Source organism: Streptomyces sp. NPDC020965 (assembly GCF_044333555.1).
GTDB lineage: Bacteria > Actinomycetota > Actinomycetes > Streptomycetales > Streptomycetaceae > Streptomyces.
This window is the reverse complement of sequence record NZ_JBIRRE010000019.1, coordinates 1-57,046: the sequence shown is the minus strand read 5'-3', so window position 1 is coordinate 57,046 and position 57,046 is coordinate 1. Positions and strand designations below refer to the sequence as shown.

Below are 57,046 nucleotides of genomic sequence, written 5' to 3'. Positions count from 1 at the left end.
GAAAGATGGATCTGTGACTCTCAACGACGACTCGTTCACCAACTGGAAGAACCGCGAGGAGATCGCGGAGTCGATGATCCCGATCATCGGGAAGCTGCAGAGGGAGCGGGACGTCACGATCCTGCTGCACAGCCGCTCCTTGGTGAACAAGTCGGTGGTCAGCATCCTCAAGACCCACCGGTTCGCCCGGCAGATCGCCGGTGCGGAACTCTCGGTCACCGACACGATGCCGTTCCTCACGGCGCTCACCACGCTCGATCTCGGGCCCTCCCAGATCGACATCGGGATGCTCGCCGCCACGTACCGGACCGACGACCGAGGTCTGTCGATAGCCGAGTTCACCGCGGAGACCGTCGCCGGCGCCACCGGCGCGAACAAGATCGAGCGCCGCGAGCCGCGCGATGTCGTCCTCTACGGGTTCGGCCGCATCGGCCGTCTCGTCGCCCGCCTGCTCATCGAGAAGGCCGGTTCCGGCAACGGGCTGCGACTGCGCGCCATCGTGGTCCGCAAGGGCGCCGGCCAGGACATCGTCAAGCGCGCCTCGCTGCTGCGCCGCGACTCCATCCACGGCCAGTTCCAGGGCACCATCACCGTGGACGAGGCGAACAGCACGATCATCGCCAACGGCAATGAGATCAAGGTGATCTACTCCGACGACCCGACGTCGGTGGACTACCGGGCGCACGGCATCGAGGACGCCATCCTCATCGACAACACCGGCAGGTGGCGCGATCGCGAGGGGCTGTCGCAGCACCTCCGCCCCGGTATCGCCAAGGTCGTCCTGACCGCGCCGGGCAAGGGGGACGTGCCCAATGTCGTCCACGGCGTCAACCACGACCAGATCAAGCCGGACGAGCAGATCCTGTCCTGCGCCTCCTGCACCACCAACGCGATCGTCCCGCCGCTGAAGGCGATGGCGGACGAGTACGGCGTGCTGCGCGGACACGTGGAGACCGTCCACTCGTTCACCAACGACCAGAACCTGCTGGACAATTACCACGCGTCCGACCGGCGCGGCCGGTCGGCGCCGCTCAATATGGTGATCACCGAGACCGGTGCCGCCTCCGCCGTCGCCAAGGCGCTGCCCGATCTCAAGGCCCGGATCACCGGCAGCTCGATCCGCGTCCCGGTGCCGAACGTCTCGATCGCGATCCTCAGCCTGCGGCTCGGTCGCGAGACCACCCGCGAGGAGGTCCTCGACCACCTCCGCGAGGTGTCCCTGACCTCACCGCTCAAGCGCCAGATCGACTTCATCAGCGCCCCCGACGCGGTCTCCAGCGACTTCATCGGCTCGCGCCACGCCTCGATCATCGACGCGGGCGCCACCAAGGTCGAGGGCGACGACGCGATCCTCTACCTCTGGTACGACAACGAGTTCGGCTACTCGTGCCAGGTCATCCGGGTCGTCCAGCACGTCTCCGGGGTGGAGTACCCGACCTACCCGGCCCCGGCGGTCTGACCCCGTCCGGTCGGGGCGCTCACGGCGGCGGGGACGGACCGCCGCCGTGAGCAGCCCCCGGCTTCGGGCGGCGCTCCGCCGCCGCCCGCCGTACGGCACCGGACAATTCGCCCGATCGCCCCCGGAACGCATCACGTCGCGATGTCAGGGCAGCAGGAGAGACAGCCCGGCCGAAGGTCGTGACCTTCGGGCAGGGATCGATCTCAGACAGCCCCGGCCCGTCCGCCGTAGTTCCCCTCCGGCAACCCGTGACGTGGACCCGGCGGTGGGAAGGCAGTCCCTGGTGCGGAGTGTGGGTGTGGAGGAGGAACTCCTCCTGGTCGACGCGGAGAGCGGCGAGCCGCGTGCACTGGCGACGGCGGTGCTGGCCGCGGTCTCCCGGGAGTCCTCCGGGCAGGACGACGTGTTCGAGGCGGAGCTGCACCGGCAGCAGGTGGAGTTCGCGACCCGGCCGCAGACCGATATGGGCGAACTGGCCGAGGAGATCAACCGCTGCCGGGCGCACGCCGCCCGCCACGCCGAACGCCTGGGCGCCGCCGCCGTCGCTCTCGCGACCTCCCCCCTTCCGGTCAGCCCCTCGCTCGGTTTCGGTGAGCGGCACCAGTGGCTGGCGGAGCACTTCGGGCTCACCACCCAGGAGCAGCTCACCTGCGGCTGCCATGTGCATGTGTCGGTGGAGTCGGACGAGGAGGGGGTCGCGGTCCTCGACCGGATACGGCCCTGGCTGCCGGCGCTGCTCGCGCTCAGCGCGAACTCGCCCTTCTGGCAGGGGCAGGACACCCGGTACGGGAGTTACCGCAGCCGGGTCTGGGGCCGCTGGCCGATGGCCGGGCCGGTGGAGATCTTCGGTTCGGCCGACCGGTACCACGAGCAGGTACAGGACATGGTCGGCACCGGAGTCCTGCTGGACGAGGGGATGATCTACTTCGACGCCCGGCTCTCACATACCTACCCCACGGTCGAGATCCGCGTCGCCGATGTCTGTCTGGACTCCTCCACGACCGTCCTGCTGGCGACCCTGATCCGCGCCCTCGTGGAGACGGCGGCCCGACAGTGGCGGGCCGGCGAGCCGCCCGCGCGCCACCGCGTGGAACTGCTGCGGCTGGCGTCCTGGCGCGCGGCCCGGTCGGGCCTCGACGGCGAGTTGCTCCACCCGCTCACCATGCGGCCCGCGCCCGCGGAGGCGGTGGTGCGCGCTCTGTTCGACCATGTCCGGGACGCGCTGGAGGACAGCGGCGACCTCCTGCCCGCGCAGGAGGCACTGGCCACCCTGGTGAAGACCGGCGGCGGCGCCCGGATCCAGCGCGAACTGCTGGCCCGTACGGGCGATCTGCGCGCCGTGGTCCGCGCGTGCGCCCGCAGGACCTGTACGCCGTCACCGACCGGCTAGGGTCTGCCGTCCGGATCAGGCCGGTCAGGCCGGTCAGGTGCGGGGCAGCTTGGTGGTGGTGTCGAGGTAGAACGCGTCGATGTTCTGCACGGCCTGGTTGAAGTCGTCCAGGTTGACGGGCTTGGTGACGTACGCGTTGGCGTGCTGCTGGTAGGCGCCGGTGACGTCGTCGGGGGCGGCCGATGTGGTGAGCACGACGACCGGGATCAACCGCAGGTCGTCGTCGGCCTTGAGGATGCTGAGCAGCTCACGGCCGTTCATCCGGGGCATGTTGAGGTCGAGCACGATGAGATCGGGCCGGCTGTTGGCGGGGTCGCGCAGGTAGTCGAGGGCGGCGACGCCGTCCTCGACCTGCGTCAGGTTGCGGGCGCCGCGTTCGGAGAGGGCTTCCTCGATGAGCAGGGCGTCGGCGAGGTCGTCCTCGACCAACAGCACGTCGTAAGGGCGCGCGGGGGCGGTCATCATGGTCTGCTCCGGGTGCGGTCGGTGGGATGGGGACGGCTCGTGGAGGTGACGAGACCGGGCCAGCGGCGGCGGGCGCCCTGCCGGCTGATGTTGCATGCCTTGCCGAGCTGGGGGTAGCCGGCGCCGGCAGCCACGGCATCCCGGGCCGCGTGGTCCTCCAGATGCGCGACGGCGTTCTGGAGGGTGGCCAGCACCCGCAGGGAGGCGAGGGCCTCGCCGCGCGCCTCGGACTTCCGGTCCGACGCCCCGAGCGGGGAGCGCGGAGCGCGGCGGGTCAGCTTGCGGACGAGGTGGTCCACGACATCGGCCGTCAGCGCGATGACCTCGTCGTCGGTCAGGCGCGGGGTGGGGATAACCGGCGCCGGGAGAGGAGCGCGGAGCGCGGGATCCCGGTCCGGTGCCGCGGTGGCGGAGCGCGGAGCGCGGCGGGTCAGCTCACGGACGAGGTGGTCCACGACATCGGCCGTCAGCGCGCTGATCTCCTCGACGGTCAGACGCGGGGTGGGATCGGAGCCGGGCATGGCCTCACCCTAGGGGTTGGCGGGAGCAAAGGACAACATCTGTTGTCGCGCGGCGGCTACAGTTGCTGCCGCCGCGCGATCTCCAGAGCGCGGCTCGGTGACGAAGGGCGTGACGGCGTGACGGTTGAGGATTCCGGCGAAAAGGGGTCGCGGCGCGGCGCGGCGTCGGGATGGACGGCGCGCCAGTGGCTGCGGGTGGGGGTCAGCGCCGCCCTGACCGTGCTGCTCGTCCTGGGTGTGCTGGGGGCCTGGACCCTCAACCGCACCTCGTCACTGATGGGTGACGTGGTCGACGTACGCACCCCCGCGCTGATCAGTTCCGTCCGGCTGGAGGCGGCTCTGCTCAATCAGGAGACCGGGGTGCGCGGGTACGGGCTGAGCGGGCGGCAGGACTTCCTGACCCCGTACACGGAGGGTCTCGCCGACGAGAAGGTGGCGCTGACCCGGCTCCGCCCGCTGATCAAGGGCGACGGCCAGGCCCGCACCGACCTGAACGCGGTGCTCGCGGCGGCGTCGGCGTGGCAGGAGCGGATCGCGCGGCCCATCGCGGCGGCGCCGCCCGGCACGGTGGTGGCCCTGGCCGCCGAGCGGACCGCGGAGGGCAAGGGGACGTTCGACCGGCTGCGGCAGGCCCTGGTGAGCCAGCAGGACCACCTCCAGGCGGAGCGGGTCGCGTCCGGTGCCGAGCTGGACCGGGCCCTGACCATGCGGAACTGGCTGTTTTCCGCCATCGCCGTGCTGATCGTGCTGATGGCCGGGCTGGTCTTCGAAGGGCTGCGGCGGGGCATCACCGATCCCCTGGGGCGGCTCGCGCGCGATGTCCGGCATGTCACCGCCGGGCGGTTCGACCATATGATCACCGCGTCCGGTCCGGCCGATCTGCGCGAGCTGGCCGGGGACGTGGAGCGGATGCGACAGCGGCTGGCGGACGAACTCGCGCGCGCCGAGGAGGCCCGGGGACTGCTGGACGAGCAGGCGGCTGACCTGCGGCGCTCCAATGCCGAACTGGAGCAGTTCGCCTATGTCGCCTCGCACGATCTCCAGGAGCCCCTGCGGAAGGTGTCCAGCTTCACCCAGTTGCTCCAGCGCCGCTACGCCGGGCAGATGGACGAGCGCGCCGATCAATACATCGGCTTCGCGGTCGACGGCGCCAACCGGATGCAGCGGCTCATCAACGACCTGCTCGACTTCTCCCGGGTCGGCCGGATGCACAACCAGCAGAGCATGGTCGACCTCGACACATCGCTGGGCGACAGCCTCGACGCGCTCAGCGTCGTCATCGAGGAGTCGGGCGCCCGGATCACCCGGGACCCGCTGCCCACCGTCGTCGGGGACAGCACCCAGATGAACATGTTGTGGCAGAACCTGATCTCCAACGCCCTGAAGTTCCGCAGCCCGGACCGCGCCCCGGACATCCGGATCGCGGTCCGGGAGCAGGGCGATATATGGGAGTTCTCGGTGACCGACAACGGCATCGGCATCAGCCCTGACTTCGCGGACAAGGTCTTCGTCATCTTCCAGCGGCTGCACACCAAGGACGCCTACCCGGGCAACGGAATCGGCCTGGCCATGTGCAAGAAGATCGTCGAGTTCCACGGCGGGGTCATCGGTCTGGACGACTCGCACGGCCCCGGCGCCCGTATCACCTTCACCCTCCCCGTCCACTCGCCGGCCGACGGCGACACCACCGACGAGACGCCATGACATCCACTGCCTTTCCCCGTGCGGACGACCACCGGTACCGGATCGTGCTCGTCGAGGACGACCACGCGGACGCCGTGCTGGTACGCGAGTTCCTGACCGACACCGATCTGTCGTACACGCTCCAGTGGCACACCACGCTCGCCGAGGCCCGGACGCGGCTCGCCGACAGCCCCGCCGACTGCGTCCTGCTGGATCTGCATCTGCCGGACGCCGTGGGCCTCGGCGGTGTGTCGGCGATCCAGCAGGCCGCGCCGTCCGCCGCCATCATCGTGCTGACGGGTATGGCGGAGTCCCAGGCGGGCGCCGACGCCCTGGCCGCCGGCGCACAGGACTACCTGGTCAAGGGGAAGGTCGAACCCGAGACCCTGCAGCGCGCGGTCCGCTACGCCGTCCAGCGCAAGCAGGCCGAACGCGCCAGCGCCGACCTCCAGACCGGCCACCTCAGGGCCGAGGAGAACGCCCGGCTCGAACGCGGACTGCTGCCCCCACCCCTGCTCACCACCTCTCAGGTCACCGCCACCAGCCGGTATCTGCCCGGCCGTGAGCGCGCACTCCTCGGCGGGGACTTCCTCGATGTCGTCCAGACCGACGACGGACTGGTCCACGCCGTGATCGGCGACGTCAGCGGCCACGGTCCCGACGCCGCGGCCCTGGGCGTCTGTCTGCGCATCACCTGGCGCGCCCTCACCCTCGGCGGTCACCGGGCCCATGACCTCCTCCATCTACTCGAACGGGTGCTCGTCGCCGAGCGCGCGAAGGCGGACATGTTCGCCACCTGCACCCTGGTCACCCTCGACCTCTCCGCCGCCACCGCCGGGATCCACCTGGCGGGCCACCATGAACCGCTGCTCAGCGCGGTCCCCGCCACCAGACCGGTGAAGGCCAGCCACGGCATCGCCCTCGGGATATCCCCGGGGCTCGGGCACTGGCCCCGCACCGCCCTCCCCATCCCGGCGACCGGCGCCCTGATCCTCTACACCGACGGCCTCATCGAGGGGTACGCGGGGAAGGCGGCGAACGGCGAGCGCGGCAGGCTCGGCTCCGACGGGCTGCTGGACCTCATGAACCACGCGCCCGCCGAAGGCCCGGCCGCCGACCTGGACCGGGTCATCGCCCGGGTCAGCGAACTCAACGCCGGCCGCCACACCGACGACCTCGCCATCCTCCGCCTCGACTGGGACGGTACGGGCGTCACCGGGCCACGGGGCTGACGACATCGGCGGCCCGCGCGGGGAACCGGCCGTACGGCCCGGCTGAGGAACCGGCCGTACGGCCCGTACGGCTGAGGAACCGGCCGCACCGCTGAGGGCCACGCGGTCCGCATGAGCGCCCGGGCGCGCGGCGGGCCCCGCCACGACCGGGGAGCCGCCCACGGAGATGCAGCGGCCGGACACCGGCCCCATCATCGGAGGAGTTCACGCTCCCACGCGAAAGGGGTACCGGCCATGCTGCTCGCCCACCCTGCGGTGCTGCGGACTCTCATCGGGCGCTACGAGGCGCTGAAGCTGCTCAAGGCCCACGCGGACAGCCCGCACCTCAGACGCCGTATGGACGATCTCGTCTACACGCTGTGCGTCTCCACGGGGACCCGCGACGTCGATTCCGCTCTCCTGGCTGCCAGGCGCCATGAGGGTCGTCACCCGCCGCGCGACCACGGCGGGTGAAACCGTGCGGTGATCCCCCGCACGGCCCCATGAGCCGCGTCCGCACGGAATCCCGCCGCACCGGGCGACGGGACGGCCGGCGCGCGTCGGGGTCGTCGGCGCGGCGTGGGCTCGCCATGCGCTCCGGACGGAACGGCGGAACAATCGTCCAGTGGAGAGGAGCGGTCATGGCCGGCGAGACCGACGACGACGCCATGGGTGACGAGGTGTACCAGCCCCAGTCCCCGGACGACAACGAGGTCCCCGAGGACGAGGGCATCCTCGACCCGGAGGACACTCTCCTGGACCGCGGTGTGGACCCCTACGACGAGGGCTGGTCCCCTCCGGAGCGACCGCTGGCGGTCGAGCACACGGGTACGACGGCGCGGGAGCAGCAGGAGGGCGAATCGCTCGATCAGCGGCTCGCGGAGGAGGTCCCGGAGGACTGGGACGGCCCCTGGAACGGAGAGGGGGAGGGCGACGGGATCGGTGACACGTCGGACACCGACGGGGAGCCCATCGACGACGAGGTGGGTGACCGGCGGGCGGGGCGGCTCGTCGCGCCGGACGACGGCGCCCACGAGGACGAGGAGAAGGACCTGCTGGCGCGGGACGAGGGCATCGCCGGGGGCGGAGCGTCCGCCGAAGAGGCCGCGATCCATGTGGTGCCGGACGACGACGTCCTCTGATCGGAGGCCGCGTACGGCTGTGGTGGCTCCCGTCGCACCCGTGGGCGGGGCGAAGTCCGCCTCCCGGCGCGGCGACGGATGCTCGCGCGGCGGAGTCCGGGTCCAGGGGCACCGGCCGGGCGGCCCCCTGGCGGGAGACCACCGGCCCGTACCCGGTCGGCGGCGACCGTCCCGGCGTCATCCGCTCAGCGCCGCCGCCACCTCAGCGCCGCCGGCTCCGCGCCACCAGCAGCACCGCGACCACGACGACGGCCCCGGCCAGCAGGGGCGTTCGATAGACACGGGCGCTCTCGGTGACGCGCTGGGTGGTGTCCAGGACGGGCTGCGGGGCGGTGTCGCGCAGCTTCTCGCTCACGGTGGCCGCCGTGTCGGCGAGCTGCGCCCTGGCCTGCGCCGCCTTCTCGGTCGCCTGCCCCTTCACCTCGGCGGCGGTCTGGCGGGCGCGTGCCTTCACGTCCGCCACGTCCGCCTTCGCCGCCAGCGCGTCCACCGTCTCGCCGAGCTTCCGGCGGGTGTTCTCGGCCTGGGCGCGCAGCGCGTCGGCGTCGGGGATGTCGTCCTTGGAGTACGGGATGCCACTCATCGGTCTGCCCTTTCGTTGATGTCGGCGGTATCGCGGGCGTGGGGGGCGCCCAGCGCCGTCGCCCCCCGGCGAACCCTCCGGGGGTCCGTTCCGGCCTGTGCCCGCGACCAGGCTGCGGGTACCCGGGCGCCCCCGGCGGGAAACCGTCCGGGGGTGGGCCGGCGCGCCGACGGCCCTCGCCGGCGAACAGGGCCGGACATGCGAGGGCGGGCCGTCGGTCGACGGCCCGCCCCGATTCGCTGTGACCTACCGGCCGGTCCTGCCGGTCCTGCCGGTCACGGGGTCTTCTTGGTCACCTGTAGGTCGGCGGTGGGCTCCTCGACCCGTCCGCCCGGCACACCGGCGGTGCTGTGGTTGTTGCCTTCCACCGGGTCCCTGGTGGCGGAGTCGACGGTGGCGGTGTTGCGGATATCGCGGCCGTCACCGGTGTACTCGGGATCGAGCTTCACCCTGAACACCCAGGTCACCGAGGCTCCGGGGGCCAGCGTGGCGCGCGGTCCGCAGGTGACCGCGTCGGCCGACATGCATGCGTCGTCCGAGGAGACGAAGGTCAGCGCGGACGGCAGGATGTCGGTCACGGTGACCTCTTCGGCCTGCGAGGGCCCCCGGTTGGTGACGGTGACCTGGTAGTCGAAGGACTCACCCGGCGCGATCACCGTGTTGTTCACCGGCCGTTTGACGATCGCCAGGTCGGCGGCGGGGGCGGCGACCTGACCACCGGGCACCGTCGCCGTGTCGGTGTCGTTGTCGCCGGCCGGGTCGATGTTGTCGGCGGTGACCCGGGCGGTGTTCAGCAGATCGCTGCCGTCGCCCTTGTACGCGGGGTCGACCCGGACCGTGAGGACGTACTCGACCGTCTCACCGACTCCGAGCGGCGCCGTCCGACGGCAGGACACCGCCAGTCCGGAGACCGTACAGCCGGGGGGTGTCGACGAGACGTACGTCAGACCGGGCGGCAGTTCATCGGTGAGGCGCACGTTGAACGCATCGGCCGACGGGCCGTTGTTGGTGATGCGGATGCGGTAGTCGAAGGTCTGGCCGGGGATCGGCGACACCGTGCCGACCGCTTCCTTCGTGACCGCGAGATCGGCGTACGGCTGGTTGACCGAGCTGCCGGGGAGTCCGGCCGGGGGGCTGGTGTTGTTGGCGGGCGCCGGGTCGTCGGTGTCCGACGTCGCGGTGGCGGTGTTGCGGATATCGCTGCCGTCACCCCGGTAGTTGGGGTCGAGCCGGACCGTGAACCGCCAGGTCTTGGTGGCTCCGGAGGCGAGTACCGCCTGCGGTCCGCAGGACACGTTCTGGCCGGATGCGGTGCAGCCGTCCGGGGAGGAGACGAAGGCCAATGGGGCGGGCAGGGCGTCGGTGAGCCGGACGGCGAGTGCCTGCGAGGGTCCGTCGTTGGTGACGGTGACGGTGTACTCGAAGGTCTGCCCCGGCGACACCGGCGTGCTGGTCGACGGCCGCTTGATCGTCCAGATGTCGGCCTGCGGCACGGTGACGCCACCGGGCGGCAGGACGGGGGGCGAGGTGTTGTCGGTGGGGTTCGGGTCCTCCGAGTCGGAGGTCGAGGTCGCCGTGTTGCGGAGGTCGCCGCCGTCGCCGCGGTACGCCTCGCTCAGCTTGACCCGGAAGGTCCAGGACACGCTCGCGTCGGGCGCGAGCACGCCGAGCGGACCGCAGGTCACCCGCTGCCCCGACGACACACAGGGGTCGGCGGATGACACGAAGGTGATCCCGGCCGGCAGATTGTCCGTCGCGGTGACGTTCCGGGCGTCCGACGGGCCGGTGTTCTGGGCGGTGATCCGGTACTCGAACTCCTCACCGGGCACGATGGGGCCACTGCCGAGCGCCGCCTTCACCGTGTTGATGTCGGAGACGGGGTCGAAGGGGCCCACCGGGGTCACCGGGTCGGTCTTGTTGTTGCCCGGATCGGGATCGGTGGCGTCCGATGTGCCGGTGGCCGTGTTCCCGAGGTCGGACCCGTCCCCCTGGTACGAGGGCGAGAGCTGGACCACGAACGTCCAGGTCTTGATCTCGCCCACGGTCAACTGGGGTTCGGGTCCGCAGGTCACGGTCCTTCCGGCGGCCGTGCAGCCGTCCGTGGAGGACACGAACCGCATCCCCTCCGGCAGGACGTCCGTCGCGAGGACGTTGCGGGCCACCGACGGGCCGTTGTTCCGGGCGGTCAGGGTGTAGGTGACCAGTCCCCCGGGGGGTGTGTCGGCACGGGTCCCCGGCGCGCGGCCGAGACGGGTCTCCACCTGTGCGGGGGCGGCGGCCACCGAGGCGGGCTGCGGCGCCGCGGCGGCGTACCCCGTGCCGGAGTACAGCGGCACCACGCAGACCAGGGCGGCGAGCGCTGCCCTGACCCCGGGGAGCCGACGTCTTGTCGATCTCATCTCGCATCGATTCCGTTCATGGTCCGGGGCCGTACATCTGCTGTGCGGCTCGTGGGTCGGTCGTACACCTGGGCGCTTCGCCCTAGTCAGCCCGCTTGGTGAACACCAGGTCGGCGGTCGGGTCGGTCACCCGGCCGCCCGGCGGTCCCGAGGTACCGCTGTCGTTGGCGCTGTTGGGGTCCTCGGTGTCCGTGGCGGCGGTGGCGGTGTTGCGGAGGCCGGTGCCGTCGCCGGTGTACGCGGCGTCGAGACGTACCTGGAAGGTCCAGGTCACCGAGGCGCCGACGGCCAGGGTCGCGACCGGCCCGCAGGTCACGACGGCACCGGCGGCCGTGCACCCGTCCGGGGAGGACACGAAGGTGAGCGCGGCCGGCAGCGGGTCCGTGACGCGCGCCCGGCTGGCGGTGGACGGACCGTTGTTGGTCACGGTGATCCGGTAGGCGAAGGTCTGGCCCGGTGAGACCGGGGTGGTGGTCACCGTCCGTTTGGCCGTGCTCAGATCCGCTCGGGGCGCGGTCACCCCACCGGGCGGGAGCGCGACGGTGGAGGTGTTGTTCGCGGTGTTGGGATCGGGGACGTCATGGGTGACGGTCGCGGTGTTGCGCAGTCCGCTGCCGTCCCCGGTGTAGCCGGGGTCCAGCCGCACCCGGAAGGTCCAGGAGATGGACCGCCCGGCCGGCAGCGCGCTGTACACCGGGCAGTTGACGGTCGCGCCGACCGCGGTGCAGCCCTCCGCCGACGAGACGAAGGTGAGCCCTGCCGGGAGGGTGTCCGTCATCCGCACGCCGGTGGTGTCGGACGGGCCGTTGTTCTGCGCGGTGACCCGGTAGTCGAACTGCTGGCCGGGGGTGACCGGCCCCGTACCGACACCGGCTTTGAACGCGGCCACGTCCGCCCGCGCGGTGACGGTGGTGGTCGCCGTGGCGGAGTTGTCGGCGTCATTGGTGTCGGAGCGGTTGGAGGGGGCGGTGACGGTCGCCGTGTTGGTGAGGGTGGCCGGCTGGGCGGGTGCGGTGCCGGTGATGGTGTACGTGGCGGAGCCGCCGCGCGGCAGATCGACGGTGGTGTTGAGGTTGTTGCCGCTGCCCGACGCCTGTCCGCAGGCGCTGCCGGTGGTGGCCGCGCAGGTCCAGGTGACTCCCGTGAGCCCGGGGACGGCGTCCCGGACGATCGCCCCGGTCACGTCGTTGGCGTCGCTGTTGGACACCCGGACCGTGTAGGTCACCGGGCCGCCGGCGGCGGGGACGGTGGCGGGGCTCCCGGTCTTGGTGACCGACAGGTTCGCCGGGACGTTGATCTTCAGATCGCCGATCTCATGGATATTGGTGGCACCGCCGGTGCCGCCGGAGAAGCCGACCTTGAGGGTGGGGGGCAGGGCGGGCTGGTTGGCGATGGTGGCCACGTTGTAATCGGTGACCAGTTGGTTCATGGGCGTCCCCGGTCCGGTGTCGGACCAGATGGAGACCAGGAGTTGTCCGCCGCTGGGCATGACCGTGACGCGCACGGTGCGGTACGCCTCCCTGCTGCCGGTCTCCACGGTGCCGCCGGGGCCGTTCACCGCGGTGGCGAACCGGTAGCCGGCGGTGCCGTTGCCCCCGCCGCGCAGGGCGATCCGGTTGGCCTGGGTGCCGGGGCCGCCGTTGCCCACCTGGATGGAGGAGTAGTTGCCGAACTCGTCGATCCCGATGCCGAGGAAGGCGCCGGGCACCCCGGCCCGGTTGCAGGGTGGGCCACCGCCGCAGGCGTAGCCGAGGCTGCCGCCGGGGGCTCCGGTTCCATTGGCGGACCGGCCGTCGGCGAGGAAGAAGGCGAGCCCGTCACCGCGCTTGCCGTCGAACGCGGTTCCGCCGTAGGTGGCGTAGGTGAACTCGGCGACGATGCCGAGGCTGGTGGCGAAGGAGTCGTTCATCTCCCAGGCCCCGGCCTGGGAGCTCGCCGCGCTGGTCAGCCGCAGCCAGCCGCCGCTCTGGAAGCTCGCGGAACCCACCGCGGTGCCCAGACTGCCGGTGGCCGAGTCGAAGGGCTCGTGGACGGGGAAGCTGAGGGCGCGGGGCTGCTGCTGCCGCTGTGCCGCGCCGGTGCGGGTGGGATCGTCCACGGCGGTCGCGTGCCCGGGTGCCACGCAGAGCAGCACCCCGCACACCGTGGCCAGCGCGAGCAGTCGGCGGGCGGTTCCGGTCCTGGCGCGGGCCGGGCCCCAGGTGAGTCTCATGTCCGCGGACCCTCATCTCGGATGTCTGTCTCGTACGGGTGGTCGCGTGCGGCGGGCCGTGGCCGCGCGGGGAGTCAGCCCCGGAGTCGGCGGGCGAGGATCACGAGGGCGGATCCGGCCGCCAGGGACAGCGCGGCGGACCAGGGCAGCCAGCCGGGGAGTTCGTCCCCGGTGTGGGCGAGGTGCGGGCGCGTCGGGTGCGTCGGGTGCGGGCCGCCCGGGTGGGTGGGATGCGTCGGATGGGTGGGGCGGGTCGGATGGGTGAGACGGAGCGGGCCGCCGTCGGGGCCGGTGGTGCCCGACCGGTTGCTGTTGTTGCCCGGTACTGGATCGGAGGTCGTCGAGGTCACGGAGGCGATGTTGTCGATCTCCCGGCCCCCGCCACCGCCGCCCCCGCCGCCGCTGTCCCCGCCGCCGTACCGGAGCGCGTTCTCCCGTACCCGTACGACGATCTCGTAGGTGATGGTCCCCCCGGCCGACAGCCGGTCCAGGGTGGGACAGCTCACGGTCCCGCCGGACGGCAGACAACCGTCGGGGGACGAGAGGAAGCGCAGCACGTCCGGCAGCGGGTCGGTGACCCGGACGTGCCGGGCGGCTGCGGGTCCGTTGTTGTGGACCGTGATGCGGTACGTGAAGGTGTCGCCGGGGCTGACGGTGCGTCGGCCGTCGGGCAGCAGTGCGGTCTTGCGGAGCGAGAGGTCGGCCTTCCCGGCCCCCGGCGGCACCGGAAGTCCGGTGATCGCCGCCGTGTTGTTGGCGGGGTAGGGGTCGGCGGTCTGGGAGGCGACGGCGACCACGTTGGTGATGTCGGATCCGTCGCCGGTGTAGTCGTCGGCCAGGGCGACGACGATCCGCCAGGTGTGGGAGGAGCCGACGGCGAGCGTCGGCAGTGGGCCGCAGGTGACCGTACGGCCCTGGGCGGTGCAGCCGTCCGGGGAGGAGACGAACACCAGTGCGGCGGGCAGTTCATCGGTGATGACGACGTTCACGGCCCCCGAGGGGCCGTGGTTGAGTGCCGTGATGCTGTAGTCGAACACGCCGTCGGGGGCGGCCTCGGCCGTACCGACCGGGCGATGGGCCGGGGAGCCGGTCCGGCCGGCGCCGCGGTGGCCGACCTCCGTGGCGAGCGCGAGGTCGGCGCCGGTACGCGGCGAGGCCGGTGCGGAACCGTTGCTCCCGGGCGATGGCGACCCCGTCCTACCGAACCGCTCCGGTGCGGTCGTGCCGGTGGCCCCGCGGTCCGCCACGGCGCTCGGCCCGGCCGTTCCATCGGCGGCGGCCCCCGTCGGTGCCCACAGCGGCAGGCCGACGCCCAACACACAGCAGACGGCGATGGACCCGCCGGCGCGGCGGAGCGCCGTGGTGGACCCTGCGGGGACGGTTCTCATACGGGCTGCCTTCCGTGCTCACCGATCGATGATTCACAGAGACCACCACTGCCCATCCTCGCGATATCTTTATGTGATAAACAGTCAGAATTAGTCAGGATGTACTAAACAGGCACTGCGGCGGGCCGCCCGGTCGACTCGGGGTGGACGCTCACGGAGCCCACCCCGTACGGACGTTCCGCATCGGCGCGCGACCCATGGCGCTCGACCACCGCTGCCATCCGTGACCCGCCACCCCGCGCCGGACCGCCCGGTCAGAGGTTCTGGATGAGCCCGACGCCCAGGGCGACGAGTGCCGCGGCGATCAGGACGGCGCCCGTCCGCGTGAGATGCGTGCCCGCGGAGGGCCGCCCTTCGGCGCCGAAGGCCAGGTGCAGGAAGAAGCCGCCGGACTGGGCGAGCACCCCGACCAGCAGGAGGATGCCGAAGAGCCATTCGATGCCGGAGGAGAACCCGGTCCGAGGCAGATAGAGGAAGTAGACCAGGGAGAGAACCAGCAACACACCGGCGTGAGCGTGCCCGGCGCGGAAGAACCGCTCGCGCAGCACGGTGAGCGCGCCCTGTCTGGTGGTGATGAACTGCAGCAGCGCGTGGCCGCCGAACTCCACGGTCACCAGCAGAAAGACAGCGACGATCGGCAGAAGCTCGGACGCTTCCATAACGGGCTGCCTCTCGGCCGTGACGGGCGGGGGAACGGGCCGCACGCTACGGCAACCGCCGCCGGGGATGCCCTCGGCCGCGAGCGGACCCGGCGAAGAATCACCCGGACGCGGCGCACAGGTCCCCGACGGGGGCCGGCACCGCCTGGGGTCCGGACCCGGCCTGCCGGGACTTCGGCCGGCGACGCCGGTCCCGCTCCCGCCCCTACCGGTCCTCCGGGCCGGTCCCGGCCGGGGCGGGCGCATAGCCACGGGCGCGGATCAGATCCTCGGTGAGCCGGGTGAAGGCGCGGGCTGCGGCGCTCTGGTAGCCGCTCTCCCGGCGCAGCAGGGTGACGGTGCGGGCGGGCAGGGCCGGTTCGAGCGGGATCGGGGTCAGATGGGGGTGGTCGTCGGTGATGGCGTCGGGCAGCACGGTGGCGAGCGGGGTGCGCCGGACGATCTCCGTGAGGGCCTGGATGGAGTTGGCCTCCACCACGATGCGGGGGCTGATCCGGTGCCGGGCGAAGTAGGCGTCGGTGTGGCCCCTGGTGGCGAAGTCACCGCTGAGCAGGGCGAACTGATATGTGCCGAGGTCCTGGACGGGCAGCGGCCGATCCCGCCGGACCTCCGGTCCGGTGCCTCCGACGACCAGGCCGAGGGTCTCGGTGAACAGCGCGGTGCCGGTGATGCCCGGCTGGTGCGGGCCCGCGAAGGCGATTCCGAGGTCGAGTTCGTCGGCGAGCAGTCCTGACTCGATGCGGTCCTGGGTCATCTCCTCGACATCGAGGGTGATGCCGGGGTGGCGGGTGTGGAGTTCGGCGACCAGGGGGCCGATGAGGTAGGCGGTGAAGGTCGGGGTCACCGCGAGGCGCAGGCCGCCCCGGGACAGGTCGGCCACATCGAGGACGGCCCGCTCGGCGGCGGCCAGGTCCCGCAGGGCGCGCCGGGCGTACTGCACATACATCTCACCGGCGTCGGTGAGCCGCACACTGCGGCCCGTGCGGTCGAGCAGTTGGACGCCCACGGTCCGCTCCAACTGTTTGACCTGCTGGGACAGGGTGGGCTGGGAGATCCGCAGGTCCTCGGCGGCACGGGTGAAATTGCCGTGCTCCGCGACGGCGAGCAGATAGCGCAGATGACGCAGTTCCAGGGCCATGATTCGACTATAGATGAGATCTATAGAAGCCATGGTGATTACGTCTTGGACGCTATAGGTCCAGCTCGTGCATGGTGGATCCATCAGCCCCACCGGGACTGAACCCATCGAAGGGAGTGACCGTGCGGAACCTCACCCAGGGCATCGCCCGCTTTCAGCGGGATGTCTTCCCGGCCAAGGCGGGGCTCTTCGCCCACCTGGCCGCCACTCACCGGCCGAGCACGCTGTTCATCGGCTGTTCGGACGCCCGGGTGGTGCCGGAACTGATCACCCAGAGCGAGCCGGGTGAGCTGTTCGTCATCCGTACCGCCGGGAATCTGGTCCCCGCCCACACGCCGGGCGCCGACGGCATCGCGGCCAGTGTCGAGTACGCCGTGGCGGTCCTCGGCGTGACCGACATCGTCGTCTGCGGACACTCCGCCTGCGGCGCGATGACCGCCCTGGCCGAGGGCCACGACCTGAGCGGCGCCCCGGCCATCGCCGACTGGCTGCGGCACGCGGACGCCTCCCGGGCCCGTACCGCCACAGCCACTGCCACCGCCACGGGCGAGACGGGTGAGGACAGAGTGACGGCGCTGGTGCGGGAGAACGTCCGCGCCCAGCTCACCAACCTGACCACACACCCCTCGGTGGCCCGCGCCCTCGCGGACGGGACGGTCACCCTGCACGGCTGGGTCTACTCCATCCCCACCGGTGCCGTCGAGGAGTGCGCCACGGTGCGGCCGGCCGCGCTCGCGGCCTGACACCGCCGCCCCTGCCTCTACCGCACGGTCAGACCCCCATGCCCCCGCCGTCCCGGCATCCCCGGCGTACGGCAGTTTCTTACCCCCACCTCACAGCCGAGCCGCCGACCGGCGCCCGGCACCCCCGAAAGGAAGCCCTCTCATGGTGCACGCCCTGTTCGACCCCACCGCCCGCCAGGCCCTCGCCGTCACCGCCGTCGAGGCGAAGATCCGCAAGGACCTGTCGTGGCAGCAGATCGCCGATGTCACCGGCCTCTCGGTGGCCTTCGTCACCGCCGCCGTCCTCGGCCAGCACCCCCTGCCCGAGGACGCCGCGCGGGCCGTCGCCAACCTGCTGGAGCTGGACGACGAAGCCGTGACGCTGCTGCGGGCCGTCCCGACCCGTGGCTCCATCCCCGGCTCCATCCCCACCGACCCGACCATCTACCGCTTCCACGAGATGCTCCAGGTCTACGGCACCACGCTGAAGGCCCTGGTCCACGAGCAGTTCGGGGACGGCATCATCAGCGCCATCAACTTCAAGCTGGATGTGAAGAAGGTCGCCGACCCCGACGGTGGCGAGCGCGCCGTCATCACCCTCGACGGCAAGTACCTGCCCACCAAGCCGTTCTGACCGAAGGGCCGCGCAGAACAGAGCGGTACCGCTGAGCTCCGACCGGATATCCCGGCAGGGCCCAGCGGTACCGCTCGCGGCCGTCTCTCAGTGGACCGGCTGCGCCCGCTCCGTCTCCGGCCGCTCGAACTGGGTCCGGTACAGCTCCTCGTACCGGCCGCTGGAGGCCAGCAGTTCGGCGTGGGTGCCGCGTTCGACCACCCGGCCGTCCTCGATCACCAGGATGAGGTCGGCCGCCCGCACCGTCGACAGCCGGTGTGCGATCACCACGGCGGTACGCCCCTCCAGCGCCTCCCCCAGGGCTTCCTGCACGGCCGCCTCGGAGGTCGAGTCGAGGTGCGCGGTCGCCTCGTCCAGGATGACGACCCGCTGATTGGCCAGCAGCAGCCGGGCGATGGTCAGCCGCTGGCGCTCGCCCCCGGAGAGCCGGTAGCCGCGTTCACCCACGACGGTGTCGAGGCCGTCGGGCAGGGCGGCCACCAGACCGTCGAGCCGGGAGCGGCGCAGGGCGTCCCAGATGTCGTCCTCGGTGGCGCCGGGCCGGGCGAGCAGCAGATTGGCCCGTACGGACTCGTGGAACAGGTGTCCGTCCTGGGTGACCATGCCGAGGGTCTCGCGGATCGAGTCGGCGCTCAGCTCGCGCACGTCGACACCGTTCAGGCGGACGGCTCCCTCATCGGTGTCGTACAGCCGGGGCAGCAACTGCGCGATGGTGGACTTACCGGCGCCGGACGATCCGACCAGGGCGACCATCTGGCCGGGTTCGGCCCGGAACGACACATCGCGCAGGACCGTGGTGCCGCCCCGGGTGTCCAGGGTGGCGACCTCTTCCAGAGAGGCGAGCGAGACCTTGTCGGCACCGGGGTAGCCGAAGGTGACCCCGTCGAACTCGACCGAGACCGGCCCGTCGGGCACCCGCCGGGGCGACGGCCGCTCGGCGATCAGCGGCTTCAGATCGAGGATCTCGAAGACCCGCTCGAAGCTCACCAGCGCGCTCATCACCTCGACCCGGGCGCCGGCCAGGGCGGTCAGCGGGGCGTAGAGGCGGGTCAGCAGCAGGGCGAGGGAGACGACGGCCCCGGGATCGAGGCTGCCCCGCAGGGCGTAGTAGCCGCCCAGTCCGTAGACGAGGGCCAGGGCGAGGGCGGACACCAGGGTGAGGGCGGTGATGAACAGGGTCTGGACCATGGCCGTACGGATGCCGATGTCGTGCACGCGGCGGGCCCGGGCGGCGAACTCGGCGGATTCGTCGGCCGGCCGCCCGAAGAGCTTGATGAGGGTCGCACCGGGCGCGGAGAACCGCTCGGTCATCTGGGTGCCCATGGCGGCGTTGTGGCCGGCCGCCTCCCGCTGAAGCCCCGCCATCCGGGCTCCCGTGCGACGGGCCGGGATGACGAAGACCGGGAGCAGGACGAGGGCGAGGAGGGTGATCTGCCAGGAGATGCTGACCATGACGGCGAGGGTCAGCAGCAGGGTGGCGAGGTTGGAGACGACTCCGGAGAGGGTGTTGCTGAAGGCCCGCTGGGCGCCGAGCACGTCGTTGTTGAGCCGGCTGACGAGGGCGCCGGTACGGGTGCGGGTGAAGAAGGCGACCGGCATCCGCTGGACGTGGTCGAAGACGGCGGTACGAAGATCGAGGATCAACCCCTCGCCGAGGGTGGCCGACAGTCGGCGGGTGAGCAGTACGAGCGCCGCCTCGGCGACGGCGATAACGGCGATCAGCAGGGCGAGCCGGGTGACCGTGTCGGACTCGCGGCCCCTGACTATGACGTCGACGACTCGGCCGGCGAGTACCGGGGTGGCGACCGCGAGCAGCGCCGTGACCACACTGAGCAGCAGGAAGTGGAGGATACGACGGCGGTGGGGGCGGGCGAAGCTCCCGATGCGACGCAGGGTGGCGCGGGAGAAGGGCCTGCGGTCCTGCTGGGCGTTCATCGCTCCGTGGAGCGATGACCAGGCCGTGACTTCCATGTCCATGCGGGGCCTCCGGGGCTGGGATGGCGGGCGGTTGGGGACCCGTCGGCCGGTGCGGCCCCGGGGTGCATAGGGAACGCTAAAACCTCAATCAAACTTGAGGTCAACTACCGCCGTCCGAACTCCGCCGAACCATCTGATTTCCGGCCCGTCCGAACACCGCCGACCACGGAACTCCTGGCCCGTCCGGGCTCCCGACCCCCGCCCGAACTTCCGGCCCCGTCCGAACTCCCGGCGTGCCCGATCGCCGGCGCCACGGGGCCGGCGCCGCTGGAGCCGCCGGCGCCGCTGGAGGCCCGATTCGCCGGGAGGCCGGTGCGCGGCGCGCCCAGGAGCCGCCCGGCGTCGCGCGCATGGGCACCGACTGCCGGGCGGCGGACGTCGGTTACCTCAGGTGGACGACGGGCTGGACCGCGGTGGAGGGCGCGTACAGCTCATCGCCGGCGAAGGTCACCCGCACCTGGTCGGGCCAGTCCGCGGGCGCCAGACCCGGCTTCGAACAGGTGAAGAGACCGGCCTCGTTGGTGGTCATCTCACAGGAGCCGACGGGATGGCCGGAGCGGAGGAAGGTCGCCGTGACGGCCGCGAGCGGAACACCGCTGATCTCGGCCTCCCGTTCCACCAGGATCCCCTCACCCTCCAGGTTGCCGTGCGCGATGACCAGGTTGAACTGCAGCGAGACCATCGACGTGGGCATGGGGACATTGGCCCGCGCGGCGGCCGGGGCGGCGGCCGGGGCCGACGCCGTGACCGCCGGGGCCGCACCCAGCAGCGCGGCGCCAGCCGCCGCGACAACGGCGAGGGCGATGAGGCCGGAGAGTCGGGACCGGGTACCGCGGGTCATGGTGGGGTTGCGCATATCTCTCTAACTCCTCGGGGAGGGCGGGACCCAGGGGTCGTGAAACCGCCGCGGGATGGCCCGAGACCACGGACCGGGGCCCACCATCGGGGGAGATCGTTCACCTCGGAAGGCACTGGCGCGACGGAACGCACCGAGTTGACCCCTTTCGTGGGACGCGACCGTCGACGGTTCACCCGTTCGCGAATCGCCGGTTGCCGACCGGGGGCCAGCGGTGATCCAGCTCCCCGCCCCCGCGCGCCACCCGGTGAGTGGGCGCGGCGCGGGCGGGTCCGGGGAGCCCAGGACACAAGGTCATGAGGAAGTAAAGATGGCTCGATCCATGCGATCGGCTCCCTATCACGTGTAGACCGACTCCTCCCGGCCAGGTTTAGACCAATGAAATGCACCCAACGGGCGTTTTGACCACGCATTTAGCCGTTGTTTTCCGCCTTTATCACCGACCCGGTCTTCGACTCGTTCTGATCGTCCAGGACGTGTCTCGATGACAGAAAGCAGGGAACAAGGACGCGACTGAACTATCAAGAACACTGAATTCCAGCCACCACAAGGCTGGTTACTGAAGGGCAGAAATGACCACGGACTCCGCACCTGACCCCCCGCGCACGGGAATCGGGACGGACGGGACAGCGGTGCGGTGGGCCGGCCGGCTGGTCTGCTGGACCCTCGGTGCCGCCATGGCCACCTCCGCGGTCGAAGCCTTCCTGAAGCCGACGCCGGAGTGGTGGCAGACGGCGTGGGTGGCGCCGTGGCCGCTGTTCCATCTCTTCCTGCTCGGCTGGGCCGTCCTGCGCTTCCGGGAGAAGCGGCGGCGATGGCCAACGGATCCCGACGGGGATGACGACTAACGACGACCAACGACTGACGGCTGACGGTGACGGCTGTCGACGGGACGGCGACGACGGCCGGGGCGGCGGGACCTACCGGAGGCGACACGCACCGCCACTCCGGCCCTGGTGGGACAACCGCGGGGTACGTACAGAACAATTCGGGTGTGTTCACGAACTGGTGTCCTCATGAACGGCCCGAGATCCGGGCCCCACGCGATCCTGGTCCGGCTGCCACGAAGCGGCCGGCGACGACCTCGGCCCGCCCGCAGCGCCCGGCATCTGCTCCGGCTCCGGCATCACCTTCGGGTCGCCATCAAGACCCAGCTTCGGCTTCGGCTTCGGCTTCGGCTTCGGCTTCGGCTTCGGCTTCGGCTTCGGCTTCGGCTTCGGCTTCGGCTTCGGCTTCGGAAGGATGCTCGCCCTGACCGGCTCGTTCGCGGGCACACTCGCCGCGACCACCCCGCTCACCGATTCCCCCGCCACCACCACCTGGCACTTCGGAGCCCTCTCCGCGATCCTGCTGTTGGCCGTCCTGGCCTGCGCGGTCGTACGCCCCTGGGGCTGGCCGGAGGCGGTCGTCGCCGTCCCCGCCGCCGTCCTGGTGGTCGCCGTCGGAGCGATCACCCCGGAGGCGGCCCGCGCCGAGGCCGAGCACCTGGGCCCGGTCATCGGTTTCCTCGCGGCCGTCCTGGTGCTCGCCCGGCTCTGCGACGACGAGGGCCTGTTCCGCGCCTGTGGAGCCTGGCTGGCCCGCGCGGCGCGGCGGCGGCCCCGCAGACTGCTGACCCATGTGTTCGCCGTCGCCTCCCTGATCACCGCGGTGCTCAGTCTGGACGCCACGATCGTGCTGCTCACCCCGGTCGTCTTCGCCACCGCCTCGCGGCTCGGGGCCCGCCCCAAGCCCCATGTCTATGCCTGCGCCCATCTGTCGAACACGGCTTCGCTGCTGCTGCCCGTGTCGAATCTGACGAACCTGCTCGCCTTCAGCGCCAGCGGTCTCGGCTTCACCCGGTTCGCCGCGCTGATGACGCTGCCCTGGCTGGTGGCGATCGGGGTGGAGTACCTGGTCTTCCGCCGCTTCTTCGCGACCGACCTGGACGCCGGCGCCCAGGGACCGACCACCGACGAACCCGTGGTGGTACCGGTGTTCGCGCTGGTCACCGTGGTCTGCACCCTGGCGGGCTTCGTACTCGCCTCCGCGGTCGGTGTCGAACCGGCATGGGCCGCGGCGGCCGGCGCCACGGTGCTCGGCGTCCGCGCGCTCGCCCGGCGCCGCACCGCCCCGGCCGCCGTCCTGCGCGCCGCGTCGGTGCCGTTCCTCGCCTTCGTCCTCGCCCTGGGCATCGTGGTCCGCGCGGTGGTCGACAACGGGCTCGCCGACCTGCTCAGGCCGCTGATCCCCGACGGCACCGGACTGGTCGCGCTGCTCGGCATCGCGGTACTCGCCGCCGTACTCGCCAATCTGGTCAACAACCTCCCCGCCGTCCTCGTCCTGCTGCCACTGACCGCGTCGGCGGGCCCCGGGGCGGTCCTGGCGGTGCTGCTGGGCGTGAACATCGGCCCCAACCTCACCTACGCGGGCTCGCTGGCCACCCTGCTGTGGCGGCGCATCGTGCGCGACCACGACACCGATGTGGACCTGCGCGAGTTCACCCGGCTCGGGCTGCTCGCCGTGCCTGCGGCCCTGGTGCTCTCGGTGGTGGCACTCTGGGCCTCGCTGAGCGTCATAGGGGGCTGATCGGAGGCCGGGATGAACGTCGTCGCATGGATCGTGGAAGGCACCTGGCCGGCCTGTGTGGACGCGGTCCGCCGCCATACGCCCGACTCCGCCGGCGTCGTCCTGCTGCATGTCACCGGTCCTGGCGCGGCCGGCGCGGCCCGTGGCGCCTACGCCGGTCTGCTGGGCCGGGCCGACCCGGCGCGCGACCCCGGAGGCGAGGTGGAGCGGCTCGGCGCGGTGGCCGCTGAGCGGTTGCTGGCCGACGCGGCGGACCGACTGGGCCGCCCCTGCGTCCGGGTGGAACGCTCGGGACGGGTCGAACGGGAGGTCGTGGCCGCGGCCGAGGGCGCCGATCTGCTCATCTGCGCCCGGGACGGCGACCGTTCCCGGCTCGGCCCGCGCAGCATCGGCCCGGCGGTCCGCTTCGCCGTGGACCATGCTCCCTGTCCCGTACTGCTGGTCTGGCCCGAGCGGGCACCCGGCACGGCCACCATCCCGCCACCTCCACCCCACCACCCCTAGGCTTTAACCACCGTGGCAACGAGCCTGGTTGAGACGGATGGGTGACGGAGGGGTGACGGAGATGAGCGGCGAGACGAAGAGCGTGAGGCGGGCCGGGAGCAGCGACCGGGAGACCGTGGTGCGGCTGCTGGACGCGGCCTTCCAGGACGATCCGGTGAGCGGCTGGGTCTTCCCGGACGAGGAGGGGCGCCGCGCGACCCATCCCCTGCTGATGGGGGCGATCGTCGATATCGTGCTCGAAGCGGGCCGGGTCGAGGTCCTGGCGGACGGGTCGGCCGTCGCGCTCTGGATGTCCGTACCGGACGGCGAGCGGGGCCGGCAGGGGCACGAGGCCGCCCATGAGTCCGACCCCGACAGCGACAGCGGCGACGGCGACGGCGAGGCGGAGGACGAGGCGGACGGTCCGGCTCAGCTCCGGGCCGCGATCGACCCCGACAACGAACGCATCGAGACGATGGGCCGACTGACCGCCGAGATCCATCCCCGCCACCCCCACGAATATCTGTGGCTCATCGCCGTGGATCCCGCGCGGCAGGGCGAGGGCCGCGGAACGGCCCTGTTGCGGCCCACGCTCGACCGCTGCGACCGCGAGGGCTCGGCGCTCTATCTGGAGGCCAGCAGCGCGCGCGGCCGGGACCTCTACCGAAGGCTCGGATTCACCACCATGGAGCGCACCCTCGTGCTGCCGGACGGCCCGACGCTGTGGCCGATGTGGCGGGACCCACAACCCGGCTGACGAGCACCGACGGCACCGGTGCGGACACCCCGGCCAGGGGATCCTCGGCAGCCCGGAGGTGATAGGGCGCCGTTCGGGGGCACCCGACCAGGACGAGAGCCGCCCCCCGGACGAAGGAGCCTCCCATCAACAGGACCGGCGCACACGATCCGACCCCGCTCGGCGACTACGGCCACGCGTACGCGGCCCAGTTGGCGGCCGACACTCAATGGGTCACCGGAATCGGCCCGTTCGTCATCGGTATCGCGGTGGTCGCCCTGCTGATCGGACTGGTCGTACGGAAGGGCGGCAAGGGCCGGAGCCGGCCCCCGCGCCCCGACGAGCAGCCCCGCCGCCCCGCGTCGCGATCGCGGGACGACGACCGGGGAACCTCTGGTGGCCCTGGTGGCGGGCCCGGCATCTGACCGGCCCGACCGGGATCCCACCGCGCGGCGGGAGTGAGCCCGGACACATGGACACGAGGGCGCGCCCCCATGATCACGCCCGGGAACGGCCCGCCCCGGGGGTGGGCGGGCCGGGTCCGCGCCCCCTTCATGGGGCAACCACATCGCGTTCACCTTGCAAACATCTGCTCCGGATACGGTCTGATCCGTTACGTGGCGTCACGACGCCCACGCACCGGCCGGCCGTTGAAGGGGGGCACATGTTCCGAGGCAGAACCACTTTCGGGCGCTTCGCCTTCCTCGCGGCCGCCGTGCTGACCCTCCAGCTCTTCGTCTTCACCGCGGCGTTGGCACCCGCACATGCGGCGAGCCTCCCGTACACCGCGTCGGAGGTCGTCACCTGCGGCGAGGCGGAGCGCACCGAGGACGATCCCTCGCACCACCGCTGCCGCGATAGGCAGCGGGTCGAGGAGCACGGCTCGGAGGCACCGCCGCACGCGCTGTGCCGTGCGTACACCCTCCCGGCCGCTCCGGGGCCACCGCCGACGATCCGGGCCGGTGGTTTACCGCCCCGGGCCGACTCCTCAGCCTCCCTGCTCCAGGTCTTCCGCTGCTGAGCGGGCCGACGGGCCCGCGCGACAGCGAATCCGGTGGTCCCCACCCCGGTTCCGTCGTCCGCGCCGCCCCGTTCGCGCCGCTCACGCACACCGACGCGTCCCCCAAGGCGCGCCAGGAGGAACCGATATGCAACCCCTCATCGATCACGCCCGCTCGTTCAGCCGCCGCTCCGCGGACCGGCCCGACGAGTTCGCCCCACTGGCCCACGGCCAGTCCCCCCAGGCCCTCTTCATCACCTGCTCCGACTCCCGCGTGATCCCCTCGCTGATCACCGGCGCCCGGCCTGGCGAGCTGTTCGAGCTGCGGACCGCGGGCAATATCGTGCCCCCGTACGCCCCCGGTCTGCCGACGTCCGAGGCCGCCACCATCGAGTACGCGGTGGACGTGCTCGGCGTACGGGACATCGTCGTCTGCGGCCACTCCCACTGCGGCGCGGTGGGCGCGCTGGTGCGCCGCGAGGACCTGACCGCCGTTCCGGCCGTACGGGATTGGCTGGCGCACACCACCCACGAGAGCGCGTCCGCCGCCTGGCCGGCCGCCTATCAGGACGATCCGGCGGTTGCCGACGCAGTGCGGCACCATGTGCTGACCCAACTGCTGCGGCTGCGCTCGTACCCGTGTGTGGTGCGGCGCAGGGCGAGCGGCGAACTACGGCTGCACGGCTGGTTCTACGAGGTGCACACCGGCACCGTGCTGGCACACAGCCAGGACACCGACAGCTTCACGGCCCTGTGAGCGGCCCGGTGCACGCGTCCCCGAACCCCCGGCCGCCATCCCCGTCCGCCCCCTCCTCCCCGTCCGCCCCCTCCTCTCCTCCCGACCCTTCATCCGCCTCATCCGCTTCATCTGATTCGTCCCCTTCATCGCCATCGTCTCCATCCGGCCCTCCCCCGGGTCCGGTGCGGCGCCTGCTCCCCTTCGCACGGCAGGACTTCGGAGCCTCGCTGGTCGTCTTCCTCGTCGCCCTCCCTCTGTGCGTGGGCGTCGCCGTCGCCTCCGGTGTCCCCGCCGAACTGGGCCTGATCACCGGCATCGTGGGCGGCATCGTGACCGGGCTGCTCCCCGGCAGCAGTCTCCAGGTGTCGGGCCCGGCCGCCGGGATGACCGTGCTGGTCTTCGAGGCCGTACGGGAGCACGGGCTGCCGATGCTCGGCGTCATCGTGCTCGCGGCCGGTCTGCTGCAACTCCTCATGGGGGCCGCGCGGTTGGGCCGCTGGTTCCGCGCCATCTCGGTCTCGGTCGTCGAGGGAATGCTTGCCGGCATCGGTCTGGTGATCATCGCGGGGCAGCTCTACGCGGCGGCCGGTCTCGACGCCCCCGCCTCCGGCCTCGGCAAGATCGCCGGCCTGCCGGACGCGGTCCTGACCGCCGTCGGCAGTACGGCGGCCCTGACCTCGCTCGCGCTGGGTGGTGGCACGATCGTGCTGATGGTGGTGTGGAAGCGGCTGCCGCGCCGGATTCGGGCGGTGCCCGGGGCGCTGGCCGCCGTCGTCCTCGCCACCGTCGCCACCCTGCTGTTCGACCTCCCGGTGGCGACGGTGGAGGTGCACGGTCTGCTGAACGCCGTTCAGCCACCGGGTTCCGACGCCTTCGGCGGACTGCTGAGCGTCGGCGTCCTCGGCACGGTGCTGGCCTTCGCGCTGATCGCGTCGGCCGAGAGCCTGTTCAGCGCCGCGGCCGTCGACCGACTGCACGACGGGCCGCGCACCCACTACGATCGGGAGCTGATGGCGCAGGGCGCCGGCAACACGGTCTGCGGCCTGCTCGGCGCGCTGCCCATGACCGCCGTGGTCGTGCGCAGTTCGGCCAATGTCGAGGCGGGCGCCCGCACCCGGGCCTCCCGGGTGCTGCACGGCTGCTGGCTGCTGCTGTTCGTGGCCCTGCTGCCGGGCGCGCTGGCCCTCATCCCGCTGCCCGCGCTCGCGGGCGTCCTGCTGCACGCGGGCTGGAAGCTGATTCCGCTGCGGCAGCTCGCGACGCTCTGGCGCGAACACCGGGGCGAGGCACTGATCCTGGTGGTGACCGCCGGATCGATCGTCGCGGTGAACATGTTCGAGGGCGTGCTGATCGGTCTGGCGCTGGCGGTGGCGAAGACCGCGTGGGAGGCGTCGTACGTCCGGCTGCGGATCAGCGACGAGGGAACCGGGCCGGTCAGGGTCGTACTGGGGGGCAATGCCACCTTCCTCCGACTGCCGAAGATCCTCGACAGCCTGGAAGCCCTGCCACCCGGCCGTCCCGTGGAGCTGGACCTCACCCGGCTGCACCATCTCGACCACGCCTGCCGGGTGGCGCTGGAGAACTGGGCGGCGCGCCACAGCGCGCCGGGGGCGGGATCGGGGGACGTACGGGTCACCGCGCCGGTCCCGGACGACGACGCCGATCCGGGGCGGAAGCCACGGGTACCGGTGATGGCGGCTGGCCGCTCCTGACCACCCCCAGCCGGTCGTGGGACCCCTCGGCACCAGGGGTCCCACGACCGGCACCGCGGTCCGGCACCGCGGTCCGGCGTCGAGGTCCGGCACCGCGGTCCGGCGTCGAGGTCCGGCACCGCGGTCCGGCGTCGAGGTCCGGCGTCGAGGTGGCAAGGCGGTGGCGATCTACCGCGGACACTCCGCCCACAGTCGGCCCGGTCCACGATCGCCGCAGCTCAGAATAGTTACGGCGGCCGGAATCGGTCTGCTGCTAGGGTGAATCGCGTACCGCACCTCATGGCGGCTCCCTTCCCGTATTTCCACGGAGGCCGAGTCATGCCCGCACCACTGAATGTGCGCCCCTTCCACCGCGAGGACCGCGACCAGCTCACCGATCTGGTGAATCTGCACGCCGCCGCCGTCGTCCCCGGTGCCACCGCATCCGTCAACACCGTCCTCAGCAGCCTTGAGCGCTGCCCCGACGAAGTCGTCACCGATCCCTGGGTGGCCGAGCGGCTGACGCTCGTCGCCGATCGCGGCGGACAGCTCGTCGCGGCGGCCCATCTGCACCGGTACCGGGACGACGACGGCGTCGGCGAGGACTACCGGGGCACCGGTCACATCATCTGGTTCCTGCACTCCCCCGGGGCCTCGCACATCCCGGACGCGGCGGAGGTCGCCAGTGTGCTGATGTCCGCCTGCCTCGCCCAGTTCGGCCGCTGGCGGGTGCGCGCCCGGCACGCCGACGGGCGGCTGCCGGTGCCCGGTGTCTACGGGTTGCCCGAACAGTGGCCGCATGTGCGCGCGGCCCTGCAACGCGCCGGATTCGTCCACACCGGGCAGACCGAGGTGCTTCTCCTCGCCGCCCTGGCGGACCTGCCGGCGCCGGGACCCGCACCGCTGCCCGGCCTCGGCTCACACCGTACGGTCGGCCCCTTCGGCACCCGGATCAACGCCAGGCTCGACGGAGCGGAGATCGCCTACCTCGAACTCGGTACCACCCTCGACCGGCCCGAACGCCATGCCCGCCTTGGCGGCCTGGCCGACCTGGCGGATTTCGAACTGCCGGACGATCCGCATCCGGAGCTGTTCGGCTGGCTGCTCGGACAGGCCCGCGACTGGCTGGAGCTGTGCGGCGTGGATCGGCTGCTGGCGTACGCGACCGACGACGAGGCCGACGAACTGACGGAGCTGACCCGGCACGGGTTCCGGGAACTCACCCGCACGGCCCGGGGCTGGGACCACCGCCCCGCCTGACCGCGCCGCCCCTCGGGCCCTCAGCTCACTCAGATCCCGCGGGTCCTTCGGGTCGTTCGTTCAGGTCCCTCAGGTCCCTCAGGTCGCGAGGAAGTCGAGCACCACACGGTTCACCTCGGCGGGGCGTTCCAGATAGCCGAGGTGGCCCGTGTCGGGGATCTCCTCGTACCGCGCGCCGGGAATGACGTCGGCGACCTCGCGGCTCAGCCGGGCCGGGATGGTGGCGTCGTCCGCGAAGCCGACGACGAGGGTCGGGACGGTGATGGCCCGATAGGCCGAACGCCGGTCGACGGCGTCGGCGAGGTCGAGTTGGGCACGGGCTCCGGCGCCGATGGCCGAGCCGGACAGTTCGAAGATCTCCAGCCAGTCCTGAGCCGTCGCCTGGTCGCTCAGGGTGGCGGGGGACAGGTTCTGGAGCGCGGAGACCGCGGCGTGGTAGGCGGGAGGCAGTACGGTCCCGGAGTCGTACAGCGCCTTCTGTCCCGAGTTCAGCATCTTCTGGGGAGTGTCGAGGCGGGCGTACGCCGCGAGGGACACGGCGTGGGTGACCAGCTCGGGTCGGGCCAGGGAGAGTTCCTGGACGATCCGGGAGCCCAGCGAGGTGCCGACGACCCGGGCGGGGGCGCCAAGGTGTTCGATCAGCGCCGCCGTGTCCCCGACGAGATCGGCGATGGTCATCCCGTCCGCGCATTCGTCCGTGGGCGGGATGCCGCGGTTGTCGAAGGTGGCGACCCGGTAGCCGGCTGCGACCAGCGCGGGCACCTGGTGCACACTCCACACCCGCCCGGGGCTTCCCGTGCCCATCACCAGCACGACGAGTTCGCCACTGCCCACCGTCTCGTACGACAGCGTGATCCCGTTCAGACGCGCGACCGTCATCTGTCTCCCGCTCCTCCCCTGCGACCGACGACCCGATGCCTCCACGGCCCCGGTCGTCACGGCCAGGAAGGACGGACCGACCTTATCCGCTCGGCCGGAGTCGCCCCCGGCCGGGCCGAGTTCCGGCACCTGGGTCGCCCCCGGCACCGGGCGGGGGTGCCGGGGGCGGACGGCCGGATCACCCTGATCCCCCTGCCGACAAGGACGGATCAGGGCGGATCGGGGACGGCTCAGGACATGTTCAGCATCGGCAGGTCCCCAAGGTGTTCCTCCGGTACGTCGAATGCCTCGGCGATCGCCGCCAGATGCGGTGCGAGCCGGCCGGTCAGCCGTTCAATCACATCAGGCACGGCGCGGACCTGTGCGGCGCTGAGGCGCTCGTCGGCGAGGAGTTCACCGGTGCACGAGGTCAGGGATTCGAGCAGGAACAGCGCGCACAGATCCCTGAGCACGGCCCGGGTGCCGGCGTGGTCAACCTCGTCGGCGGCGGCGATGAAGGCGTCAGCGGCCCGCAGGACGGCGTGCGACGCGACGAGTTCCAGGGCCGCGCTGGAGGCGTTGTTCCAGCGCGCGAGGGAGTCCCCGGACGGGCCCGACCTGAGATCGCGACGGGCCCGACGGTGGCGGGTGTACTCCGTGGCCGCGACGAGTCCGCGGAGGAAGGCGGGATCGGTCAGGGCCCTGGTGCCACCCGTCGGCGGCTGCGCGGGGGGCTCGTCCGGCGTATGTCCGAAGATCATCTCCGCCCCGGCCTTGCACCAGATGGCCAGGTTGTCCCCCTCGGCGGTGATGGCACCGTCGACGTTCGCCGGGTATTCGGCGAGACCGTTGACGGGGAAGATGCCCCGGGCGCCGCAGCGTTCACGGGCTTCGATGGTGAGGGAGCGGGCGTGCCAGGTGATCCACCCCTTGGCGATGGCCACCAGCCGTTCGACGTCTTCCCGGTCGGCCCGGTCGTGGGTGATCCAGAGCGCGGTGACCCGGCGGTGCAGAAAGGTCATCGCGTAGGCGAGGGCGAGCCCCTTCAACAGTCGACCGTGGTGGCTGCGGTGCGCGGTCAACGGGATGCGACCACCGGCCGTGGGGCTGGAGATGTGCCGGGTACCGGCATAGCGGACGGCGATGGCGAGGGCGGCCCGGCACCCGCCGAGGGTACTGGCGCTCATACAGAGCTTGCCGGTGGTGACGCGGCCGATGGCCCGGAGGAATCGCTTGCGGGGGCTGCCCACGGCGGAGTGGAGCGTCCCGTCGGGGAGCAGGCTGCCGTGCGGGCCCTGCACCAGCGCGGTACGGGGCAGCCGGACCGCGTCGAAGGTGGTGACGCAGTGGTCGACCGGGCTGCCGATGCGGTCGGGCAGGGTCTCGACGGTGATGCCTGGCAGGGTGCCGTCCCGGTCGGACAGCGGGGTGAGAAAGAGGAAGACTCCGTGGTCCTCTCCGTCGACGAGGAGCCGGGCGGCGACGACCGCCGACTTCGGCCCGCCGACCGGGCTGGTGTTGGGCATGAATTTCCGTGCACCCGCCGTGGGCGTATGGAGAACAAAGGTGTCTGATTCGCGATCATAGGTTGCGGTGGTCTCCAGTGCGGCGGCGTCGTTTCCATGAGCACTCTCCGTGCACAGGAACGTTCCTGTACGGGCGAGGCCCATAAAAGGCTTGAGGTCACGCTCGGGTGACTGGTCGTCGTCCAGCAGGCTGCCGAGGAACAGGTTGTAGTGGATTCCAGCCACGGTGGCGAGGGCTCCGTCAACCACCGCCGCCCATTCGTGCATGGCGGCGAGCCGACGCGGATCACGGGCAAGCATTTCGGGCGATGTGATTTCCTCGTTGACGAGGCGCAAACGATCGTACGACTGCCTCCAGCGTTCCTCGGTACACAGGCCCGGCCGGAAACGGAAGGGCTCTGTCGAAATAATCTTTCGCCACTGCTTGTGGGTGTCGCCCGCGCCGTCCCTGAACAAGGCGGCGGTCAGTTCAGAGCGGGCGGGCGACACGGCGGCATCGGCGGCACGGGTCTCGGTGGGGGTATGGGGATGGGTTGACACGGTCCATGCAACGATCATGGGTTGCACTGGTCACCGGTTGAAACGTCCCCCATAAGAGTGGTGATCATTTTCTTCCGGGAGTGAAAGGGGTGATACCGCCACGACCTCGGCTTCCCGCGCGACGAATCGACCATCGATGGGCGATATAAAGGCCGTTGCCCAACGGCGGGTACGAATCCTTCCGCACACCGTCCGGTCGGGTTGTATGACTTACCCATGGAATTACTCAAGGAAAGAATATGACCGTGAAAACCCCACTAGTCGCGTCTGGGAATGCACCCCTCAAGGATAGGGAAGAGGTGGCACAGCGACTCCTGGAGTCGAGCCTGCGGCATTCCTTCGATCCGGACAAGGAACTCGACTGGGACGCGCCGTTCGAAGATGGAAAGTGGTTCTGGCCGCCGGAGCTGGTCTCTCTCTACGGCACCCCACTGTGGGAGAAGATGACCGATGAACAACAACACCGGCTCGCCCGCGTCGAAAGCGCCGCACTGGCATCTATCGGCATCTGGTTCGAGATCGTGGTGATGGAACTCCTGCTGCGCCATATTTATGACAAGCCGGTCACCAGCAAGCACGTCCGCTACGCACTCACCGAGATCTCGGACGAGTGCCGGCACTCGATGATGTTCGCCCGGTTCCTGGCGAAGTCGGGCACACCGACCTATCCGGTGGCACCGTTCACCCAGAATCTGACCCGGGTATTCAAATCGACCTCCAACACGGCCTGCTCACTCATTTTCACACTCCTGTGCGAAGAGATCATCGACTGGATGCAGCGGCTGACCTTCCCCGACGACCGCGTCCAGCCGTTGGTCCGGGGCGTCACCCGGCTCCATGTCATCGAGGAGGCGCGGCATGTGCGCTACGCCCGCGAGGAGCTGCGCCGCCAGATGGCGGGCGCCGGCCGCTGGGAACTGCGGGTGACCCGCGCCGTCACCGGCGAACTGGCCCGGGTGTTCGTCCGCACCTTCGTCAACCCGAAGATCTACCCCGCCTGCGGCCTCGACCGCCGCACCGCCGTGGAACAGTCCCGTACGAGTGAACACCGCCGCGAGGTACTGCGCCGGGGCGCCCGGCGGCTCTCCGACTTCCTGGAGGACGTCGGCGCGTTCGACGACCGGGGCCGCAGGCTGTGGCTGGAGGCGGGGCTCCGCTGACGGTCCGGCCCCGGGGGGGGGCGCCCCGGGGCCCCCGGCCGCGCATCGGCCGGGGTTCAGCCGTGCGCCCCCAGGGCGCGGATCGCTTCGACGGTCTCCGCCGCCGTCCGATTGCCGTCGTAGCGCGGCGCGGACAGCATCCCGGCGAGCCGGTCCACCCGCTTCACGATCCAGGAGATCCGGTCCTCGGCGGGCAGCGACAGCACGGGCCGCACCGCTTCGGCGGCGCCCTCCACCTCCCCGAGCTGGGCCCGGGCGGTCGCCAGATAGACCTGGGCGAGACGTTCGTCATCCAGAGACCGTTCGGCCACCGGCGCCACTCGCCATATGCCGATCGCCGCCACCGTCTCCCGTACGGCACGGTGCGCGTCCCGTCCGCCGCCCAGCCAGATCAGCGAGGATCCGGCGTAATAGCACTGCTTGGCCCGGCTGAAGCCGAACAGTCCGGCGTCGGAGTCGGGCTCGCGCATACGGTCCCGGGCGTCCTCCGCCGCGTTGAGCGCCCGGTTCGCGCCGCGTGAGTCACCGAGGTTGGCCAGGCACTGCGCCTCACCGCACCGCAGCCGCGCCTCTCCGGTCCCCTGCCGGGAACCGGCCCGGCGCAGTCCGCCCCTCGCGTAGTGGAGAGCAAGGTCGAAGTCCCCCTGGAAGCGAGCGATGAGCGACTGCGTCCCGGCCACCCACGCGGCAAGCCCCGTATCACCGGCGAACGCCGCGCACCGCCCCGCCGCGACGGCGTGCTGCATGGCCTCCCGCGGGTTCCCCATATCGAGCAGGGCGTACGCGAGGATGCCCGACAGCCGGCCCACGGTCCGGTACAGGTCGGTCAGCTCACTGGGCCGGTGCCGACCGGACCGGACGCGGCCGAGCGCCTCGTCGCGCAGGGCATGGGCGCGGTTCATCATCGGTCCGGGCCGGGCGGCGAGATAGTCGATCGCGGTCTCGACGGCACCGGCGTGGAGTTCGGCGATGTCGATCTCGACCAGGGCACCCAGATCCTGGGAGGCGGCGAGCGCGGCGGCCCTCGTCTGTCGGCTCGCGGCCGCCTCCCGCCGTAGCCTGTGATCGCGTTGCCACGCTTCGAGCAGTTCCCCGTTGGCACAGAGCGCTCCGTCGACCGCCTCGGCGAGCGGTCCGGTCGCAGCGCGGCGCCCCGATTCGACGTGATGCAAATGGCAGCGGTCGTAGTGCGTCCGCTCGGCCAACTCGCCCAGGGAGAGGCCGGCTTCCCTCCGGCGCCGCCGCAGTTCGCCTGAGAAGTTCAACATGGCGTAGTCCGCCTCCTCGACCACCTCGCGCGGAACAGGTCCCATTCATCGAGACTAGGTGTTGTCAACTACTACGAGTGCGCGCTGACAACAGTAGAGATCTCCCTCGGCGCCCCGAGCGGTGCTCCTATGGACATCGACGGCCTGCACCACCAGGCCCCGCCCATAGTGAGGCCCCCGCGACCGTGCGACCGGTCCGGGGGTACGGCCATCAACCATGTGGAGTTGACGACATGCCGCACCCTACCGTTCAGGCGATCGAATTACGGTCGTGTTCCCGGCGGATCCTCCCGGAGGTCCCGGTGGGGGTCCGGTGATGACGATCAAGGTTTATCGGGTGAGCCGGGACGGGGAGCGGCGGCCGGTCGGTGTTCCGGTGGAGGTGGTGGCCGAGCCGGAGAAGGGCACCAAGCTGCCGGACTCGCTGACCTACCCGCCGTGCACCTGCGACAGGTGCCGAGCGGCGGGGGTCTGTCATGACTGAGGCGCCCTCGTTCCGGCACCAGCCGCCCGCCGCGCCACCGGCACCCGTGCCGGGATGCGTGGCCTGTGCCGACCTCGCGCGGCTGCGGACGGAAGCCTCCCGCACGGGGGACTTCTCCCGGGTCACCGACTGCGATGTGCTGCTCCGCAGGCATCCCGGGCACGGTGCCTGATGGAGATGGCCGTATGGAAGGATCGGCGGGCGCGGGCGGAGGCATCGGCCGAGGCCCTGCGGGCGGCGCTCGCCGGGCGCGGGGTGCCTGAGCGGGTGTGGCGCTCCATCCGGCCCGTCGTCACCGCCTCCGGAAGCGCCTTCGTGGACCTCGGGGTGTTCCGTCCCGACGTGATCGACCAGATCACCGCCGCCCTCATCCTCCCGGAGAGCTGACGGACAACACGTCAGACGCCCGTGCCAGGCATCTCGTCGCCACCTGGCGCGGGCGTTCCGGTGCGTCAGGCGAGCCAGATGAGCAACTGGTGCGGGCCGTTGGGGAACCCGTCGCAGCGGAAGACGGCGGTGACCCCACGGGCCACCCACCCCTGGCCGGCCTGGAAGCATTCCCCGTAGGAGTTGTAGGTACCGCGCTCCGACCAGAACCCGGGGAGGGGGGCGGCCTGTGCGGCGGGGGCGGTGAGGGCGACGGCCCCCAGGAGGGAGGCGGTGACGGCGGTGGTCGCGAGGGCGCGGCGGAAAGACATGGATGAGCTCCTTCGTCATCAGTGACACGAGTGATCACGGTGGCGCTGGCGAGAAGCCTTCCTTCACTTACACCGCAAAACAACGGGAAGCGCACATTCCTATTGGTCTGGACCACATAGTGGACGATCTTGACCATCACCACCATGCCGAACCCACGCCGTGGGTGCGCCGTGTCATCGGCGCCAATCGCCCAGGGGGCGCCCGGCGAGGCCGCAGCCGCCCCGTTGGACACGGCCGAACACCACGTCGGCGAAGTGAACGCCCGAAGCCGATCGTGTCGGGTTCCGCCAGCTCTGCGACGAGCTGACGGCGATGGTTCGGCGGCACGGGAGGCTCGGAGGCTGAGGACGACCTGCGCACGGATGACGACCGTCTCCGCCTTCTGGGCCACGTACAGAAACGGAACGATGCGCCGCCTGGGCGGCGTCGCCTGTCTATCGTTGGTGCGGGACCGTACTTTCAGGCACCGTGATCATTCACGGCGTCGTCGCACGGCCCTCAATACCCCTGGAAGTGAAATATGTCCGAATCTCGGGAAGTTGACAAAAACAGGCACCCGCCGAGGTAAAGCCGCAGGTCGCGAAGAGTGGTCCCCGCGCACGCGGGGGTGTTCCCACCAGCCGGGCCCCGCGCAGCCGCATCTTGAAGTGGTCCCCGCGCACGCGGGGGTGTTCCCTGTGCTAGCTCTATTAGGTGTTGGCCGAGTGCGTGGTCCCCGCGCACGCGGGGGTGTTCCCGCTTCCCTCGGCGGCGCCCGGTACAAGATCGAGTGGTCCCCGCGCACGCGGGGGTGTTCCCTGGGCGAGACCGGCCGCGGTCGCGATGCTCTCGTGGTCCCCGCGCACGCGGGGGTGTTCCCCGCGGGATCAGCGGCTTCATCGACTCGTCCGGGTGGTCCCCGCGCACGCGGGGGTGTTCCCCCCCGACCCGAACCACCGCTCCTCGCGATGAAGTGGTCCCCGCGCACGCGGGGGTGTTCCCACCTGGCTGTCGTGCCAGTCCCCGGAGGAGTTGTGGTCCCCGCGCACGCGGGGGTGTTCCCAACGCCCTGCTCTGGGCCCACGACGTCCTCATGTGGTCCCCGCGCACGCGGGGGTGTTCCCCTGCGGAAGGAGACCTGATGCCGCTGATGCGCGTGGTCCCCGCGCACGCGGGGGTGTTCCCGACACTCCCAGACCCGCACCCACCCCACACCGGTGGTCCCCGCGCACGCGGGGGTGTTCCCGCCGCCTCCTCGGCGGGCTGATCTGCGGCCTCGTGGTCCCCGCGCACGCGGGGGTGTTCCCCGGGTGGAATCGCTCGCCGGTCTCGGGGAGCTGTGGTCCCCGCGCACGCGGGGGTGTTCCCGCTATCCGCGTGATCGACGTCGCCGCTGGCCGGTGGTCCCCGCGCACGCGGGGGTGTTCCCTCAGGCCATCACTGAACAGGTCGTAGAGGAGCGTGGTCCCCGCGCACGCGGGGGTGTTGCCCACAGCAGAGGGACAGCCGTACGCCGGCTCCGGTGGCCCCCGCGCGCGGGATCCGACACGACCCCGGGCGGGGCGGCCCGGGGTGCCGGAGATGAGCATCTCCACCCGGCAGGGACATTAGGTTAGGCTAAGCTAAGTTTCTGTCGGCGGGGTCGACGCTTACGGCGTGTCACCAGCATCGGAAGAAGAATCCTGAGATGACCATCGGTGTGGCTGTGGCAGGCGCGAGTGGTTACGCCGGAGGTGAGATCCTGCGGCTGCTGTCGGCCCACCCCAAGGTGGAGATCGGCGCGGTCACCGCGCACAGCAGCGCGGGGCGGCCGTTGAGTGAGTCGCAGCCGCATCTCACCTCGCTCGCCGGTCGGACGCTCGTCGAGACCTCGGCCGCCACGCTCGCCGGGCACGATGTCGTCTTTCTCGCCCTCCCCCACGGCCAGTCGGGCGCCGTCGCCGAGCAACTCGGCGCGGACACACTGATCGTGGACTGCGGGGCGGACTTCCGGCTGCGGGACCCGGTCGACTGGGAGCGGTTCTACGGGACGCCGCACGCCGGCACCTGGCCCTATGGGCTGCCCGAACTGCCCGGCGCCCGGAAGGCGTTGCGCGGGGCGGAGCGGATCGCCGTGCCCGGCTGCTATCCGACCGCCGTCACGCTCGCCCTCTTCCCGGGCTACGGCGCCGGCCTCCTCGAACCCGAGGCGGTCGTGGTGGCCGCCAGTGGCACCTCCGGTGCGGGGCGGGCCGCCACGGCGCGGTTCCTCGGATCCGAGGTGATGGGCTCCATGAGCCCGTACGGCGTCGGTGGCGGGCACCGGCACACGCCCGAGTTGGTGCAGAATCTGTCCGCCGTGGCGGGTGAGGCCGTGACCGTCTCCTTCACCCCGACCCTGGCGCCGATGCCGCGCGGCATTCTCGCGACCTGCTCGGCGCGGGTGCGGCCGGGGGTCGGCGCGGACGAGGTGCGGACCGCGTACGAGAAGGCATTCGCCGACGAGCCGTTCGTGCGGCTGTTGCCCCCGGGCGAGTGGCCGGCGACCGCCGCCGTCCTCGGGTCCAACACCGCCCAGGTGCAGTTGGCGCTGGATGAGAGCGCCCGGCGGCTCGTGGTCGTCAGCGCGATCGACAACCTCACGAAGGGCACCGCCGGCGGTGCCGTGCAGAGCATGAACATCGCCCTCGGCCTGCCGGAGGCCCTGGGTCTCCCCCTGAATGGAGTGGCTCCGTGAGCGTGACCGCTGCCCAAGGATTCACCGCGAGCGGTGTCGCCGCCGCGATCAAATCGTCCGGTGAGCCGGATCTGGCGCTGGTGGTGAACAACGGCCCTTCGCTGGCGGCGGCCGGGGTGTTCACCGCCAACCGGGTGCAGGCCGCGCCCGTGCGCTGGTCCAGACGGGTACTGGCGGACGGCCGGATCGCCGCCGTGCTGCTCAACTCCGGTGGCGCCAACGCCTGTACGGGCCGGGCCGGTGAGGACGACACCCGGACCACCGCCGAGTGGACCGCCCGGGCCATCGGGGTGAGCACCGGTGACGTCGCCGTGTGCTCCACCGGCCTGATCGGCGTACGGCTGCCGATGGACCGGTTCGCCACCGGGATCACCGAGGCGGCGGCCCAACTGGCCCCCGACGGCGGTGACGCCGCCGCCGTGGCGATCAAGACGACGGACTCGACGCACAAGACGGCCACGGTCACCGGACCCGGCTGGACCGTCGGCGGGATGGCCAAGGGCGCGGGGATGCTCGCTCCCGGGCTGGCCACCATGCTCGTCGTGCTGACGACGGACGCCGACGTCCCCGCCGACGCCCTCGACAGGGCGCTGCGGGACGCCACCCGTACGACCTTCGACCGGGTCGACTCGGACGGCTGCATGTCGACCAACGACACCGTGCTGCTGCTGGCGTCGGGCGCTTCGGGGATCGTCCCGGAAGCGGACGCGTTCGCCGGGGCGGTCCACACGGTCTGTCTGGATCTGGCCCGTCAGCTCGTCGCCGACGCCGAGGGCGCGGCGAAGGAGATCGAGGTCGAGGTGGTGGGCGCGGCCTCCGAGCAGGACGCCGTGGTGGTCGGGCGCTCCGTGGCCAGGAACAACCTCCTCAAGTGCGCGCTGCACGGCGAGGATCCGAACTGGGGCCGGGTGCTGTCCGCGATCGGTACGACGGACGCCGAGTTCGACCCCGACCGGCTGGATGTCGCCATCAACGGCGTCTGGGTGTGCCGGGACGGCTCGGCGGGCGAGTCCCGCGAGAAGGTCGATCTCTCGGGGCGGCAGATCACGGTCACCATCGACCTGCGCTCCGGCGACGAGTCCGCCGTGATCTGGACCAATGACCTCAGTGCGGAGTACGTGCACGAGAACAGCGCGTACAGCTCATGACCGAGGACAGGGGGGACAGGGGGAACAGGGACGACAGCGGAGGCGGCGGGAGCGCATCCGTGGGGTCGGGCGGGTCGGGTGTGCCGATGGTCCCGGGGCCCGGGGCCGTACCCGCCGATCCGGTCAAACCGCCGTCCCGCGCTCCGGGGCCGCGCACCGCCGACCACCGCGCCCGTACCGTCATCGAGGCCCTGCCGTGGCTGGAGACGTACCAGGACCGGATCGTGGTCATCAAATTCGGCGGCAACGCCATGGTGGACGACGAGTTGAAGCAGGCGTTCGCCCGCGATGTCGTCTCGCTGCGGTACGCGGGACTGCGCCCGGTCGTCGTCCACGGCGGCGGCCCGCAGATCAGCGCCCTGCTGAACCGGCTCGATCTGGAGGTCCGGTTCGCGGCGGGGCTTCGGGTGACCACGCCCGAGATCATGGACGTCGTACGCATGGTGCTGGCCGGTCAGGTCCAACGCGAGATCGTCGGACTCATCAACGCCCACGGCCCGTTCGCCGTCGGGCTGACGGGTGAGGACGCCCGCACCATGACGGCGACCCGCCGCCCCGCGTGGGTGGACGGCGAGCCGGTGGACATCGGGCTGGTCGGCGAGATCACCCGGGTCGATCCGGACACCCTGCGGGCACTGCTCGACCGGGGCCGGATCCCCGTCGTCTCCCCCATAGCCCGGGGCGAGGACGGTCAGATCTACAACATCAACGCCGATCTGGCGGCGTCCGCGCTCGCGGTCGCGCTGGGCGCGGAGAAGCTGGTGATGCTGACCGATGTGGAGGGTGTGTACGCGAATTGGCCGCACACCACCGACGTGATCGGGCGGATGACGGCGACCGAACTGGAGAAGCTGCTGCCCAGCCTGGCGAGCGGCATGGTCCCCAAGATGGAGGGCTGTCTGCGCGCCGTCCGTGAAGGCGTGCGCATGGCGCACGTGCTGGACGGGCGGGTGCCGCACTCGCTGCTGCTGGAGGTCTTCACCGACGACACCACCGGGACGACCGTGGTGCCCGATGCCCGAGACACAGAGGACGACAACAGATGACGGCGGAGACGGCGGAGACGGAGACGGCGGCGGTCGCGGAGACGGCCGGGAGCCACAGCGGGGGAGGCGAACTCACCGAGCGCTGGCGGGCCGTGATGATGGACACCTACGGCACTCCCCCGCTGGCCCTGGTCCGCGGCGCGGGCAGCACCGTGTGGGACGCGTCGGGGAGGGCGTACCAGGACTTCACCGGCGGCATCGCGGTGAACGCCCTCGGACACGCCCATCCCGCGGTGGTCCGCGCGGTGAGCGAGCAGGTCGCGCTGTTGGGCCACGTCTCGAACCTGTACGTGGCCCCGCCACCGGTCGCGCTCGCCGAACGGCTGCTGCGGCTGGCCTCCCCCGGGCCGGACGGTCGGACCGGTCGCGTCTTCTTCGCCAACTCCGGCGCGGAGGCCAACGAGGCCGCGTTCAAGATCGCGCGGCGGACCGGGCGACCGGGGATCGTCGCCGTCGAGGGCGGCTTCCACGGCCGGACCATGGGGGCGCTGGCGCTGACCGGACAGCCCGCGAAACGGGAACCGTTCCTGCCGCTGCTCCCGGGGGTGACCCATGTGCCCTTCGGTGACGTTGACGCGCTGCGCGCCGCCGTCACCACCGAGACGGCGGCCGTGCTGCTCGAACCGGTGCTGGGCGAGGCCGGTGTGGTGCCCGCGCCCCCCGGCTATCTGCGGGCGGCGCGCGAGATCACCCGCGCCACCGGCACCCTGCTGATGCTCGACGAGATCCAGACCGGCGTCGGGCGTACGGGCCACTGGTTCGCGCACCACGCGGACCCCGGTATCGCCCCCGATGTGGTGACCCTGGCGAAGGGGCTCGGCGGCGGGCTGCCGATCGGCGCCACGCTGGCCTTCGGCGCGGCGGCCGGACTGCTGACCCCCGGGCAGCACGGCTCCACCTTCGGCGGCAATCCGGTCTCCTGCGCGGCCGGTCTCGCGGTGCTGGACACGATCGAGTCCGAGGGTCTCCTCGGGCACGTCCAGCGGGTCGGCGCCCGGCTGCGGGACGGTGTCGAAGCGCTGGGGCACCCCCTGGTCGCCGGTGTGCGGGGCGCGGGGCTCCTGCTCGGCGTCGCCCTCACCGCGCCCGTCGCGGCCCGCGTCCAGACCTCGGCGCAGCGGGCGGGCTTCCTGGTCAACGCGGTCAATCCGGACACCATACGGCTGGCGCCGGCGCTGACAGTCCCGCAGGACGACGTGGACGCACTGGTGGCGGCCCTGCCGGGGATCCTCGGCTGACACCGGCCACCGTCCGTCTCCCAACACCCCCCACGCGTCACCCCACTGAGTAAGGATGAGCATGTCGGCAGGCCACGCGAGCACCGCAGCGCAGGAGACCACCGAGGACCTGGTGGGCATAGGTTTCGGCCCGGCCAATCTGGCCCTGGCCATCGCCATTGCGGAGCACAACGGCGAACGCGCCCCCGACCAGGGGTTCCGCTGCGCGTTCGTGGAGCGGCAGCCGGAGTTCGGCTGGCATCCGGGGATGCTGCTGGAGGGCGCCACCATGCAGGTGTCGTTCCTGAAGGACCTCGCCACCATGCGCGACCCGGGCAGCCGCTTCACCTTCCTGCGGTACCTGCACGCGCGGGACCGGCTCGCCGACTTCATCAACCAGAAGAGCTTCTTCCCCACCCGGGTCGAGTTCCACGACTATCTGCGCTGGTGCGCCGCCGCGTTCGAGGGGCAGGTGGCGTACGGACGGCACGCCGTCGACGTCCGGCCCGTGGAGCGCGGGGGGCTGGTGGAGGGCTTCGAGGTGGTGACCCGGCCGGTGGACGGCGGCGGCGCCGACCGGGTGCTGCGCACCCGTGACATCGCGCTGGGCACCGGACTGCGCCCCCGGCTCCCGGAGGGCGTCTCCACCGGCGCGTACGTCTGGCACAACCGGGACCTGCTGTTCCGCGCGCCCGAGCTGACGCACCGGCCGCGCCGCCGGTTCACCGTGGTCGGCGCCGGTCAGTCCGCCGCCGAGACCGTCGACTATCTGTACCGGACCTTCCCCGACGCCGAGGTGTGCGCGGTCTTCACCCGCTACGGCTACAGCCCCGCCGATGACAGCCCCTTCGCCAACCGGATCTTCGACCCGTCGGCCGTGGACGACTTCTACGACGCCCCCGAGGACGTCAAGCGGTCGCTGCTGGCCTACCACGGCAACACCAACTACTCGGTCGTGGACGGCGAGCTGATCGAACAGCTCTACCGGACCGTGTACCAGGAGAAGGTCAGCGGCACCGAGCGGCTGCGCATCCTCAACACGACCTCGCTGACCGGGGTCGAGGAGCTGCCCGACGGTGGCGCGCGGGCGGTGCTCCGTTCGCTCACCACCGGCGAGCGGTTCACCCTGGACTCGGACGCGGTGGTGCTGGCCACCGGCTACCGGCCGCGCGACCCGCGCGACCTCCTCGGGCCGCTCGCCGACGAGTGCCTGACGGACGGCCAGGGGCGGCTGCGGATAGACCGCGACCACCGGGTGGTGACGACGGACCGGGTGCGTGCCGGAATCTACCTCCAGGGCGCGGGCACCGAACACACCCACGGCATCACCTCCTCCCTGCTCTCCACGCTCGCCGTGCGCTCCGGTCGGATCCGCGATTCGCTGCTGACGCGCCGCGCGGAGCGGGCGGACCAGACGGAACAGGCAGAACAGGCAGAACAGGTGGAACGAACTGAGAGCACCGCGCCGGTACGGGCCACGGGTGCGATCCCGGCCCCGGCCAGGCCCGCGCCCGAGGCGGCGGGTGTCGCGGCGCACAGCGGCTGAGGATCCAGCCTGACCCCAACGAAAGACCCCAGCCGTGATCCGTATCGGCGGAAGCCATCGGGAACCCAGCACCGGAAGACGACATGCCAGACTCGACCCGTACGACGACCACCCGGCCGGTGGCGCTCACCGCCGCCCAGGCCCAGGTGCTCGCCGCGCAGCGCGCCGACCCCGGCAACGCCGCCTACAACGTGGGCCAGTACACCGAGCTGACCGGCCAGGTCGACCTCGATGTGCTCCAGGACGCCGTACGGCACACCCTCGGGGAGGCGCCCTGGCTGCACTTCCGGGTCCTGGACGAGGGCGGCCGGTTCCTCCAGGAGCCCGTTCCGTTCGACGCGGAGCGCTGGCGGCTGCCCCGGCTGGACACCTCCGGCGCGGACGATCCGACGGCCGCCGCCGTGGAACTCGTCCGGGAACAGCTCGCCTGCCCGCCCCGACTGGATCTGCTGCTGGCGACCGGCGACACCCCGGCCGGGCGGGCGGCTCCGTCGCTCACCGGCGCCGTGCTGGTGACGGTCGCGCCACAACGGCATCTGCTGTTCCAGTACTTCCACCACCTCGCCGTCGACGGCTACGGAGTCGCCCTCCTCACCCGCCGTATCGCCGAGGTGTACACGGCGCGGCTGCGCGGCACCCCGCTGCCCGTCTCGCCGTTCGCCCCGGTCACCGCGCTGGTCGAGGCGGAACGCGCCTACCGGGACTCCGAGCGGTACGCCGTCGACCGGGCGCACTGGGCGGCCCGGTACGCCGACGGACCCGCGGCCACCCGCTTCGTCGAGGGTTCGGCGCCGCCGTCCGACACCGCGCTGCGGCACACGGTGGTGCTGGACCGCCGGGCGACCGCCGCGATCGGTGCCGCGGCCCGGACGGCGCGCGCCACCTGGGCCGAGGCGGTGGCCGCCACGGTCGCCGTCCAACTGCGGCTGGAGACCGGCACGGATGACGCCGTCCTCGCGATGTACACGATGGCCCGGACCGCGCCCGGCACGCTGCGGGTCCCCGGGATGGCAGTGAACATACTGCCCGTACGGGTCCCGATGGGCGACGACGACACCTTCGGCGCGCTGCTGGGGCGCACCGCCCGCGAATTCGCCGGAATCCGCGCCCACCAGCGGTTCCGGGGCGAGGAGATCGCCCGCGAACTGTGGCCGGGGCGGGGAGCCACGTCGGGTCGGGGGGACGGGGATGGGTCGGGCCCGGGGTACGGATCGGATCCGGGTGCCACGGCAGGACCCGGCTCCGGGGACGGGTCGGGTCCGGGTTCCGGGGACGGGTCGGGTCCGGGTTCCGGGGGCGGGTCGGCGAGTGGCGGTCGGCTGCCGGGGCCGCTGCTCAATCTGCGGCCGTTCGACACGGAACTCGACTTCGCCGGCGTACCGGGCCATATCGTCACCCTCGCCTCCGGTCCGGTGGACGACTTCTCGATCTCCGCCGTCCGGTTCGCCGGGGGGCGGCTGCGCCTCGACTTCGACGCCAATCCGGCGCTGTACGACGAGGAGACGCTGACCCGGCACGCCCGGCGCTGCGCCGATCTGCTGCGGCGGCTGAGCGCCGCGCCCACCACCCGGCTCGCCGATATCGCCCTGCTCGACAACGCCGGTGTGATCGCCGCGATCGAGGCCGACGATGATCCGTTCGGGTCCGTGGAACGGGCCGCCGGGCACTTCGGCGAGGAGGCGGGCGGGCTGCCGCTGCTGCCGTCCGCGCACCGACTGCGGGAGTCGGGGGCTCCGGTCGAGCGGCTTCAGGATTCGGTGCTGCTCCAGGTTCCCGGCGGGCTCGGGATCCGGCCGCTGCGCCGGGCGCTGTCCCGACTCGCGTGTACCCACGCGTCGTTGCGGCTGCGGCTGCACCGGGTGCGGGGAGCGGCCGGAGCCGTGGCGGGCCCGGGGCCGGAGAGCTGGAGCCAAGAGTTCGGGAGCGCGGAGACCGGCAGCCGGGAGAGCGGGAAGCAAGAGGGCTGGAGCCAAGAGGGCTGGCGTCCGGAGGGCTGGAGCCAGGAGGTCTGGAGCCAGGAGGTGTTGCCGTCCGCCGTCGCTCCGGCCGTGGTCGATCCGGACACGCTGCGCCGGGTGGACATCGACGGGGTGGACGGTGCATCGCGGGCGCGGCTGATCGCGGCCGAGGCCCGGGCCGCCGCCCTGGCGCTGGATCCCGCCCGGGGTGTGGTGCTGCGCGCGGTCTGGTTCGACGCGGGCCCCGACGCACCCGGGCGGCTGCTGCTGACGGGACACCGGCTCGCGGTGGACGACGCCTCCTGGGCGCCGTTGATCGTGGATCTGGCCGCCCTCCACGCCACCCTGGCCGGGGGGCGGGAGCCGCCGTACGCGACCGTACGGCACGGGCTGCGGAGCCTGGCGGCCGAGCTGCTCGACCAGGCCCACGGGCGGGCACGGGCAACGGAACTCTCCTACTGGCGGGGGGTTCTCGGGACGCCGGGTCGCGCGACCACGGCACCGACACCAGGGCTGGCACCGGCACCGGAGGGGCCGGACCTGGAGTGGGAGACGGTTCTGGCGGGCGGGGCGCCCGGCCGGGGGCCCGGTCCGGCCGGGGCGGGCGCGCTCGACGGCGCGGTCCTGGGGGCCCTCGCCCTCGCGGCCGTCGACGAGCCCCGGCTGCGCGGCGACGACACCGGGCCCGGACTCCTCGTCGCGGTCGAACCGCCCCGTACGGTCGGGACGTCCGGACCCGTCGGAGGGCTGACGACCATCCATCCGGTGCGCATCGACCCCACCGGTCCCGATCCGGCCGGGGCGCGGCGGCGGGCGGCCGGAGCACTCGCCCGAGTGCCGGACGGGGGGCGGGGCCATGAGCAGCTCCGCCATCTCAACGCCCAGACCGCGCCCTTCCTCGCGGACGCGCCGCGCGCCGTCGTCCGCTACACGCGGCTCGGCGCCGATCACGACGGCCCCGAGGCTCCCGCGCCCGGTTGGGCCCGGGTGTCGCCGGACGAACGGGCGGCGCTGCGGGCGGCCCTGGCGCCGCTGGGTGTGGAACCGCCCGTGGCGGGGCCGCTGGAACTCCGGGTACGTCCCGGCGACGGGTCATCGGGCCCGGTCCTGCGCTGGCGCTGGGCCGGCGGGCTGTTCACCGATGTCGAGGCGCGGGCCCTCACCACACGTATCACCGATCTGATCACGACCGCCGGCATCGAGCACGGCGGCGAAACGGCCGGCACCACGCACGGCGGAGAGACACAGGAGACACCCTCATGACTGCGACCAACCCCTTCGAGGACGCCGACGCCCGCTACCTCGTGCTGGTCAACGACGAGAACCAGCACTCGCTGTGGCCGGCGTTCGCCGAGATCCCGGCGGGCTGGACCACGGTGCACGGCGAGGACTCCCGGGAGGGCTGCGCGGAGTACGTGGAGACCCATTGGACCGATATGCGCCCGGCGAGCCTGGTGGCGAAGGGCTGACCACCGGCTGACTCCCGCGCACGCACCAGCGGCCGGACCGGAAGAGCCTTCTTCCGGTCCGGCCGCTGGTCTGCGAGCCGTTCACCCGCGAACCGTTCACCCGCGAGGGGTGGTCACGCGGGGGGTGGTCACGCGAGGCGGAGAGTGGCGGGGGTACGGGGCGGGGGTGCCGTACGGGTCAGGACAGAGGTGGCGCCCGGGTCAGGGGCGGCGGGCCGGAATCGTGCGGGCGAGTACCCGGGAGCCGCGCCGGGGGTCGAGGGCGTTCACCCACTCCACCGGGGCGAACCGGTGCTCTACCGCGCTGAATCCGTGGCGGAGGAAGAGTTCGCCCCCGCCGCTCGTCGCCGTGAACACCGCCCGCAGCGACCGCGCCGCCGCCTCCGTCAGCGCGGCACGCAGCAGGGCCGAGCCGACGCCCCGGCCCTGACTGTGCGACGCGACACAGAAGTTGTAGAGCACACCCCCTGGGGGCCCGGGCTCCCACGCCTGGTCCCGCAGGCCGAGACAGCCGGCGAGAGTGCCGTCGTCGCTCGCCACGACGAGGAAGTCGGCGGCGTCGGCGGCGTAGAGCGCCAGTGGGCGTTCACGGAGCGCCCCTTGGTCGGCGAACGGCCGGGACAGCGCGTGGAGGGCCTGGGCGTCCTGGTCACACGCCCGCCGTACCCGGGAGTGCGCCAACGGGACGACGGGATGCGGTACGACCGTGGTCAATGGGATTCCTTCTGCTCGGTCCACGGGGTGCGACGGCGCACCGGCCGCGCGGCGGCACACGACGACGATGGCGCGAACCTGCGGGCGGCGGCGCGCGGCGGAATCGCCGATATCACCCATGGACGCCCTCAAGGACTGTCCTGCGGCAGCGCCATAATCTTAGGCAAGGCTTACCTAATCGAGACCATTTTACGACACCCTCCGAACCGACCCACCAGCAGGACCTTCAGGGGAAGTTGGCCGGTCGCGAGCGGTCGCGGGGTCGTGTCACCCGGCTTGACTTTGCTCGACCGAAAGTAGTTAGGTGAGCCTTACCTAAACTCCGCCGACGGCTCGCGGAGTTCCGTCGGGAGAGGAACAGAGACGATGGCCGAGACGGCCCATCAGGAAGCGTCCATACCGGACCCGCTCCGTACCACCGACTCACCCGGTACCTCCGACTCACTCGGTACCACCGGCACGCCCACCGCCCCGGAGGCTCCGCGCGCACCGGCGGCCCCCGGCGGCCCCGAGGCCCCCGAGGCGACCGCCTTCACCCTGGACCGGCTGACCCGCGACGTCGCCGAGATCCTCTACATCGACGCCGAGGACGTCTCCCCCGAGGAGAGCCTTATCGAACAGGGCCTGGACTCGATCCGGCTGATGACCCTGGTCGAGAACTGGCGCGCCGACGGCGCGCGGATCAGCTTCGTCGACCTCGCCGAGCGGCCCACCCTCAACGAGTGGGCCGAGCTCCTGGCCACCGGCGCCTGACGGCGCGTCACTGACCGGCCCACGGCCGGATCGACGGCCCTCCCCCACGGGGCAGCGGGCCACCCGCCCCGGACCACCGCCCATCGCGGCCGGCCGGAGGCACTTGGATCTCAACGGAGGAACACACTCATGGCTGAGCGGCTGCGGGCCGAGGGCCTGACCCTCGCCTACGACCGGCGTGTCGTGGCCGAGAAGCTCGGTATCGGCATTCCCGACGGATCGCTCACGGTGATCGTGGGCCCCAACGCCTGCGGGAAATCCACCCTGCTGCACGCGCTGGCCCGGATCATCAAGCCGCAGGAGGGCGCGGTCCTGCTGGACGGACGGCCCATCGCCGCCATGTCCCCCAAGTCGCTCGCCCAGCACCTGGGACTGCTCCCCCAGTCCCCGACCACGCCCGACGGCATCACCGTCGCGGACCTGGTGGCGCGCGGCCGGTTCCCGTACCAGAAGCTACTGCGCCAGTGGTCGGCCGACGACGATGCGGCCGTGGTCTCGGCGATGCGCGCGACCGGCGTGACCGAACTCGCCCATCGGCTCGTGGACGAACTCTCCGGTGGCCAGCGCCAGCGCGTCTGGCTCGCGATGGCACTCGCCCAGGAGACCCCGATCCTGCTGCTGGACGAGCCCACCACCTTCCTGGACATCGCCCACCAGGTCGATGTCCTCGACCTCTGCGCCGAACTGCGCGAGGAGCGCCAGCGGACCGTGGTCGCCGTGCTGCACGACCTCAACCACGCCTGCCGCTACGCCACCCATCTGATCGCCATGCGCGACGGCGAGGTGGTCGCCCAGGGTGCCCCGGGCGACATCGTCACCGCCGAACTGGTCGAAGAGGTCTTCGGGCTGCGCTGCCGGATCATCACCGACCCCGAGACGGACACCCCGCTGGTGCTTCCGCTGGCCCGCCGGTCCCGTACCGCCGAGGAGCCGGCACCGGCCCCCTCTCTCACGAAGGACCGGGCGGACGCCGCCATGGACCAGGCCGCGACAGGAGCACCCCGTGTCAGCGCGTGACCTTCTCATCGACATCGAGCCCCTGCGCACCAGCAAGGACTTCCGGTCCATCTTCATCGCGAGGGTGGTCTCCCTCTTCGGTCTCGGCATGGCGACCGTCGCCCTCTCCGCCCAGGTGTACGACCTGACGCGGTCCACGTTCCAGGTCGCCATCGTCAGCATGATCATGAGCGTCACGGTGCTGCTCGGCTCGCTGTGGGGCGGCGTGATGGCCGACCGGATGGACCGGCGCCGGATCATCGTCTGCGCGCGGGCCGCCGCCGCCCTCGCCTTCGCGGGGCTCGCCGCCAACGCCTTCACCTCCGATCCCCAGCTCTGGGCCATCTACCTCTGCGTCGCCTGGGACGGTATCGCCACCGGTGTCAGCGTCACCGCGCTGATGGCGGTCGCGCCCACCCTGGTGCGGCCCGACCAACTGCCCGCCGCCGGCGCCCTGATCTCGCTGACCGGCGAGATCGGCTCCATCGCCGCCCCCTTCCTGGGTGGTGTGCTGCTCGCCCTCTGGGGGCCGGGGCCCGTCTTCGCCTTCGCGGCCGTCACCACCGCCGTCACCACCCTGCTGATCTCCCGCATCCGGGCGCTGCCCCCCGTACCCGACGACGACGAGGAGGAGGGCGAGGAGGACAGCGGATCGCTGCTGGTCGCGTTCAAGTACGCCTGGCACAACAAGGTCGTGGGCGGACTGCTGACCCTCGGCAGTGTCACCGCGCTGTTCACCATGCCGGTCGTGCTCTTCCCTGAGATGGTCGACAAGCACTTCGGCGGCAGCGATGTGACCCTGGGGCTGCTCTACACCGCCCCCGCGGTCGGCGCGGTCATCATGTCCGCCACCAGCGGCTGGCTCAACCGGGCCGCCCGGCCCGGCAAGGTGCTGCTGGCGGCGGCCTTCATCGGCGGACTCGCGACCATCGGCTTCGGGCTCAGCGGCCATATCGTCGCCGCCTTCGCCTTCCTGGCGATCGCGGGCGCCGCGGGCACGGTCTACGAGATCCTTGAGTACGCCCTCGTCCAGCACAACACGCCCGACCGGCTGCGCGGCCGGATGGTCAGCGTCATCACCACCCAGGACACCACCGGCGACATCGTCGGAGACGTCGAGGCGGCGCTGGTGGCGAAGTGGTTCAGCCCGGCCGGAGCCGCCGTGTTCAACGGCGTCGTCTGCGCGGTGGCCGCCCTCGTGATCGCGGTCGCGGTACCCGGACTGCGCCGGGCGACGCTCCCCCAGGACACCGATGACGACACCGACACCGATGACGACTCCACGAGCGAGGGCTTCCCCGGCGACGCCGACGGCCCGGCCGCAGCCCCCCGCTCCGACGACGGCCTCACCATCAGCACCGCGAAGGCATAGGGCGCCACCACCGCGAAGGCACCGGGAATCACCGCGAAAGCGCAGGACATCAGCACCGCGAAGGCGCGGGGATCAGCACCGCGAAAGCGCAGGACATCAGCACCGCGAAGGCTCAGGGCTCCCGTGCCGCGAAGTCCCGAGCCGACCGCACCGGCGCGGTCCCGGACCACCCCAATCACCTCGCTCCGGCGAGAGAACCCCGCCCCGCCCGGGACGGGACCACGAAAGGCAGAACCCCCATGTTCCGAACCCGTGCGCACGCGACGCCCGCCGCGCGTACTCCGGGCAGCAGCCGCCCCCGTCTGCGCAGAGCCGCCGCCGGCATCGTCGCCGCGGTCGCCGTCGCCCTCACGGCGTCCTGCTCCACCACCACGGACAGCGACTCCACCTCGGCCAAGGCCAAGGACGGCAAGCCCGCCACCCGCACGGTGCAGTCGACCGACGGCCCGGTGAAGATACCCACCGAGCCGAAGCGGATCATCGGACTCTCCTACGCCTCCGCGTGGATGCTCGACGCCGGTGTGCCGATGGTGGGTGTCACCGACATCGACGAGGGCGCCCTCTCGGCCGACCAGAAGGCCGCCGTCAAGAAGATGACGATCGTCGGCGAGGGCAATGAGCTGAACTTCGAGAAGATCGCCTCGCTCAACCCCGATCTCATCGTCATCTCCTCGCCGAAGCACGTCCCCTTCAACATCGGCAAGCTGAAGCCGATCGCGCCCGTCCTCTCCTTCGCCATCGGCCAGCCGGCCGAACTGCTGCCCGCCTCGCTGAAGGTGCTCGACGCCGCCGGCGCGGCCGACAAGGGCGCGGAGTTCAAGAAGGAGTACGACGACCGGATCGCCAAGATCAAGAGCGGCTACGCCGACAAGCTCGCCAAGACCGACTTCGCGATCGTCAACTCCGGCGAGGCCGGCAAGTTCTCGGTCTACACCGAGACGTCGTGGCTCGGTGTCGTCGCCCGTGACATCGGCGCCCGGTTCGCCCCCGTCGCGGGGGCCCCGAAGGGTGAGTTCTCGTACGACCTGTCCTTCGAGCAGATCGGCAAGCTCAAGGACGCCGACGTCATCCTGGTGGACGGCGACGGCAAGGGCGGCGCTCCCGTGGCCGAGACCAAGTCCCTGATCGCGCAGAAGAACTGGTCGACGCTCCCGGCCGCGAAGAACAAGCAGGTCCACCCGGTGCCCGGCTTCTTCGTCAGCCGCTACCCCGAGGGCGTCAAGATCCTCGACCAGTTCGAGCAGATCCTGAAGTCCCTCCCGTAGTCCCCCCACGGGGTCCGTCGACCCCCCGCCCGGGTGCCGCCCCGCCGGCCGGCACCCGGGCCCTCCTCCCCCTCCCCAGTGGCGCACCCCGCACCCGCGCGCCGATCCCCCGCCGATCAGTCGTGTCCGACGTGTCAGATCCCTGGAGCAAGATCCCATGACCGAGCGTGCTTCCCAGCGGCTTCCCCTCACCGGGGCCCAGACCGGTGTCTGGTACGGCCAGCGGCTCGACCCCACCTCCCCGGTCTACAACGTCGGCCAGTACGTCGAGATCGACGGCCCGGTCGACCTGGAACTGCTGGAACGCGCGGTGCGGTTGACGGTCGCCGAGACCGAGGCGCTGACCGTACGGTTCGAGGAGGACGCGGACGGCGAGCCGCGGCAGCTCGTCGGAGCCGGAACCGGGACGCCGGAGGCCGGGGCTGAGACCGGGACCTTCGGAACGGAGGCCGGAACCGGGACCTTCGGGACCGGGTTCGAGGTCGTGGACCACCGCGGCGCCCCCAATCCCTACGCGACGGCCACCGCGTGGATGCGGGCCGATATGGACCGCCCGGCCGACCCCGCCTCGGAACCCCTCTACGCCTTCTCCCTCCACCTCGTCGGCGACCGCCGCACGCTCTGGTACCAGCGCGCCCACCACATCGCGCTCGACGCCTACAGCTTCTCCCTCGTCTCCCGCCGCGCCGCCGAGATCTACACCGCCCTCGTCTGCGGTGACGAACCCGCGCCCAGCCCCTTCGGCTCGCTCGACGCCGTCGTCACGGAAGAGGCGGCCTACCGCGACTCCGAGCGGTACGCCGAGGACCGCGCCTACTGGCTCGCCCGACTGGCCGACCGTCCCGAGCCGGAGCCGCTGAGCGGGGCCTCCTTCCCCGCGTCGCACGCCTTCCTGCGCGACGGCGCCACCCTCTCCACCGAGGCCACCACCGGACTCCTCGCGCTCGCCCGCGCCGCCCGCGCCAGTTGGGCCGACGTGGTGACCGCCGCGTTCGCCGCGTATCTGCACCGGTCCACCGGCAGCCGTGACGTCCTGCTGTCGCTGCCCGCCATGGCCCGGCTGGGCTCAGCCGCGCTGAAGGTCCCCTCGATGGTCGTCAACGTGCTCCCGCTGCGGGTCTCCGTACGCCCGGACGCGCCGCTGGCCGAGCTGGTCGCCGATGTCGCCGGCCATGTCCGCGAACTGCGCCGGCACCAGCGCTACCGCGCCGAGGACATCCGCCGCGACCTCGGGCTCGTCGGCCGCGAACAGGGGCTGCTCGGCCCCATGGTCAATGTGAAGGCGTTCGACAACGCCCTCGACTTCGCCGGCGCCCCCGGCACCGTCCACAATGTCGCGGCCGGCCCGGTCGACGACATCACCCTCGGTCTCCACCACGACGCCGCGGCCGGACGGATCCGCTTCGAGTTCGACGGCAACCCGCGGGCGTACGACGCGGAGACGCTGGCGGCCCGCTGCGCCGAATTCGCCCGGTTCCTCACCGAGGCGGCGGCCGTCGCGCCGGGGACCCCGGTCGGCCGGATCGAACTGATCTCCCCGGAGACCCGCCGGACGGTGGTACGGGAGTGGAACGCCACCGCTCACGACATCACGGACCGTACCGTCGTGGACGCCTTCGCCGAGCGGGTACGGGAGTACGGGCACCTCCCGGCCGTCGTCGCCGGGGACACCACCCTCACCTACGCGGAACTCGACGCGCGCGCCAACCGGCTCGCCCGGCTGCTCCGCGACCGGGGTGTCGGCCCGGAGGGATTCGTCGGCCTCGCCCTGCCGCGCTCCGCCGAACTCCTCGTCGCCGTCCTCGCCGTGCTCAAGGCGGGCGGCGCCTACCTCCCGCTCGACCTGGACTACCCGGCCGACCGGCTGGCGTTCATGGTCGACGACGCCCGTCCGGTGTGCACGCTCACCACACTGGACGCGGCGGCCGGCGCACCGGAGGCGCGCGGGGTGGAGACCGTCGTGCTCGACGCGCCCGACACCCTGGCCGCGCTCGCCGACCTCTCCCCCGAGCCGCCCGCCGTGCCGATCGACGGCGCCCACCCGGCGTACGTCATCCACACCTCGGGCTCGACCGGCCGCCCCAAGGGCGTCGTCGTCCCGCACTCGGCACTCGACAACTTCCTACGGATGCAGGCCGAGGAACTGGCGCTGACGGCCGGCGACCGGCTGATCGCCGTCACCACCATCTCCTTCGACATCGCGGCCCTGGAGATCTACACCCCGCTGATCAGCGGCGCCACGGTGGTGCTCGCCGACCGCGACACGGTACGGGACCCGGCCGCGCTCGCCACGCTGGTGGACACCGAGCGGCCGGCCGTCATGCAGGCCACGCCCTCGCTGTGGCACGCCCTCCTGGCGGACGGCCGGCCGGAGACGCTCGACACCGTACGGGTGCTCGTCGGCGGTGAGGCGCTCCCCGCCGATCTCGCCGAGCGCCTGGCGCGGGCCGCCCGCTCCGTGACCAATGTGTACGGGCCGACCGAGGTCACCATCTGGGCGACCTCCACCACCCTCGCGGCCGACCACACCGGCACCCCGGACATCGGCACCCCGTTCTGGAACACCCAGGCGTATGTGCTCGACGGCGCGCTCCGTCCGGCGCCGATCGGCCGGCCCGGCGAGCTGTACCTCGCCGGGGCACAGCTCGCCCGGGGCTATCTCGGCCGGTACGCGCTGACGTCGGAACGCTTCGTCGCCGACCCGTACGGCGCGCCGGGGGCGCGGATGTACCGCACCGGCGACCTGGTGCGCCACCGTCCGGACGGGCACATCGACTTCATCGGCCGCGCCGACGACCAAGTGAAGGTCCGGGGCTTCCGGATCGAGCTGGGTGAGATCGAGAGCGCGCTGGCGGCGTCCGGCGCGGTGGGACGTGCGGTGGTCATCGTCCGCGAGGACCACCCGGGCACACAGCATCTGGTCGGCTATGTCACACCGTCGTCCCAGCAGGCCCCGGCACGGCCGGGCGAGCCGGGCGGGGAAACGGACAGCGCGCCGGGCGCGGAATCGGACGCGGTCACCGGAACATCTGCCGCCGCTCTCGACCCGGCCGAGCTGCGGTGGCTCGCCGCCGAGCGGCTGCCCGAGTACATGGTGCCGTCCGCCGTCGTCGTCCTCGACGCCTTCCCGCTCACCGCCAACGGCAAGATCGACCGCCGGGCGCTGCCCGCTCCCGACCTCGACGGCCTGACCACCGGCGGAGCGCGGGCGCCGCGCGGCGCCCGCGAGGAGATCCTCGGAGGTGTCTTCGCCGATGTGCTCGGACTCGCGAACGTGGGACCCGACGACGACTTCTTCTCCCTCGGCGGCCATTCGCTGCTCGCCGCCCGGGTGATCGCCCGCGTCCGGACCGCCCTCGGCACCGACTGCACCATCCGCGATGTGTTCGAGGCCCGTACGGTGGCCGCGCTCGCCGCCCGGCTCGGTGACCGCGCGACCGCCGACCGGCCCGCGCTCACCGCCGGCGGCCGGCCGGAGCGGCTCCCCCTCTCGTACGCACAGCGGCGCCTGTGGTTCCTGGACCAGATGGAGGGCCCCAGCGCCACCTACAACATCCCGTTCGTGGCCCGGTTCGACGCGGCCCTCGACACGGACGCGCTCGACGCGGCGCTGGGCGATGTCGTCGCCCGGCACGAGGCCCTGCGCACGGTCTTCGGCGAGCACGACGGCGAACCCTTCCAGCGGGTCCTCGGGCCGGACGAGGCAGCGGTACGGCTCCGCGTCCTGGAGGCGCCCGTGGCGCGCTTCGAAGAGGTGGCCGAGGCCGCCCTCAGCCACCTCTTCGATCTCGCGGCCGAACCCCCGCTGCGGGTGACCGTGGTGCGGGACCCGGCGACGGGCGCGCACGCCCTGGTGGTGCTGTTGCACCACATCGCGAGCGATGAGTGGTCCATGGGGCCGTTCCTGCACGGTCTGGAGCAGGCGTACGCGGCCAGATCCGATGGCCGGGCACCGGAGTTCGCCCCGCTGCCCGTCCAGTACGCGGACTACGCCCTCTGGCAGCGCGCACTCCTCGCCCTCTCCGCCGACACCCTCGCCGACCCCCTCGCCGACACCGGAGGCGCTGCGACCGCCTCCCTCGCCGCCCGGCAGGCGGCGCACTGGCGGACCGCGCTCGCCGGGCTCCCGGAGGAACTGCCGCTGCCCGCCGACCGGCCGCGCCCGGCAGTGGCGAGCAACGCCGGTGGCATGGTCCACCGGGAGCTGCCGGCCGAACTCGCGGCGGGGGTGCGGCGGCTGGCCCGGGAGAGCGGCGCCAGCGTCTTCATGGTGGTGCACGCGGCGGTCGCGGCCCTGCTGCACCGGCTCGGCGCGGGCGACGACATCCCGCTGGGCAGCCCGGTCGCCGGCCGTGCGGACAGTGCCCTGGACGAGCTGGTCGGGTTCTTCGTGAACACGGTGGTGCTCCGGGCGGACCTGTCGGGCGATCCGACCTTCGCGGAGCTGCTGGACCGGGTCCGGTCGACCGATCTGGCGGCGCTGGACCACACCGATCTGCCGTTCGACGCGGTGGTGGAGGCGGTGAACCCGGAACGCTCCCTCACCCGGCACCCGCTCTTCCAGACGATGGTCTCGCACAGCACGGTGACCCAGGACATCCGCACGCTCTTCGGCCTGCCCTCCGTCGTGGACCGGGTGGATCCGGGTGTCACCAAGTTCGATCTCGACTTCACGTTCTCCGACACGGCGCACAGTGATGATCTCGATCTGGAGGTGTTCTACGCCTCCGATCTGTTCGACCGTGGGACGGTGGAGCGGCTGGCCGGGCGGTTGATCCGGCTGTTGGAGCAGGCCGTCGCCGACCCTCAGCGGCCCATCGCCGACCTGGAACTCCGCGACGCCGACGAACGCGCACTCCTCGCCGAGTGGAACGACACCGACCGACAGATCCCTCCGGCCACGGTCATGGAGATCCTCGCCGCCCAGGTCACCGCCACCCCCGACGCCACCGCCGTCATCGCCGGAGACACCCGACTCACCTTCGCCGAACTCGACCAGCGCGCCAACCGTGTAGCCCGACTCCTCACCGAACACGGCGTCCGACCTGACAGTGTCGTCGCCCTCGCCGTGCCCCGCTCCGCGGACTCCGTCGTCGCCACCTTCGCCGTACTCAAGGCCGGCGCCGCCTACCTCCCCCTCGACCTCGACCACCCCGCCGACCGCCTCACCCACATGCTCACCGACGCCGCACCCATCTGCGTCATCACGGCTCCGGGGACACCCGAGCTGCCTGGTGTGGCCCGACTCGTGCTCGATCCGGCGGACGATCTGGCGCGGTGGTCAGGCGACCCCGTCGACATCGCCGGGGTGGGCCCTGACCACGCGGCCTATGTGATCTATACGTCGGGGTCGACCGGACGGCCGAAGGGTGTCGTCCTCCACCACGGCGGACTCACCAACCTCTACCGCGACCAC

At 71.9% G+C, this 57,046-nt stretch carries 48 protein-coding genes and 1 CRISPR repeat array; of the genes, 33 read left to right on the top strand and 15 right to left on the bottom strand.

Translation table 11 applies throughout. The features are described from left to right. Positions 1-13 precede the first annotated feature (13 nt). Positions 14-1,459, top strand: a complete 1,446-nt coding sequence (locus ACH4S7_RS35535; protein ID WP_398525552.1) for a glyceraldehyde-3-phosphate dehydrogenase — start codon at positions 14-16, stop codon at positions 1,457-1,459. Between the two features lie 283 nt (positions 1,460-1,742). Next, entirely contained in the window at positions 1,743-2,849 is a 1,107-nt protein-coding gene (locus ACH4S7_RS35530) for a glutamate--cysteine ligase (protein WP_398525565.1), read from the top strand. A 33-nt stretch (positions 2,850-2,882) separates the two neighbouring features. Here the strand turns inward: ACH4S7_RS35530 and ACH4S7_RS35525 are convergent, their stop codons facing one another. Both ACH4S7_RS35525 and ACH4S7_RS35520 read right to left on the bottom strand, forming a co-directional pair. Continuing rightward, on the bottom strand, positions 2,883-3,314 hold the full coding sequence (locus tag ACH4S7_RS35525) for a response regulator (RefSeq protein ID WP_398525551.1): 432 nt from the start codon (positions 3,312-3,314) through the stop codon (positions 2,883-2,885). Beyond that, the gene (locus tag ACH4S7_RS35520) at positions 3,311-3,835 is read right to left on the bottom strand and encodes a hypothetical protein (RefSeq protein ID WP_398525550.1); all 525 of its coding nucleotides are present in this window, start codon (positions 3,833-3,835) and stop codon (positions 3,311-3,313) included. The genes ACH4S7_RS35525 and ACH4S7_RS35520 overlap by 4 nt, the downstream gene beginning before the upstream one ends. A 117-nt stretch (positions 3,836-3,952) precedes the next feature. Here ACH4S7_RS35520 and ACH4S7_RS35515 point away from each other — a divergent pair, with 117 nt between their 5' ends. From ACH4S7_RS35515 to ACH4S7_RS35500, 4 genes are all read left to right on the top strand, one after another. Continuing rightward, on the top strand, positions 3,953-5,539 hold the full coding sequence (locus tag ACH4S7_RS35515; RefSeq protein WP_398525549.1) for an ATP-binding protein: 1,587 nt from the start codon (positions 3,953-3,955) through the stop codon (positions 5,537-5,539). Further along, the gene (locus tag ACH4S7_RS35510) at positions 5,536-6,750 is read left to right on the top strand and encodes a PP2C family protein-serine/threonine phosphatase (RefSeq protein WP_398525548.1); all 1,215 of its coding nucleotides are present in this window, start codon (positions 5,536-5,538) and stop codon (positions 6,748-6,750) included. The genes ACH4S7_RS35515 and ACH4S7_RS35510 overlap by 4 nt, the downstream gene beginning before the upstream one ends. A 234-nt stretch (positions 6,751-6,984) precedes the next feature. After that, complete coding sequence (locus ACH4S7_RS35505) at positions 6,985-7,203, top strand: DUF5133 domain-containing protein (protein ID WP_398525547.1); 219 nt, start codon at positions 6,985-6,987, stop codon at positions 7,201-7,203. A 167-nt stretch (positions 7,204-7,370) separates the two neighbouring features. Beyond that, positions 7,371-7,871, top strand: coding sequence for a DUF5709 domain-containing protein (locus ACH4S7_RS35500; protein ID WP_398525546.1), 501 nt, complete (start codon positions 7,371-7,373; stop codon positions 7,869-7,871). A gap of 202 nt (positions 7,872-8,073) precedes the next feature. Here the strand turns inward: ACH4S7_RS35500 and ACH4S7_RS35495 are convergent, their stop codons facing one another. The 6 genes from ACH4S7_RS35495 to cynR form a co-directional block, all read right to left on the bottom strand. After that, positions 8,074-8,454 carry a DUF3618 domain-containing protein gene (locus tag ACH4S7_RS35495; protein ID WP_398525545.1) on the bottom strand — a complete coding sequence of 127 codons (381 nt, stop codon included), beginning with the start codon at positions 8,452-8,454 and terminating at the stop codon, positions 8,074-8,076. Positions 8,455-8,729: 275 nt separating this feature from the next. Then, a complete protein-coding gene (locus ACH4S7_RS35490) occupies positions 8,730-10,853 on the bottom strand; it encodes a hypothetical protein (RefSeq protein ID WP_398525544.1) in 2,124 nt (707 codons plus the stop codon). A gap of 82 nt (positions 10,854-10,935) precedes the next feature. Continuing rightward, entirely contained in the window at positions 10,936-13,065 is a 2,130-nt protein-coding gene (locus ACH4S7_RS35485) for a hypothetical protein (RefSeq protein ID WP_398525543.1), read from the bottom strand. Positions 13,066-13,139: 74 nt separating this feature from the next. After that, entirely contained in the window at positions 13,140-14,453 is a 1,314-nt protein-coding gene (locus ACH4S7_RS35480; RefSeq protein ID WP_398525542.1) for a DUF11 domain-containing protein, read from the bottom strand. 254 nt (positions 14,454-14,707) lie between these two features. Continuing rightward, positions 14,708-15,112: a hypothetical protein gene (locus ACH4S7_RS35475; protein ID WP_398525541.1), complete on the bottom strand. Its 405-nt coding sequence runs from the start codon at positions 15,110-15,112 to the stop codon at positions 14,708-14,710. Positions 15,113-15,317: 205 nt separating this feature from the next. Further along, positions 15,318-16,250, bottom strand: a complete 933-nt coding sequence (gene cynR / locus ACH4S7_RS35470; protein WP_398525540.1) for a transcriptional regulator CynR — start codon at positions 16,248-16,250, stop codon at positions 15,318-15,320. A 122-nt stretch (positions 16,251-16,372) separates the two neighbouring features. On the opposite strand from cynR, the gene ACH4S7_RS35465 reads away from it, so the two are divergent. Together ACH4S7_RS35465 and cynS are read left to right on the top strand one after the other, a co-directional pair. Then, a complete protein-coding gene (locus ACH4S7_RS35465; RefSeq protein ID WP_398525539.1) occupies positions 16,373-16,993 on the top strand; it encodes a carbonic anhydrase in 621 nt (206 codons plus the stop codon). 142 nt (positions 16,994-17,135) lie between these two features. Beyond that, positions 17,136-17,606 carry a cyanase gene (cynS, locus tag ACH4S7_RS35460; RefSeq protein ID WP_398525538.1) on the top strand — a complete coding sequence of 157 codons (471 nt, stop codon included), beginning with the start codon at positions 17,136-17,138 and terminating at the stop codon, positions 17,604-17,606. Between the two features lie 87 nt (positions 17,607-17,693). Here the strand turns inward: cynS and ACH4S7_RS35455 are convergent, their stop codons facing one another. Next, positions 17,694-19,583, bottom strand: a complete 1,890-nt coding sequence (locus ACH4S7_RS35455; RefSeq protein WP_398525537.1) for an ABC transporter ATP-binding protein — start codon at positions 19,581-19,583, stop codon at positions 17,694-17,696. 382 nt (positions 19,584-19,965) lie between these two features. Next, the gene (locus ACH4S7_RS35450) at positions 19,966-20,439 is read right to left on the bottom strand and encodes a hypothetical protein (RefSeq protein WP_398525536.1); all 474 of its coding nucleotides are present in this window, start codon (positions 20,437-20,439) and stop codon (positions 19,966-19,968) included. A gap of 572 nt (positions 20,440-21,011) precedes the next feature. Between ACH4S7_RS35450 and ACH4S7_RS35445 the strand changes: the two genes are divergently transcribed. The 9 genes from ACH4S7_RS35445 to ACH4S7_RS35405 all read left to right on the top strand — a co-directional run bounded on the left by ACH4S7_RS35445 (position 21,012) and on the right by ACH4S7_RS35405 (position 28,916). Further along, on the top strand, positions 21,012-21,287 hold the full coding sequence (locus tag ACH4S7_RS35445; RefSeq protein ID WP_398525535.1) for a hypothetical protein: 276 nt from the start codon (positions 21,012-21,014) through the stop codon (positions 21,285-21,287). A gap of 394 nt (positions 21,288-21,681) precedes the next feature. Continuing rightward, on the top strand, positions 21,682-23,007 hold the full coding sequence (locus ACH4S7_RS35440; RefSeq protein ID WP_398525534.1) for an SLC13 family permease: 1,326 nt from the start codon (positions 21,682-21,684) through the stop codon (positions 23,005-23,007). Positions 23,008-23,019: 12 nt separating this feature from the next. Continuing rightward, positions 23,020-23,511 (top strand): universal stress protein, encoded by a 492-nt coding sequence (locus ACH4S7_RS35435; RefSeq protein WP_398525533.1) that lies wholly within the window; start codon positions 23,020-23,022, stop codon positions 23,509-23,511. A gap of 61 nt (positions 23,512-23,572) precedes the next feature. After that, the gene (locus ACH4S7_RS35430) at positions 23,573-24,247 is read left to right on the top strand and encodes a GNAT family N-acetyltransferase (RefSeq protein WP_398525532.1); all 675 of its coding nucleotides are present in this window, start codon (positions 23,573-23,575) and stop codon (positions 24,245-24,247) included. A 191-nt stretch (positions 24,248-24,438) separates the two neighbouring features. Next, positions 24,439-24,651, top strand: coding sequence for a DUF6479 family protein (locus tag ACH4S7_RS35425; RefSeq protein ID WP_398525531.1), 213 nt, complete (start codon positions 24,439-24,441; stop codon positions 24,649-24,651). A 239-nt stretch (positions 24,652-24,890) separates the two neighbouring features. Beyond that, positions 24,891-25,247, top strand: coding sequence for a hypothetical protein (locus ACH4S7_RS35420; RefSeq protein ID WP_398525530.1), 357 nt, complete (start codon positions 24,891-24,893; stop codon positions 25,245-25,247). 127 nt (positions 25,248-25,374) lie between these two features. Continuing rightward, positions 25,375-25,983, top strand: coding sequence for a carbonic anhydrase (locus ACH4S7_RS35415; RefSeq protein ID WP_398525529.1), 609 nt, complete (start codon positions 25,375-25,377; stop codon positions 25,981-25,983). Between the two features lie 164 nt (positions 25,984-26,147). Beyond that, positions 26,148-27,677: a SulP family inorganic anion transporter gene (locus tag ACH4S7_RS35410; protein WP_398525528.1), complete on the top strand. Its 1,530-nt coding sequence runs from the start codon at positions 26,148-26,150 to the stop codon at positions 27,675-27,677. 318 nt (positions 27,678-27,995) lie between these two features. Further along, entirely contained in the window at positions 27,996-28,916 is a 921-nt protein-coding gene (locus ACH4S7_RS35405; RefSeq protein ID WP_398525527.1) for an N-acetyltransferase, read from the top strand. Between the two features lie 78 nt (positions 28,917-28,994). Here ACH4S7_RS35405 and ACH4S7_RS35400 read toward each other — a convergent pair whose 3' ends face one another. Both ACH4S7_RS35400 and ACH4S7_RS35395 read right to left on the bottom strand, forming a co-directional pair. Next, a complete protein-coding gene (locus ACH4S7_RS35400) occupies positions 28,995-29,795 on the bottom strand; it encodes an alpha/beta fold hydrolase (protein ID WP_398525526.1) in 801 nt (266 codons plus the stop codon). A 230-nt stretch (positions 29,796-30,025) separates the two neighbouring features. Beyond that, positions 30,026-31,600: an acyl-CoA dehydrogenase gene (locus tag ACH4S7_RS35395; RefSeq protein ID WP_398525525.1), complete on the bottom strand. Its 1,575-nt coding sequence runs from the start codon at positions 31,598-31,600 to the stop codon at positions 30,026-30,028. A gap of 479 nt (positions 31,601-32,079) precedes the next feature. Here ACH4S7_RS35395 and ACH4S7_RS35390 point away from each other — a divergent pair, with 479 nt between their 5' ends. Then, complete coding sequence (locus ACH4S7_RS35390) at positions 32,080-33,000, top strand: diiron oxygenase (protein WP_398525524.1); 921 nt, start codon at positions 32,080-32,082, stop codon at positions 32,998-33,000. Between the two features lie 56 nt (positions 33,001-33,056). Here the strand turns inward: ACH4S7_RS35390 and ACH4S7_RS35385 are convergent, their stop codons facing one another. After that, a complete protein-coding gene (locus tag ACH4S7_RS35385; protein ID WP_398525523.1) occupies positions 33,057-34,313 on the bottom strand; it encodes a helix-turn-helix domain-containing protein in 1,257 nt (418 codons plus the stop codon). Positions 34,314-34,584: 271 nt separating this feature from the next. On the opposite strand from ACH4S7_RS35385, the gene ACH4S7_RS35380 reads away from it, so the two are divergent. The 3 genes from ACH4S7_RS35380 to ACH4S7_RS35370 are packed head-to-tail and all read left to right on the top strand — an operon-like array spanning position 34,585 to position 35,139. Continuing rightward, positions 34,585-34,752: a hypothetical protein gene (locus tag ACH4S7_RS35380; RefSeq protein ID WP_398525522.1), complete on the top strand. Its 168-nt coding sequence runs from the start codon at positions 34,585-34,587 to the stop codon at positions 34,750-34,752. Continuing rightward, positions 34,745-34,924: a hypothetical protein gene (locus ACH4S7_RS35375; RefSeq protein WP_398525521.1), complete on the top strand. Its 180-nt coding sequence runs from the start codon at positions 34,745-34,747 to the stop codon at positions 34,922-34,924. Before ACH4S7_RS35380 ends, ACH4S7_RS35375 begins: the two co-directional genes overlap by 8 nt. 5 nt (positions 34,925-34,929) lie before the next feature. After that, positions 34,930-35,139 (top strand): hypothetical protein, encoded by a 210-nt coding sequence (locus ACH4S7_RS35370; protein ID WP_398525520.1) that lies wholly within the window; start codon positions 34,930-34,932, stop codon positions 35,137-35,139. Between the two features lie 65 nt (positions 35,140-35,204). On the opposite strand, the gene ACH4S7_RS35365 is transcribed toward ACH4S7_RS35370, so the two are convergent. After that, positions 35,205-35,450, bottom strand: coding sequence for a hypothetical protein (locus tag ACH4S7_RS35365; RefSeq protein ID WP_398525519.1), 246 nt, complete (start codon positions 35,448-35,450; stop codon positions 35,205-35,207). 587 nt (positions 35,451-36,037) lie between these two features. Beyond that, positions 36,038-36,920: direct repeats of the CRISPR family, unit length 29 nt; unit sequence GTGGTCCCCGCGCACGCGGGGGTGTTCCC. A gap of 197 nt (positions 36,921-37,117) precedes the next feature. On the opposite strand from ACH4S7_RS35365, the gene argC reads away from it, so the two are divergent. The 7 genes from argC (at position 37,118) to ACH4S7_RS35330 (ending at position 46,530) form a co-directional block, all read left to right on the top strand. Next, positions 37,118-38,146, top strand: coding sequence for an N-acetyl-gamma-glutamyl-phosphate reductase (argC, locus tag ACH4S7_RS35360; RefSeq protein WP_398525518.1), 1,029 nt, complete (start codon positions 37,118-37,120; stop codon positions 38,144-38,146). Further along, positions 38,143-39,294, top strand: a complete 1,152-nt coding sequence (argJ, locus tag ACH4S7_RS35355; protein ID WP_398525517.1) for a bifunctional glutamate N-acetyltransferase/amino-acid acetyltransferase ArgJ — start codon at positions 38,143-38,145, stop codon at positions 39,292-39,294. The genes argC and argJ overlap by 4 nt, the downstream gene beginning before the upstream one ends. A gap of 86 nt (positions 39,295-39,380) precedes the next feature. Continuing rightward, complete coding sequence (argB, locus tag ACH4S7_RS35350; protein ID WP_398525516.1) at positions 39,381-40,340, top strand: acetylglutamate kinase; 960 nt, start codon at positions 39,381-39,383, stop codon at positions 40,338-40,340. Then, on the top strand, positions 40,337-41,578 hold the full coding sequence (locus ACH4S7_RS35345) for an acetylornithine transaminase (RefSeq protein ID WP_398525515.1): 1,242 nt from the start codon (positions 40,337-40,339) through the stop codon (positions 41,576-41,578). Before argB ends, ACH4S7_RS35345 begins: the two co-directional genes overlap by 4 nt. A gap of 61 nt (positions 41,579-41,639) precedes the next feature. Continuing rightward, complete coding sequence (locus tag ACH4S7_RS35340; protein WP_398525514.1) at positions 41,640-43,103, top strand: lysine N(6)-hydroxylase/L-ornithine N(5)-oxygenase family protein; 1,464 nt, start codon at positions 41,640-41,642, stop codon at positions 43,101-43,103. 83 nt (positions 43,104-43,186) lie between these two features. Further along, the gene (locus tag ACH4S7_RS35335) at positions 43,187-46,324 is read left to right on the top strand and encodes a condensation domain-containing protein (RefSeq protein WP_398525513.1); all 3,138 of its coding nucleotides are present in this window, start codon (positions 43,187-43,189) and stop codon (positions 46,322-46,324) included. After that, positions 46,321-46,530 (top strand): MbtH family protein, encoded by a 210-nt coding sequence (locus ACH4S7_RS35330; RefSeq protein ID WP_398525512.1) that lies wholly within the window; start codon positions 46,321-46,323, stop codon positions 46,528-46,530. The genes ACH4S7_RS35335 and ACH4S7_RS35330 overlap by 4 nt, the downstream gene beginning before the upstream one ends. Before the next feature lie 201 nt (positions 46,531-46,731). On the opposite strand, the gene ACH4S7_RS35325 is transcribed toward ACH4S7_RS35330, so the two are convergent. Next, positions 46,732-47,244, bottom strand: a complete 513-nt coding sequence (locus ACH4S7_RS35325; protein WP_398525511.1) for a GNAT family N-acetyltransferase — start codon at positions 47,242-47,244, stop codon at positions 46,732-46,734. Between the two features lie 366 nt (positions 47,245-47,610). Here ACH4S7_RS35325 and ACH4S7_RS35320 point away from each other — a divergent pair, with 366 nt between their 5' ends. From ACH4S7_RS35320 to ACH4S7_RS35300, 5 genes are all read left to right on the top strand, one after another. Beyond that, positions 47,611-47,997 carry a phosphopantetheine-binding protein gene (locus tag ACH4S7_RS35320; RefSeq protein WP_398525510.1) on the top strand — a complete coding sequence of 129 codons (387 nt, stop codon included), beginning with the start codon at positions 47,611-47,613 and terminating at the stop codon, positions 47,995-47,997. Between the two features lie 129 nt (positions 47,998-48,126). After that, complete coding sequence (locus ACH4S7_RS35315) at positions 48,127-49,014, top strand: ABC transporter ATP-binding protein (protein WP_398525509.1); 888 nt, start codon at positions 48,127-48,129, stop codon at positions 49,012-49,014. Next, a complete protein-coding gene (gene entS, locus ACH4S7_RS35310) occupies positions 49,001-50,365 on the top strand; it encodes an enterobactin transporter EntS (RefSeq protein ID WP_398525508.1) in 1,365 nt (454 codons plus the stop codon). The genes ACH4S7_RS35315 and entS overlap by 14 nt, the downstream gene beginning before the upstream one ends. Before the next feature lie 239 nt (positions 50,366-50,604). Then, a complete protein-coding gene (locus ACH4S7_RS35305; RefSeq protein ID WP_398525507.1) occupies positions 50,605-51,630 on the top strand; it encodes an ABC transporter substrate-binding protein in 1,026 nt (341 codons plus the stop codon). Positions 51,631-51,787: 157 nt separating this feature from the next. After that, positions 51,788-57,046 (top strand): amino acid adenylation domain-containing protein (locus ACH4S7_RS35300; protein WP_398525506.1); only part of this gene is annotated, 5,259 nt, incomplete at its 3' end.

What these genes read in the sequence shown, in the direction of transcription:
- ACH4S7_RS35525 (WP_398525551.1), bottom strand. Translation starts at nt 3,314, where the DNA reads ATGATGACCGCCCCCGCGCGCCCTTACGACGTGCTGTTGGTCGAGGAC.
- ACH4S7_RS35520 (WP_398525550.1), bottom strand. Translation starts at nt 3,835, where the DNA reads ATGCCCGGCTCCGATCCCACCCCGCGTCTGACCGTCGAGGAGATCAGC.
- ACH4S7_RS35510 (WP_398525548.1), top strand. Translation starts at nt 5,536, where the DNA reads ATGACATCCACTGCCTTTCCCCGTGCGGACGACCACCGGTACCGGATC.
- ACH4S7_RS35505 (WP_398525547.1), top strand. Translation starts at nt 6,985, where the DNA reads ATGCTGCTCGCCCACCCTGCGGTGCTGCGGACTCTCATCGGGCGCTAC.
- ACH4S7_RS35500 (WP_398525546.1), top strand. Translation starts at nt 7,371, where the DNA reads ATGGCCGGCGAGACCGACGACGACGCCATGGGTGACGAGGTGTACCAG.
- ACH4S7_RS35495 (WP_398525545.1), bottom strand. Translation starts at nt 8,454, where the DNA reads ATGAGTGGCATCCCGTACTCCAAGGACGACATCCCCGACGCCGACGCG.
- ACH4S7_RS35490 (WP_398525544.1), bottom strand. Translation starts at nt 10,853, where the DNA reads ATGAGATCGACAAGACGTCGGCTCCCCGGGGTCAGGGCAGCGCTCGCC.
- ACH4S7_RS35485 (WP_398525543.1), bottom strand. Translation starts at nt 13,065, where the DNA reads ATGAGACTCACCTGGGGCCCGGCCCGCGCCAGGACCGGAACCGCCCGC.
- ACH4S7_RS35480 (WP_398525542.1), bottom strand. Translation starts at nt 14,453, where the DNA reads ATGAGAACCGTCCCCGCAGGGTCCACCACGGCGCTCCGCCGCGCCGGC.
- ACH4S7_RS35475 (WP_398525541.1), bottom strand. Translation starts at nt 15,112, where the DNA reads ATGGAAGCGTCCGAGCTTCTGCCGATCGTCGCTGTCTTTCTGCTGGTG.
- cynR (WP_398525540.1), bottom strand. Translation starts at nt 16,250, where the DNA reads ATGGCCCTGGAACTGCGTCATCTGCGCTATCTGCTCGCCGTCGCGGAG.
- cynS (WP_398525538.1), top strand. Translation starts at nt 17,136, where the DNA reads ATGGTGCACGCCCTGTTCGACCCCACCGCCCGCCAGGCCCTCGCCGTC.
- ACH4S7_RS35455 (WP_398525537.1), bottom strand. Translation starts at nt 19,583, where the DNA reads ATGGACATGGAAGTCACGGCCTGGTCATCGCTCCACGGAGCGATGAAC.
- ACH4S7_RS35450 (WP_398525536.1), bottom strand. Translation starts at nt 20,439, where the DNA reads ATGCGCAACCCCACCATGACCCGCGGTACCCGGTCCCGACTCTCCGGC.
- ACH4S7_RS35445 (WP_398525535.1), top strand. Translation starts at nt 21,012, where the DNA reads ATGACCACGGACTCCGCACCTGACCCCCCGCGCACGGGAATCGGGACG.
- ACH4S7_RS35440 (WP_398525534.1), top strand. Translation starts at nt 21,682, where the DNA reads ATGCTCGCCCTGACCGGCTCGTTCGCGGGCACACTCGCCGCGACCACC.
- ACH4S7_RS35435 (WP_398525533.1), top strand. Translation starts at nt 23,020, where the DNA reads ATGAACGTCGTCGCATGGATCGTGGAAGGCACCTGGCCGGCCTGTGTG.
- ACH4S7_RS35430 (WP_398525532.1), top strand. Translation starts at nt 23,573, where the DNA reads ATGAGCGGCGAGACGAAGAGCGTGAGGCGGGCCGGGAGCAGCGACCGG.
- ACH4S7_RS35420 (WP_398525530.1), top strand. Translation starts at nt 24,891, where the DNA reads ATGTTCCGAGGCAGAACCACTTTCGGGCGCTTCGCCTTCCTCGCGGCC.
- ACH4S7_RS35415 (WP_398525529.1), top strand. Translation starts at nt 25,375, where the DNA reads ATGCAACCCCTCATCGATCACGCCCGCTCGTTCAGCCGCCGCTCCGCG.
- ACH4S7_RS35405 (WP_398525527.1), top strand. Translation starts at nt 27,996, where the DNA reads ATGCCCGCACCACTGAATGTGCGCCCCTTCCACCGCGAGGACCGCGAC.
- ACH4S7_RS35400 (WP_398525526.1), bottom strand. Translation starts at nt 29,795, where the DNA reads ATGACGGTCGCGCGTCTGAACGGGATCACGCTGTCGTACGAGACGGTG.
- ACH4S7_RS35395 (WP_398525525.1), bottom strand. Translation starts at nt 31,600, where the DNA reads ATGCTTGCCCGTGATCCGCGTCGGCTCGCCGCCATGCACGAATGGGCG.
- ACH4S7_RS35390 (WP_398525524.1), top strand. Translation starts at nt 32,080, where the DNA reads ATGACCGTGAAAACCCCACTAGTCGCGTCTGGGAATGCACCCCTCAAG.
- ACH4S7_RS35385 (WP_398525523.1), bottom strand. Translation starts at nt 34,313, where the DNA reads ATGGGACCTGTTCCGCGCGAGGTGGTCGAGGAGGCGGACTACGCCATG.
- ACH4S7_RS35380 (WP_398525522.1), top strand. Translation starts at nt 34,585, where the DNA reads ATGACGATCAAGGTTTATCGGGTGAGCCGGGACGGGGAGCGGCGGCCG.
- ACH4S7_RS35375 (WP_398525521.1), top strand. Translation starts at nt 34,745, where the DNA reads ATGACTGAGGCGCCCTCGTTCCGGCACCAGCCGCCCGCCGCGCCACCG.
- ACH4S7_RS35370 (WP_398525520.1), top strand. Translation starts at nt 34,930, where the DNA reads ATGGCCGTATGGAAGGATCGGCGGGCGCGGGCGGAGGCATCGGCCGAG.
- ACH4S7_RS35365 (WP_398525519.1), bottom strand. Translation starts at nt 35,450, where the DNA reads ATGTCTTTCCGCCGCGCCCTCGCGACCACCGCCGTCACCGCCTCCCTC.
- argC (WP_398525518.1), top strand. Translation starts at nt 37,118, where the DNA reads ATGACCATCGGTGTGGCTGTGGCAGGCGCGAGTGGTTACGCCGGAGGT.
- argB (WP_398525516.1), top strand. Translation starts at nt 39,381, where the DNA reads ATGGTCCCGGGGCCCGGGGCCGTACCCGCCGATCCGGTCAAACCGCCG.
- ACH4S7_RS35345 (WP_398525515.1), top strand. Translation starts at nt 40,337, where the DNA reads ATGACGGCGGAGACGGCGGAGACGGAGACGGCGGCGGTCGCGGAGACG.
- ACH4S7_RS35340 (WP_398525514.1), top strand. Translation starts at nt 41,640, where the DNA reads ATGTCGGCAGGCCACGCGAGCACCGCAGCGCAGGAGACCACCGAGGAC.
- ACH4S7_RS35335 (WP_398525513.1), top strand. Translation starts at nt 43,187, where the DNA reads ATGCCAGACTCGACCCGTACGACGACCACCCGGCCGGTGGCGCTCACC.
- ACH4S7_RS35330 (WP_398525512.1), top strand. Translation starts at nt 46,321, where the DNA reads ATGACTGCGACCAACCCCTTCGAGGACGCCGACGCCCGCTACCTCGTG.
- ACH4S7_RS35320 (WP_398525510.1), top strand. Translation starts at nt 47,611, where the DNA reads ATGGCCGAGACGGCCCATCAGGAAGCGTCCATACCGGACCCGCTCCGT.
- ACH4S7_RS35315 (WP_398525509.1), top strand. Translation starts at nt 48,127, where the DNA reads ATGGCTGAGCGGCTGCGGGCCGAGGGCCTGACCCTCGCCTACGACCGG.
- ACH4S7_RS35305 (WP_398525507.1), top strand. Translation starts at nt 50,605, where the DNA reads ATGTTCCGAACCCGTGCGCACGCGACGCCCGCCGCGCGTACTCCGGGC.